This window comes from Nocardioides sp. YIM B13467, from assembly GCF_042788075.1.
Classification (GTDB): Bacteria; Actinomycetota; Actinomycetes; order Propionibacteriales; family Nocardioidaceae; genus Nocardioides.
This window is the reverse complement of sequence record NZ_JBHZPJ010000015.1, coordinates 1-46,634: the sequence shown is the minus strand read 5'-3', so window position 1 is coordinate 46,634 and position 46,634 is coordinate 1. Positions and strand designations below refer to the sequence as shown.

Annotated in this window: 42 protein-coding genes; 18 read left to right on the top strand and 24 right to left on the bottom strand. The window is 68.4% G+C overall.

Going from position 1 to position 46,634, the window contains the following annotated elements; translation table 11 throughout:
* The coding region (locus tag ACFX43_RS04210) for a DUF222 domain-containing protein (protein ID WP_378817398.1) at positions 1–1,324 on the top strand (1,324 nt) is incomplete at its 5' end.
* A gap of 7 nt (positions 1,325–1,331) precedes the next feature.
* On the opposite strand, the gene ACFX43_RS04205 is transcribed toward ACFX43_RS04210, so the two are convergent.
* Complete coding sequence (locus ACFX43_RS04205; RefSeq protein WP_378817396.1) at positions 1,332–1,955, bottom strand: TetR/AcrR family transcriptional regulator; 624 nt, start codon at positions 1,953–1,955, stop codon at positions 1,332–1,334.
* Complete coding sequence (locus ACFX43_RS04200) at positions 1,952–2,560, bottom strand: hypothetical protein (protein ID WP_378817393.1); 609 nt, start codon at positions 2,558–2,560, stop codon at positions 1,952–1,954. The genes ACFX43_RS04205 and ACFX43_RS04200 overlap by 4 nt, the downstream gene beginning before the upstream one ends.
* Positions 2,561–2,652: 92 nt before the next feature.
* Here ACFX43_RS04200 and ACFX43_RS04195 point away from each other — a divergent pair, with 92 nt between their 5' ends.
* The 8 genes from ACFX43_RS04195 (at position 2,653) to ACFX43_RS04160 (ending at position 9,335) form a co-directional block, all read left to right on the top strand.
* Complete coding sequence (locus tag ACFX43_RS04195; protein WP_378817390.1) at positions 2,653–3,651, top strand: TIGR01777 family oxidoreductase; 999 nt, start codon at positions 2,653–2,655, stop codon at positions 3,649–3,651.
* A 17-nt stretch (positions 3,652–3,668) separates the two neighbouring features.
* Positions 3,669–3,965, top strand: coding sequence for a DUF2087 domain-containing protein (locus ACFX43_RS04190; RefSeq protein WP_160026936.1), 297 nt, complete (start codon positions 3,669–3,671; stop codon positions 3,963–3,965).
* Between the two features lie 37 nt (positions 3,966–4,002).
* Entirely contained in the window at positions 4,003–4,422 is a 420-nt protein-coding gene (locus tag ACFX43_RS04185) for a hypothetical protein (RefSeq protein ID WP_378817387.1), read from the top strand.
* Positions 4,423–4,479: 57 nt separating this feature from the next.
* A complete protein-coding gene (locus ACFX43_RS04180; RefSeq protein WP_378817384.1) occupies positions 4,480–5,136 on the top strand; it encodes an exonuclease domain-containing protein in 657 nt (218 codons plus the stop codon).
* 132 nt (positions 5,137–5,268) lie between these two features.
* The gene (locus ACFX43_RS04175) at positions 5,269–6,132 is read left to right on the top strand and encodes a peptidoglycan-binding protein (protein WP_378817382.1); all 864 of its coding nucleotides are present in this window, start codon (positions 5,269–5,271) and stop codon (positions 6,130–6,132) included.
* Positions 6,133–6,206: 74 nt separating this feature from the next.
* Entirely contained in the window at positions 6,207–7,403 is a 1,197-nt protein-coding gene (serA, locus tag ACFX43_RS04170; protein WP_355224359.1) for a phosphoglycerate dehydrogenase, read from the top strand.
* Positions 7,404–7,420: 17 nt separating this feature from the next.
* A complete protein-coding gene (locus ACFX43_RS04165; protein WP_378817379.1) occupies positions 7,421–8,038 on the top strand; it encodes a hypothetical protein in 618 nt (205 codons plus the stop codon).
* Between the two features lie 40 nt (positions 8,039–8,078).
* On the top strand, positions 8,079–9,335 hold the full coding sequence (locus tag ACFX43_RS04160; protein WP_378817377.1) for an MFS transporter: 1,257 nt from the start codon (positions 8,079–8,081) through the stop codon (positions 9,333–9,335).
* 41 nt (positions 9,336–9,376) lie between these two features.
* Here the strand turns inward: ACFX43_RS04160 and ACFX43_RS04155 are convergent, their stop codons facing one another.
* Positions 9,377–9,634 (bottom strand): DUF4031 domain-containing protein, encoded by a 258-nt coding sequence (locus ACFX43_RS04155; protein WP_378817374.1) that lies wholly within the window; start codon positions 9,632–9,634, stop codon positions 9,377–9,379.
* A gap of 77 nt (positions 9,635–9,711) precedes the next feature.
* Here ACFX43_RS04155 and ACFX43_RS04150 point away from each other — a divergent pair, with 77 nt between their 5' ends.
* Entirely contained in the window at positions 9,712–10,062 is a 351-nt protein-coding gene (locus ACFX43_RS04150; RefSeq protein WP_160026922.1) for a hypothetical protein, read from the top strand.
* Positions 10,063–10,075: 13 nt separating this feature from the next.
* Here the strand turns inward: ACFX43_RS04150 and ACFX43_RS04145 are convergent, their stop codons facing one another.
* Positions 10,076–10,810 carry a GntR family transcriptional regulator gene (locus tag ACFX43_RS04145; protein WP_378817371.1) on the bottom strand — a complete coding sequence of 245 codons (735 nt, stop codon included), beginning with the start codon at positions 10,808–10,810 and terminating at the stop codon, positions 10,076–10,078.
* A gap of 126 nt (positions 10,811–10,936) precedes the next feature.
* Here ACFX43_RS04145 and ACFX43_RS04140 point away from each other — a divergent pair, with 126 nt between their 5' ends.
* Positions 10,937–11,548 carry an alpha-ketoglutarate-dependent dioxygenase AlkB gene (locus ACFX43_RS04140; RefSeq protein WP_378817369.1) on the top strand — a complete coding sequence of 204 codons (612 nt, stop codon included), beginning with the start codon at positions 10,937–10,939 and terminating at the stop codon, positions 11,546–11,548.
* A 9-nt stretch (positions 11,549–11,557) separates the two neighbouring features.
* Here the strand turns inward: ACFX43_RS04140 and ACFX43_RS04135 are convergent, their stop codons facing one another.
* Complete coding sequence (locus ACFX43_RS04135) at positions 11,558–11,995, bottom strand: hypothetical protein (RefSeq protein ID WP_378817366.1); 438 nt, start codon at positions 11,993–11,995, stop codon at positions 11,558–11,560.
* 187 nt (positions 11,996–12,182) lie between these two features.
* Here ACFX43_RS04135 and ACFX43_RS04130 point away from each other — a divergent pair, with 187 nt between their 5' ends.
* The 6 genes from ACFX43_RS04130 to ACFX43_RS04105 are packed head-to-tail and all read left to right on the top strand — an operon-like array spanning position 12,183 to position 17,296.
* On the top strand, positions 12,183–13,196 hold the full coding sequence (locus ACFX43_RS04130) for an AAA family ATPase (RefSeq protein WP_378817363.1): 1,014 nt from the start codon (positions 12,183–12,185) through the stop codon (positions 13,194–13,196).
* A gap of 25 nt (positions 13,197–13,221) precedes the next feature.
* Positions 13,222–14,109 (top strand): DUF58 domain-containing protein, encoded by an 888-nt coding sequence (locus tag ACFX43_RS04125; RefSeq protein ID WP_378817360.1) that lies wholly within the window; start codon positions 13,222–13,224, stop codon positions 14,107–14,109.
* Entirely contained in the window at positions 14,096–14,599 is a 504-nt protein-coding gene (locus tag ACFX43_RS04120; protein WP_378817358.1) for a hypothetical protein, read from the top strand. The genes ACFX43_RS04125 and ACFX43_RS04120 overlap by 14 nt, the downstream gene beginning before the upstream one ends.
* Positions 14,590–15,669: a VWA domain-containing protein gene (locus ACFX43_RS04115; protein ID WP_378817356.1), complete on the top strand. Its 1,080-nt coding sequence runs from the start codon at positions 14,590–14,592 to the stop codon at positions 15,667–15,669. Before ACFX43_RS04120 ends, ACFX43_RS04115 begins: the two co-directional genes overlap by 10 nt.
* Complete coding sequence (locus tag ACFX43_RS04110; protein WP_378817354.1) at positions 15,666–16,568, top strand: VWA domain-containing protein; 903 nt, start codon at positions 15,666–15,668, stop codon at positions 16,566–16,568. The genes ACFX43_RS04115 and ACFX43_RS04110 overlap by 4 nt, the downstream gene beginning before the upstream one ends.
* Complete coding sequence (locus ACFX43_RS04105; RefSeq protein ID WP_378817351.1) at positions 16,565–17,296, top strand: hypothetical protein; 732 nt, start codon at positions 16,565–16,567, stop codon at positions 17,294–17,296. Before ACFX43_RS04110 ends, ACFX43_RS04105 begins: the two co-directional genes overlap by 4 nt.
* A 138-nt stretch (positions 17,297–17,434) precedes the next feature.
* On the opposite strand, the gene ACFX43_RS04100 is transcribed toward ACFX43_RS04105, so the two are convergent.
* From ACFX43_RS04100 to ACFX43_RS04050, 11 genes are all read right to left on the bottom strand, one after another.
* Positions 17,435–18,037 carry a hypothetical protein gene (locus ACFX43_RS04100; protein ID WP_378817350.1) on the bottom strand — a complete coding sequence of 201 codons (603 nt, stop codon included), beginning with the start codon at positions 18,035–18,037 and terminating at the stop codon, positions 17,435–17,437.
* A gap of 23 nt (positions 18,038–18,060) precedes the next feature.
* On the bottom strand, positions 18,061–18,477 hold the full coding sequence (locus ACFX43_RS04095) for a DNA/RNA non-specific endonuclease (RefSeq protein ID WP_378817348.1): 417 nt from the start codon (positions 18,475–18,477) through the stop codon (positions 18,061–18,063).
* 354 nt (positions 18,478–18,831) lie between these two features.
* Positions 18,832–19,296 (bottom strand): hypothetical protein, encoded by a 465-nt coding sequence (locus ACFX43_RS04090; RefSeq protein ID WP_378817346.1) that lies wholly within the window; start codon positions 19,294–19,296, stop codon positions 18,832–18,834.
* Complete coding sequence (locus tag ACFX43_RS04085; protein ID WP_378817343.1) at positions 19,293–28,574, bottom strand: DNRLRE domain-containing protein; 9,282 nt, start codon at positions 28,572–28,574, stop codon at positions 19,293–19,295. Before ACFX43_RS04085 ends, ACFX43_RS04090 begins: the two co-directional genes overlap by 4 nt.
* 382 nt (positions 28,575–28,956) lie before the next feature.
* Positions 28,957–29,925, bottom strand: coding sequence for an AraC family transcriptional regulator (locus tag ACFX43_RS04080; protein WP_378817340.1), 969 nt, complete (start codon positions 29,923–29,925; stop codon positions 28,957–28,959).
* Between the two features lie 155 nt (positions 29,926–30,080).
* Positions 30,081–31,562 carry a flavin-containing monooxygenase gene (locus ACFX43_RS04075; protein ID WP_378817338.1) on the bottom strand — a complete coding sequence of 494 codons (1,482 nt, stop codon included), beginning with the start codon at positions 31,560–31,562 and terminating at the stop codon, positions 30,081–30,083.
* Positions 31,563–31,670: 108 nt separating this feature from the next.
* Positions 31,671–32,393, bottom strand: coding sequence for an SRPBCC family protein (locus ACFX43_RS04070; RefSeq protein WP_378817335.1), 723 nt, complete (start codon positions 32,391–32,393; stop codon positions 31,671–31,673).
* Positions 32,394–32,396: 3 nt separating this feature from the next.
* Positions 32,397–33,251, bottom strand: a complete 855-nt coding sequence (locus ACFX43_RS04065; RefSeq protein ID WP_160026898.1) for a xanthine dehydrogenase family protein subunit M — start codon at positions 33,249–33,251, stop codon at positions 32,397–32,399.
* Positions 33,248–35,725, bottom strand: coding sequence for a xanthine dehydrogenase family protein molybdopterin-binding subunit (locus ACFX43_RS04060; protein ID WP_378817331.1), 2,478 nt, complete (start codon positions 35,723–35,725; stop codon positions 33,248–33,250). The genes ACFX43_RS04065 and ACFX43_RS04060 overlap by 4 nt, the downstream gene beginning before the upstream one ends.
* Positions 35,722–36,237, bottom strand: a complete 516-nt coding sequence (locus ACFX43_RS04055; protein ID WP_350660796.1) for a (2Fe-2S)-binding protein — start codon at positions 36,235–36,237, stop codon at positions 35,722–35,724. The genes ACFX43_RS04060 and ACFX43_RS04055 overlap by 4 nt, the downstream gene beginning before the upstream one ends.
* A gap of 98 nt (positions 36,238–36,335) precedes the next feature.
* Positions 36,336–37,562 (bottom strand): transcriptional regulator, encoded by a 1,227-nt coding sequence (locus ACFX43_RS04050; protein ID WP_378817328.1) that lies wholly within the window; start codon positions 37,560–37,562, stop codon positions 36,336–36,338.
* 119 nt (positions 37,563–37,681) lie between these two features.
* Here ACFX43_RS04050 and ACFX43_RS04045 point away from each other — a divergent pair, with 119 nt between their 5' ends.
* Positions 37,682–38,140 (top strand): GNAT family N-acetyltransferase, encoded by a 459-nt coding sequence (locus ACFX43_RS04045; protein ID WP_378817325.1) that lies wholly within the window; start codon positions 37,682–37,684, stop codon positions 38,138–38,140.
* 18 nt (positions 38,141–38,158) lie between these two features.
* Here the strand turns inward: ACFX43_RS04045 and ACFX43_RS04040 are convergent, their stop codons facing one another.
* The 8 genes from ACFX43_RS04040 to ACFX43_RS04005 all read right to left on the bottom strand — a co-directional run bounded on the left by ACFX43_RS04040 (position 38,159) and on the right by ACFX43_RS04005 (position 46,443).
* Positions 38,159–39,289 (bottom strand): XdhC family protein, encoded by a 1,131-nt coding sequence (locus ACFX43_RS04040; RefSeq protein ID WP_378817322.1) that lies wholly within the window; start codon positions 39,287–39,289, stop codon positions 38,159–38,161.
* The gene (locus tag ACFX43_RS04035; RefSeq protein WP_378817320.1) at positions 39,282–40,415 is read right to left on the bottom strand and encodes a VWA domain-containing protein; all 1,134 of its coding nucleotides are present in this window, start codon (positions 40,413–40,415) and stop codon (positions 39,282–39,284) included. Before ACFX43_RS04035 ends, ACFX43_RS04040 begins: the two co-directional genes overlap by 8 nt.
* Positions 40,416–40,450: 35 nt before the next feature.
* On the bottom strand, positions 40,451–41,329 hold the full coding sequence (locus ACFX43_RS04030) for an AAA family ATPase (RefSeq protein ID WP_378817318.1): 879 nt from the start codon (positions 41,327–41,329) through the stop codon (positions 40,451–40,453).
* A gap of 73 nt (positions 41,330–41,402) precedes the next feature.
* Entirely contained in the window at positions 41,403–41,957 is a 555-nt protein-coding gene (locus ACFX43_RS04025) for an NTP transferase domain-containing protein (protein WP_378817400.1), read from the bottom strand.
* A 2-nt stretch (positions 41,958–41,959) separates the two neighbouring features.
* Entirely contained in the window at positions 41,960–42,535 is a 576-nt protein-coding gene (locus ACFX43_RS04020; RefSeq protein WP_378817315.1) for a hypothetical protein, read from the bottom strand.
* Positions 42,536–42,902: 367 nt separating this feature from the next.
* Positions 42,903–43,775, bottom strand: coding sequence for an alpha/beta hydrolase family protein (locus ACFX43_RS04015; protein WP_378817312.1), 873 nt, complete (start codon positions 43,773–43,775; stop codon positions 42,903–42,905).
* A 290-nt stretch (positions 43,776–44,065) separates the two neighbouring features.
* Positions 44,066–45,700: a chaperonin GroEL gene (gene groL / locus ACFX43_RS04010; protein ID WP_357360314.1), complete on the bottom strand. Its 1,635-nt coding sequence runs from the start codon at positions 45,698–45,700 to the stop codon at positions 44,066–44,068.
* 212 nt (positions 45,701–45,912) lie between these two features.
* Positions 45,913–46,443 carry a GNAT family N-acetyltransferase gene (locus ACFX43_RS04005; protein ID WP_378817310.1) on the bottom strand — a complete coding sequence of 177 codons (531 nt, stop codon included), beginning with the start codon at positions 46,441–46,443 and terminating at the stop codon, positions 45,913–45,915.
* Positions 46,444–46,634: the final 191 nt, after the last annotated feature.

Sequence of the window (46,634 nt, the reverse complement as noted above, 5' to 3'; positions counted from 1 at the left end):
CCGGGCCTCCGAGACCAGCGAACCAACACACATCCGCGTGCGCGGGTGTGGAGAGTTCGTACGTCGGGAGGTGACCGGTTCGATGACCACGCTGCAACAACCCCAACACCCTGTGCTCGGGGCCGTGGTCGCGATCACCGCCTCGCTTGGTCTGGTCTCTGAGGCGAATACGTTGTTCATGGCCACCGATCAGAAGGCCGCCACGCTGCTCGAGATCGCCCGGGCCAAGGCACAGCTGGCTGAGCTCGAGCTGCGCGTGATGGTGGCCGCCGATGACGTCGCGGCTGAGAGTGCGGCGCGGGATGTGGCGGCGTGGTTGCATCACCACACCCACCAACGCCCCGAGACCCTGCGCGCCGACCTCCGGTTGGCTCAGGCGCTGGACCGTTCCTACGGGCTGGTCGCGGCCGCGATGCGGGCCGGTGCCTGCAACCCCGCCCAGGCCCACGTCATCGTCGACGCCCTCGACGACCTCCCCGCCGACCTCGACCCCGAGACCCGGATCAAGGCCGAAGAGGCCCTGGTCGCCTACGCGACCCGGTTCGACCCCACCCAGCTGCGCCGCCTCGGGCGCCGGATCCTCGATGTCATCGACCCCGAGATCGCCGAAGCCGAGGAAGCCCGACGCCTCGCCGCCGAGGAGGCCCACGCCCGGAAGAAGACCCACTTGGCCATGCGACGCCTCGGGGACGGCACCACCCGGATCTCCGCGGTCATCCCCGATGCGGCCGCCGATCGGCTGGCCACCAACCTGGAGGCCTTTGCCTCACCCCGCCGCGATGACGGCACCCGCACCGAGACCGGCGAGTACCTGCCCTACCACCGGCGCCTCGGACGAGCGTTCTGCCAGCTGCTCGAGACCCTCGACCCGACCCGGCTCCCCATCCACGGCGGGGACGCCACCACGGTGATCGTCACGATCGATATCGACCAGCTCCGCAACGAGGCCGGCATCGCCAGCATCGTCGGCGGCACCCCGATCACCGCCGCCGAAGCCCGGCGGCTGGCCTGCACCGCCAACATCCTTCCCGCCGTCCTCGGGGGTGCCTCGGAGGTCCTCGATCTCGGGCGCAAGGAACGCTTCTTCACCGCTGCCCAACGCCGCGCCCTCCTGCTCAGGTCGGCGACCTGTGAGGCCGAGGGCTGCGACATCCCCGGGACCTGGGCCGAGGCCCACCACTGGATCGAATGGGCCCAAGGCGGCGCGACCGACCTCGACAACGCCGCCCTGCTCTGCAGCCATCATCACCACCGCGCCCACGACGCCGCGTACCTTCATGAGCGCTTGCCCAACGGCAACATCCGCTTCACCAGGCGCACATAGAATCGCGCTAGCCGCGGCCTTTGAGCCGGGACCGAAGAACGAGCCGGGCCGCGGGCCCGAGATCCTCGATGACCTCGACGAGCGTGCCGAGCTGCTCGAGGGACGCGAAGGCCGAATCCGCGCCGGGGCGATCGACACCGTCGTACATGAGCAGCCCGATGAACGCCGAGCTGATCGCGCGCGACAGCCCAGGCGCGTCCACCACACCCTCGACGGGGCTCCCCTCCAGGGCACGAGCGACCGCGGCCTCGATCTCCTCGTTCCACCGGCCCAACGCGTAGCGCGCGGTCTCGGCCAGTGCCTTGTCCCGCTGCGCACCAGCCAGGAGCTGAGCCATCACCGTGATGTTGCCCGCGGCTCGCTCCCGCTCATGAAGCCCCCGTCCGAGCTCCAGCAGCTCGCTCAGCGAGGTCACCTCCGCGAGCTCGTCACGGTAGGACGCCGCCACGTCGTCTGTCGCTGCCCGGCACGCCTGGTCGACGAGATCCACGACGGTTCCGAAGTGGTAGAAGACCAGAGCCTGGTTGACCCCCGCCCGGTCGGCGACCGCCCGCGCCGAGAGACCGGCGATCCCCTCCTGCTTGAGCAGGTCGGTCACCGCCAGCATCAGCTTGGCCTTGGTGGGGTTCATCTCGCTGGGGGCTCCTCGGCAATCAGTTGGTTGAAGACGATCAGCACTGCGCCGAGTATGCCCCCACAGGCGAGTCCCGACAGCACGGACATGGCGATGAGATCCGGCTCCGACGCCCCCTCGTGCAAGAGGCAGGACAAGACGCCCCCGACAGCGCAGATCAGGCCTAGCGCAGGAGCCGAGAGCGCCACGACCGGCAGCGGGATCCGTACACGCCGTGTCACTGCCACTCCGAACCAGGACGCCACCATTCCGGACGCCCCCGCGATGCCCAGCAGCGGCCCCAGGTCCTCCAAGCCGGCCTCGGACGCTCGGCCCACGAAGATCACGTAGCCCAACGCAGCGGTCACCGCGAAGCCCACCAGGCCGGACCACATGCGGTCGATGACCGTCGACGAAGGGAACAGCACCGCGGGTGCGACCAGTGGCGCCTCTACCAGCCCGACGATGGCACCGACGATGCCGCCGTTCCAGGCTCCGGCGAGCACTCCGAAGATCGGCATCGCCGCGCTCCCCACACATCCTCCGACGATGACTCCGAGGACGACTCCGAAGAACCACCAGCGGCACAACGCCCAGAACACAGACCACATTCGATCAGCCATGTACGCCTCCTTCGACCAATTTGAGCGATTGCTCAAATTCAAGGTAGCGCATCTCTTGAGCGATCGCTCAAATAGGTCGTATGGTCGCTTCCATGAAGATCGTCATCCCCGGTGGAACCGGCCAGGTCGGAGGCATCCTGCGGCGTGCCTGGAGCACGCGAGGACATGAGGTCGTGGTGCTCTCTCGCCACCAGGAAGAGCTGGAAGAAGGCGTACGCCATCGCCTCTGGGACGGCCGGACGATCGGCCCCTGGGCCGAGGAGATCGACGGCGCGGACGTGGTGGTCAACCTCGCGGGCCGGACGGTCAGCTGCCGCTACACCGACGCCAACCTGAAGCAGATGATGGACTCGCGCATCGAGTCGACCAGGGTCGTCGGCGAGGCGATCGCGAAGGCATCGGCTCCGCCGCACACGTGGCTGCAGATGAGCACCGCGACGATCTACGCCCACCGCCTCGACGCACCCAACGACGAGGCGACCGGCATCATCGGCGGCAGCGAGCCCGACACGCCCGCCTACTGGGAGTTCTCCACGAGGATCGCCAAGAGCTGGGAGGCCGAGCAGGCCGCGGCGGCGACACCGCACACCCGCCAGGTGGCGCTCCGCTCGGCGATGGTGATGAGCCCCGACAAGGGCGGCGTCCTCGACGTACTCCTCACCATGGCGCGCCTCGGTCTCGGCGGGCCCGTCGCGGGCGGCGACCAGTTCGTCTCCTGGATCCACGAGACCGACTTCGTACGCGCCTGCGATCTGCTCATCGGGCGCGATGACATCGCCGGACCGGTGAACCTGGCGGCTCCGGGGCCACTTCCGCAGCGCGACCTGATGCGCGCCCTGCGGAAGGAGGCTGCGATGCCGATCGGGTTGCCCGCCACTCGCTGGATGGCCGAGATCGGGGCGTGGGCGCTGCGTACGGACACCGAGCTGCTCCTCAAGAGCCGTCGTGTCGTGCCGGGGAGGCTGCTCGAGGCAGGCTTCGAGTTCGAGTACGCCGACTGGGCCTCCGCCGCCCACGACCTCGTCAGCCGGGCACGGCGGCGGACGCGCCGGCGGACGCGGCAGAGAAACCAGTCGCATCGCCCAGCCTGATCGGCCACGATGAAATGGTGACTCGCGCGACCTGGCAGCCCCGACCCGACGACGCCGAGACCCTGAGGCGGTTCTTCGGCAAGGACGGGCGGCTGCTGACGATCCCCTCGAAGCACGTCAAGAAGCTGGTGGTGCTCAACCAGCTCGCGCAGGCCTTCGAGCCAGGGAAGGTCTACCCCGAGCGGGAGGTCAACGAGATCCTGGGGCGGTTCCACGAGGACGTCGCCGCGCTGCGCCGCTACCTCTTCGAAGAGGGGTTCATGATGCGCGAGGACGGCTACTACTGGCGCGACGGCGGGAGCGTGGAGGTCTGAGCGGCGAGGGTCCCGCACGTCGGGCATGATTCGCCCCATGACGATGCCGGACCAGTCGGGCCAGCCAGTGCCCGGACAGCCGCCCGTGGGGTGGATCGACCTGACGATCCAGGGCAGCCACATGACCTCGAACATGATCGTGCCGACGGTGCTGCTCAACGGCCACCAGATGCCGACGCAGTACGGCCGGAACGTCTTCCCGGTGCCGCCGGGGCGCTGGAACGTCGACATGTACGCCCAGTGGACCTGGAAGTTCGGCAAGGCGTCGCTCAGCTTCGACGTCGCCGAGGGCCAGACCGTTCCGGTCTTCTACGCCACGCCGCTGACCGGGTTCAGCAAGGGTGCGATCGGGCACGAGAAGCAGCGCAAGCCCGGAGTCCTCGGATTCGTCCTCATGATGGTCGTGCTGCTGCTCTTCATCGTCGGGATCGTGGCTCTGGGCGTGGTGTCGGGCTAGCTCCGCCCGCGGGGACACCGGCCAGGACTGTCGGTGCTCACCGATACCGTCAGCCTTGTGACCACCACCGAATCACGCGGCCGGAGCGAAGCCCGGCGCAATGGCCGGGGCTACGCGGTTCTCGACGTCGAGACGACCGGGCTCGACCCCTACCGCGACCGCGTGATCCAGGTGGCGATCCGCCAGATCTCCGCCGACGGCACCGCCGAGTCGGAGTGGGAGACGCTGGTCAACCCCGGCGTCGGCGTCGACCCGGGGCCGGTCGAGGTCCACGGCCTGACCAGCGCCGACCTTGCCGGTGCTCCGCTCTTCCGGGACGTCGCCCCCGCGATCGCCCAGCGCCTCGCCGGCCGGGTCTTCGTGGCCCACAACGCCGCGTTCGACTGGACGTTCGTGGCCGTGGAGTCGGACCGTGCCGGCGTACGGCTCGAGGTCCTGGAGTGGCTGTGCACGATGCGGTTCGCGAAGGCGCTCGCGCTGGAGGTGCCCGACAAGTCGCTGGCCACCATCGCGGCCTACTACGCGGTCGAGCAGCTGAAGGCCCACGACGCGGGTGACGACACCCGGGTGGCCGCGGAGATCCTGCTGCGCGAGCTGGCCGACGCCCACCGGGCCGGTCTCACCCTGCCTCTGGTGGAGTGCAACACCTCGCGACACCGGCTGAAACGGACCGTACGCCGCTGGTTCAGCCGCGTCCGGCGACCGCTTCGCTGAGGGATCGTCCCAACATCCGGGACATTTCCCGCAGAAATGCAACCGGAGAGCCCGGTTCGGACATCACCATGTCGTCGGCCCAGCGTTACTTGAAGTAACAGCACCTTGAGGGCCCTGGTCCGAAGTGAGGCGATGAAGATGGTCATCCGGGGATTGATCGCCGGGGCGCTCGCCGCCCTGTTGGCAACCACGTTCGCGGCCTGCGCCGTGGAGCCGGCCGCCGCGCCTGCGCCCGAGGCGACCGCGTCACCGGCCGCGGGCTCCTCCTCCGCCAGCCCATCGGCATCGCCGAGCGCCACGCCGACACCGTCGCCCAGCGCCAAGCCGAAGCCCGAGCCGAAGCCGTCCCCGACCTCGGGCCCGCGGCTCTTCGGCAAGGGTGACAGCGGTGACGACGTACGTGACCTGCAGGCGCGCCTGAAGCAGATCGGCTGGTTCAACGCGGGCGTGACCGGGTTCTACGGCAACGTCACCACCGAGGCCGTCTCCGGTTTCCAGGGCAAGCGCGGCATCGCGGTCACCGGCTTCGTGGACCAGACCACCCTCGACCGGCTGCACGCGATGACCCGCGAGCCGACCGAGGCCGAGCTGACCAACGCGCCGCCGCCGGTGCCCTCCGGCAAGCTCGACCCGCGCTGCCTGACCGGCCGGGTGATGTGCATCGACAAGTCGACCTCGGTGCTGCGCTGGGTCGTCGGCGGGACCGTACAGATGAGCGTCGAGGTGCGGTTCGGCTCGCAGGAGCTGCCAACCCGCGAGGGCCAGTTCTCGGTCTTCGCCAAGAGCCGCGACCACGTCTCCTCCATCTACAAGACCCCAATGCCGTTCGCGATGTTCTTCTCCGGCGGCCAGGCGGTCCACTACTCCCCCGACTTCGCCGCCAACGGCTACAACGGCGCCTCCCACGGCTGCGTGAACGTGCGCGACTACGGCGCCATCACCTCGCTCTACGACCAGGTCGACATCGGCGACGGGGTCGTCATCTACTGGTCCTGAGAACCGCCGCGGACTGACGTCCGGCCCTCGGGCACGATTGAGGAGGCGTACGTCCGGCGTCTTAGGCTTGAGCCATGAAGGCGCTGCTCCTGGAGAACATCCATCCTGTCGCTGTCGAGAACCTCGAGAAGGCCGGCTTCGAGGTCGAGCTGCGCAGCAAGTCTCTCTCCGAGGACGAGCTGGTGGCCGACCTTCCGGGCGTGACGCTGCTCGGCATCCGGTCCAACACCCACATCACCCCGCGAGTGCTGGACGCGGCCACCGACCTCAAGGCGATCGGCTGCTTCTGCATCGGCACCAACCAGGTCGACCTGGCCGGCGCCGCCGAGCGTGGCGTGGCCGTCTTCAACGCCCCCTACTCCAACACCCGCTCGGTCGTCGAGCTGGTCATCGGCTACATCATCTCCCTCGCGCGACGGCTGCCCGAGAAGACCGAGAAGATGCACGCCGGCGTCTGGGACAAGTCCGCGAAGGGCTCCCACGAGATCCGCGGCCGCACGTTGGGCATCGTGGGCTACGGCAACATCGGCACCCAGCTCTCCAACATCGCCGAGGCGCTGGGGATGTACGTCATCTTCTACGACATCGCCGACCGTCTGGCCCACGGCAACGCGCGCCGGATGAAATCCCTCGACGCGCTCCTGGAGGAGGCCGACGTGGTCTCCATCCACATCGACGGACGCCCGGGCAACCTGGGCATGTTCGGCGAGGAGCAGTTCGCGAAGATGAAGCCGCGCTCACTGTTCATCAACGCCGCGCGAGGCTTCCTCGTCGACAACGACGCGCTGCGCAAGCACATCGAGTCCGGCCACATCGCCGGCGCCGCGCTCGACGTCTTCCCGATCGAGCCCAAGGCCCAGGGCGACGCCTTCGAGAGCCCGCTGCAGGGTCTCGACAACGTCATCCTGACCCCGCACGTCGGCGGCTCGACGCAGGAGGCCCAGGAGGAGATCGGCTGGTTCGTCTCCGGCAAGCTGCGCGACTTCATCCGCTCCGGCTCCACCGCGCTGAGCGTCAACCTGCCGGCCGTCCAGCCGCCGCCGCTGGCCGCCGGTGCGCGCCTCGCGCTGCTGCACGACAGCGTCCCGGGCGTGCTCGCCGAGCTCAACGCGCTGCTCGCCGCCGAGGGTGTCAACGTGACCGGTCAATACCTCGCCACCGCCGGTGAGACCGGCTTCGTGGTCACCGACGTGACCGACGTACCTGCGACGACGCTGGAGAAGATCACAGCCAACCCGCACACCAGGTGGGTGCGCGCCTACCACGCCTGACGCTAGCGTTCTGGCTCATGGAGCTCCCTCAACATTGGCCGCTGCCAGAGGCGACCGACCTTCTCGATGACGTCCTGGCAGCGTACGACGAACCGACCCGCCGCTATCACGACCGCCGGCACCTCACCGAGGTGCTGGACCGGATCGAGGAGCTGCGGGCGGAGGGAGAGCGCTTCGACCCGCTCACGGTCACCCTGGCGGCGTTCTTCCACGACTCCGTCTACGACGGGGAGCGGGACGCCGAGGAGCGTTCGGCCACCTGGGCCGAGGACGCGCTGGGCGCCTACCTGGATGCCGACGCCGTGGCCGAGGTCGCCCGGCTGGTGCGGCTGACCGAGACCCACGACCCCGCTCCCGACGACCACAGCGGCCGGGTGCTCTCCGACGCCGACCTGGCGATCCTGGCGGCGCCGGCGGAACGCTATGCGGAGTACGCCGCGACCGTCCGCGAGGAGTACCAGCACCTCTCCGACGAGGAGTTCCGCGTCGGTCGTGCCCAGGTCCTGGAGCGGTTGCTGGAGAAGGAGTCGCTCTTCTCGACACCCTTCGCGAGGATCAGCTGGGAGGCCGCCGCGCGGGCCAACATCTCGGCCGAGATGGCAACCCTGAACACATACCTGTCGCCCGACCGATAACAATTCGTTCCGGACCCCTCGCTGGTGACAGAATCTGCCGGTGAGCTTCCAGACGTACGCCGAGCTGTGGCGGATCCCCGACGTTCGCCGCATCCTCGTGCTGGGTCTGTTCCTGCGGATCCCGATGCCGGCGTCCTCCGTCATCGTGACTCTTCACGTGGTCGGCCCCCTGGACCGCTCCTACGCCGAGGCCGGCCTGGTCTCGACGGTCCTCGCGATCGCGATGGCGATCTCGGCGCCCTGGCTCGGCCGGCTCCTCGACCGCCTCGGCCTGCGGCGTACGCTCCTGCTCCCGCTAGCCGTACTCCCGATCGCCTGGTCGATCGCTCCCTGGGTCGGCTACCTCCCGCTGCTCGCACTGGTCGCCGTCGCCGGGCTCTTCACGGTCCCGTCCTTCTCGGTCGTGCGCCAGGTGATGATCCGCTCGGTCGGTCCGGGGCAGCGCACCGCGGCGCTGAGCGCCGACGCGATGATGACCGAGCTGGGCTTCATGGTCGGTCCGGTGATCGGCGTGCTCGGCGCCAGCTACTTCGGCACTGCCCAGGCGTTGCTGCTGATCCAGTGGCTCGGAATCGCCGCGGCGGTCGTGCTGTGGCTGTTCAACCCGATGATCACCGAGGGAGAGCCGACCGTCCCGAGCGACGCCGTCCCGAGCGACGCCGTCCCGAGCGACGCTGTCCCGAAGCGCCGCTTCGGGCTCCCCTCGTGGGTGAACCCGGGCGTCACGCTCCTGCTCGCCGGCACCTTCACCGCCTCGCTCATCCTCATCGCCGAGGACCTCGGCACCGTGGCCGCGATGCGCGACTTCGACCGCACCGCTCTGCTCGGGATCGTCATGGCGATCTGGGCGCTCGGCTCGCTGCTCGGCGCACTCATCTACGGCGCCCTCAACAGCCACCCCTCCACCGCGGTGATGCTGGTCCTGCTGGGTGCGACGACGGTGCTGACCGCGTTCGCCTGGGACCCGATCTCCTTCGCCGTCCTGCTCCTGCTCAGCGGCTTCTTCTGCGCACCGACCCTGACCGCCGCGCTCGAGGCGATCACCAGCAGCGTCCCCTCGAACGTACGCGGCGAGGTGATGGGCTGGCACGGCTCGGCCATCACCCTCGGCAGCGCCGTCGGCGCCCCCACCGCCGGGTTCGCCATCGACATGATCGGCTGGCAGGGCGGCTTCGTCCTCGGCGGCGGCCTCGGCCTGCTCATCGCGGCGGCCATCTGGCTCACCACGCGACGGATGTCCACCCCAGCGGAGGCGTCGCTCCCGCCGGGCGAGAAGTCAGCCGCGCCGGCCGAGTAGTCACCGCGGTGCCGTCTCGGCCGACGTACGTGACGCCTGGGCTAATGGGGTTTGCGGCGGCGTAGGCCAGCGGCGAGGAGAGCAGCGACCAGGACCCGAGAGGTGACCTCGACGGCACCCGCGGCGACCATGTCGTCGTAGACCTCGGCGGGTACGTCGTAGTGGTCCCGGTCGAAGCCTCGGGCCGGGATGCCCATCCGGCTCGCGAAGGCGTGCAGCTCCTCGTAGGAGGTGTCGCTGGCGAGGTGAGACCACATCCGGCCGCGACTGGGTACGTTCGGCGGGTCGATGAGGATCACGGGCCATTCTTACCGTGTTCATTCTTGGGTGCCACCCTGACCCCACAGCCTTGACCGGTCGGCAAGAATGGTTCCTGATGAACACGACAGTGCTGTTCGAGGCTCGGGCGAGGGTGCTCCATGACCTCGATGCCCGCGGACTCGCCGGTGCGGCAGCCGTCTCCGCCCTCGAGGACGCGATGACCGAGCGCGGCTGGTGGGTGGAGCAGTGGCCGGAGGGCAAGGCGTACGTCGCCGGCCTGGTCGCCCAGGACGTGCAGGACCTGCTCTTCGACGGCGAGGCCTCCGCGCGCTGGCCGGTGTGCACCACGTGTCCGCCCGAGTCGCCGGTGCACTCGCTCCACATCACCCCCGACCTGGGAGGTCCGGACCCGATCTGGGTCTGCGAGGAGAGCGGCGACGTGGTCGCGCCGCTCGGAGACCTCTGAACAGCTCAGCAGGTCAGGACGGACCGAGCTGCAGGTGCAGCGCGTAGCGGTCGGCGCGATAGACCGAGCGGCACACCTCGACGTAGCGGTCCCCCGAAACCGACTTCCGCTGCCTGCGAAGCACGGGGACACCGACGGAGAGGCCGAGCAGGGTGGCCTCCTCGATGTTGGCCACGTCGGCACGGAACGTGTCGTCGACCCACGACGGCCGCATCTGGCGACTGGCCAGCTCGGCGTAGAGGCTGGTCGGCGCGGTCCGCTCGAGCATCCCGGGCACGATCGCCTCGTCGAGGTAGACGTCCTCGATGCAGATCGGCACCCCGTCACCACGGCGCAGTCGCCGCCAGTGGATGACGGCCGCACCCTCCCTGATGCCCAGCGAGCGGGCGATGGTGGGCCCGGCCTTCTCGCGGCCGAGCAACAGCGTCTCGGAGGACGCCTGCATCCCCCGGCGCGCCATCTCCTCGCTGAACCCGAGCACCGGGCTTGCCGCCCGCGGCGGACGCGCCACGAAGGTGCCCCGGCCCGGGATCCGGACCAGCAGACCGTCGGCGACGAGCGCGTCGAGCGCCTGCCGCACGGTGGCTCGGGCAACGCTGAACTTCTGGACGAGCTCCCGCTCGGAGGGCGCTGAGGCTCCAGGGCTTTCGCCGATGACCAGCTCCCTGACGTACTCACGGATCTGGACGTGCTTGAGCGACCGCTCTCCCTCGACCGACCGGACCATGACCAGAGCGTAGGTGTACACCTCGCGTACGTCCCGAGTTTGGTCAAGTTGTGACATTGCAACGAGATGAGGCAGATCAACCGCAACGAAACGACAATGTCTCGATTTCACTAGAACACGTGTTCGATACCGAGGTATGGTGGCGGGGTGGACTTCCAGGGAACACTCTTCGCCCCCACAGACGACGAGACCACCGAGACGACCTACGAGCGGATCCAGCTGGATCGCGGAGCCTGGGTGGACATCGCCCGCGGCTGGCTGCCCGATCCCGACGACGTCTTCACAGCCCTGGTCAGCGACGTCCCGTGGCACGAGGAGCGCCGGCAGATGTACGACCGCGTCGTCGACGTACCGCGGCTCCTGCACACCTACATGCAGGGCGACCCGCTCCCCCACCCCCGTCTCGCCGAGGCCCGCGGCCGCCTCACCGCCCACTACCTGCCAGAGCTGGGCGAGCCGTTCGTGACCGCGGGCTGCTGCTACTACCGCAACGGCAACGACTCGGTCGCCTGGCACGGCGACAAGATCGGCCGGGGCCGCACCAACGACACGATGGTCGCGATCGTCTCCGTCGGCGACCCCCGCCGCCTCGCGCTACGCCCCCACGGAGGCGGCAAGGGGATGAGCATCCAGATGGGCCACGGCGACCTCGTCGTCATGGGCGGCTCCTGCCAGCGCACCTGGGAGCACGCCATCCCCAAGGTCGCCTCCGCCGGCCCCCGGATCTCGGTCCAGTTCCGCCCCCGCAACGTCTTCTGAGGTTCGGGATCAGCCGAAGGGACGCATGCTGAACCCTTCGCCGCGGTAGTAGTTGTCGATCGCGGCATTCATCCTGCTGATGAACGTGTCGAGGACCCTGACCGCACTGACGTAGCTGCGATTTCTCGCGCGGGTCAGGAAGGCCGCCTCGTACGTCGCCACGGCGGTCCTCGCCCGCCCCATCAACTGGCCCTCGATCGCGTCGAAGTGGCTGCTCACGCGCGAGAGCCGCGGCGACCACGCCCTCCAGGTGCGGTGTGCGGCGAGGTAGTTCCGCTGGTACCGCAAGGAGTCGGTGGACGACTGGATCGCCGCGATGTCGATCCGGATCGAGCCTGCTTCTGCGGGGACCGGCTTCGTCGCGACGGCGACGCCGATCGGCGCGAGGCCGGCAACGAGGGCGAAGGCCACGAGCAGGACTCGTAGCCGGGTGGAGAGGTGGGGCACGGTGAACCTTTCTGAGGGAATCTCTGCGGCCATCGTGGTCGGTCCCACGGTCGCCTCGAACCCGTACCGTTCCCGTACCGCAAAGCCCACCCAGCGCCGATCTCAACCGTCCCGAGGTGGGTCCCAGATGCGTTCCGTACGCTGGTAGGAAAGGATGGGACCGACAGCCGACGCCCCTGGAGCCGCCTTGACCACCACCGCACCCGCCCTCGCCCCTCCGTCCGCTGAGGAGATCGCCAGGGCGAAGGAGATCGTCGGGCGGGTCAGCACCGCCTTCAGCAGCCGCGTGGTCGGCCAGGAGCGGCTCAGGACGGCGCTGCTGATCGCGCTCCTCTCCGAGGGTCACGTGCTGCTCGAGAGCGTGCCCGGGCTGGCGAAGACGCTGGCCGCCTCGACGCTGTCGCAGACGGTCAAGGCGAAGTTCTCCCGGATCCAGTGCACCCCCGACCTGCTGCCGAGCGACATCATCGGCACCCAGGTCTATGACCAGCGCAACCACGAGTTCGAGACCCAGCTCGGCCCGGTGCACGCCAACTTCGTGCTGCTGGACGAGATCAACAGAAGCTCCGCCAAGACGCAGAGCGCCATGCTCGAGGCGATGCAGGAGCGCCAGACGAGCATCGCGGGCCACATCCACCCGCTGCCGCGCCCGTTCATGGTGCTCGCCACGCAGAACCCGATCGAGGAGGAGGGCACCTACGTCCTCCCGCACGCGCAGATGGACCGGTTCCTGCTCAAGGAGATCGTCAACTACCCCAGCGACGCCGAGGAGCTCGTCGTCCTGGAGCGCATCGAGGCCGGCACGCTCGGGCCCGACCACGAGGTGACCCGTCCGGTCGCCGACCCCGACGACGTGATCTGGCTCCAGGAGCTGACCAAGCGCATCTACGTCGACCCGGCGATCAAGCGCTACATCGTCGCCCTCGTCCAGGCGACCCGCAACGCCCGCCAGCTCCTCGGGCCGGAGACGGGTTCCTACGTCGAGATCGGCGCGTCCCCGCGTGCCTCGATCGCGTTCCTACAGGCCTCGCGCGCGGCGGCGCTGCTGCTGGGCCGCTCCTACGTGACTCCCGAGGACGTGCGCGAGCTGCGCCACAGCATCCTGCGCCACCGGCTCCACCTCAGCTTCGAGGCGCTGGCCGAGAAGGTCCAGCCCGAGATGCTGGTCGACGCGCTGGTCCGCGCTGTCCCGAGCCCCTGAGTGGCGCCAGGAAATCAGGCACAGAATGGCGACGTACCTTCCCCGGATCCGCACGCGGTTGATGATCCATGCCCACCGCAAGGTCCTGGGCCTGCTCGACGGGGAGTACGCCAGCGTCCAGACCGGGCGCAGCATGGACTTCCACGACCTGCGGGAGTACGTCCCCGGCGACGACGTCAAGGACATCGACTGGAAGGCGACGGCCCGGTCCCGGAGCCTGTTGGTCAAGCGGTTCACGGCCGAGCGCCAGCATCTGGTGCTGCTGGCGATCTCCACCGGCCGGAGCATGGCGGCCCAGGCGACCGGCACCACGACCAAGCGCGAGCTGGCGATCTTCACCGCCGGCCTGGTCGGCTGGCTGGGCGTACGCCACGGCGACAAGGTCGCGGTCGCCTACGGAGACTCGGAGACCCAGAAGCTCACCAAGCCCGCGGACACCGAGGTCGCGCTCGAGCGGGCGCTCGGGCAGGCCCACGAGGCGATCACCCCCGATTCCGCCGAGGCCGACATCGTCGCGGTCCTGCGCCACATCGCCACCAACGTACGCCGCCGGGCGATCCTGCTCGTCGTCACCGACGAGCACTCGGTCAGTGACGAGATGGCCGCGGTCCTGCGCCGCCTCACCGTCCAGCACGAGGTCCTGGTCGCCGGCATCGACGACCTCGACCCCACCACCGCCGTGGCCGGCGGCGCCCCGACGGTCGACATCGACACCGTCTCCGCCCTGCCGGGATGGCTCACCGGCGACGCGGTCCTCCAGGCGCAGTACGCCGAGCTGGCCGCCGCCGAGGAGCACGGCCTGCGCGGCACCCTGGACCGCCTGGGCATCGCCTATCAACGGGTGCAGGACGACGCCACCGCCATCGGCGCGGTCTTCCACCTCTTGGAGAGGCACCGCCATGCGCGCCGGTAGCGTCCCCGAGGAGTTCCAGCAGCCGCTGGCCCACTCGGGCTGGTGGCTGGTGCTCGCGCTCGCGCTGCTCGCCGCGGTGGCGTTCTACTACCTCGCGGTCATCCTGCTGACCCGCAAGCGCCGGCCGGTCGTCGAGGTCGAGACGCCCTGGGTGCCCGAGCCGCGCGACTTCCGTGCCGAGCACCTGGCCGAGATCGACCGGATCGAGCGGGCGGTGCACCGCGGCGACGTACCGGCGCGGGTCGGCCACCAGCACCTGAGCCGCACCGTGCGCGACTACGTCGCCGAGGTCAGCCAGATCCCGGCCGACAAGATGGTCCTCGCCGACCTGAAGGCGACCGTACGCAGCGACCCCCGCACACGCCCGCTGGCGATGGCCGTCGAGGTGATGTACCCGCCCGCCTTCGCCTCCGAGGAGGAGGGCAAGGCTGCCGAGCGCTTCCCCGAGGCGCTGAGCCGGGCCCGTCAGGTGGTGACGACATGGACCTGAGATGGCCCGTTCTCGGCGTGATCATGCTGGTCGTCACGGTGATCGCCGTCGCTGCGATCGTCGTGCTCGCCGCGCGGGTGCATCGCCGTCCGGCCGACGCCGTGCTCGTCGCCCACACCGAGCGCCTCAAGCGACTCCCCCGGTTCCGGGAGCTCGCGACCCAGCAGCGGTGGCTGTCCTGGTGGCAGACCGCGGGGATCGCGCTCGCGGTGATCGGGTGCATCTGGCTGATCGCCCGGCCGCAGACCACCGACATCACCCAGAACCGCTACTCCACCCGCGACATCGTGCTCTGCCTGGACGCCTCGACCTCGATGTTCGACGAGGACACCCAGGTCACGCAGGCCTACTCCCAGCTCGTCGCCGGCCTCAACGGCGAGCGGGTCAGCCTGGTGCTGTGGAGCGACGCCGCGGTCACCGTCTTCCCGCTCACCGACGACTACGGCTGGGTGCAGGACGAGCTGGCGCGCGCCGGCCGGGCCTTCGCCCTCGGCGACCAGGAGTACGTCGCCGGCACCTACCTCGGCAAGGAGCGGGCGAGCCTGATCAGCGACGGGATCGTCTCCTGCGTCAAGCGCTTCGACCTGTCCAACTCCGAGCGCGGCCGGGCGGTCATCGTCGCCTCCGACAACGACCCGCAGGGCGGCCCGCCGGTCTACACGCTGCCCGAGGCGACCGAGTTCGCCAAGGAGCGCGACGTCCAGCTCTACGGCATCGGCTCCGCCGACCTCAGCTTCCAGGAGGACAAGCGCGCCACCTTCGACAAGGCGATGACCGACACCGGTGGCACCTTCTCGCTGCTCGGCGACGACGGCTCGATCGACTCGATCCTGGCCGGCATCGACCGGCTCTCCGCCGACGAGGTCGTCGAGCCGCCGAAGTACCAGATCCGGGACGCTCCCGGCTGGCCGATCGCGACGATCGTCCTCGGGGTCCTCATGCTGATCGCCGGGTGGGTCTACGCCCTCGTCCGCTCGGGGCGGCTCTCCCCCGGCTCGTCGTCCCGGCCGACACCGCCGCGGGGCGCTTTGCCCGCACAGACCCGGCCCCCTAGCGAGGTGGCCCGATGAGTGCCCGGGGGTGGCAGATCCTCACGCTCGTACGCCGCGCGCTGATCGTCCTGCTCACCGTCGTCGTCCTGGTGCGACCGAGCTGGGGTGCGGCGCCGGCGGAGATGCGTACGGCCGATCTCGATGTCCTCGTCGTGGTCGACCGGACGCGGTCGATGGTCGCCGAGGACGCACCCGGCGGCAAGGCCCGGATGACGCAGCTCAAGAAGGACCTCAAGGCGCTCTCGGCAGCGCTGCCCTCGGTGCGGTTCGGCGCGATCACCTTCGGTGGCGAGGTCGTCCGCACCGAGATGCCGTTCACCTACGACACCACCGCCTTCAACGCCTGGGTCGACGGGCTCTACGCCGAGCGGGCCTTCGACGGGTCCGGCTCGATGGTCGACGCTCCGCGCGACGAGATGATCGAGGCCCTGGAGCGTGATCAGGAGCGCTTCCCCGAGCGGCGCCGGATCGTGGTGTTCGCCTCCGACGGCGAGAACACCCGCGAGGGCGTCGACCAGCAGTCGTTCGCCGAGGTCGACGACCTCTCGGCCGGCGGCATGGTGCTCGGCTACGGCACCGAGGAGGGCGGCCGGATGCCCTGGGACGACGAACGTCCCCAGGACGGCTACCTCAAGGACGGCGACGGCCAGGACGCCCGCTCCCGGATCGACCTCGCCAACCTGCGCGAGATCGCAGGTCAGATGGGTCTTCAGACACTTCACCGCACGACGAAGGAGACCAAGGAGATCACCACGGAGGCCTCGACCTGGGACTCCGAGATGCTCACCGAGGAGACCTCCGCCGGCGGCGAGACGTCCCGGGCCTGGCTCTTCGGCTTCCCGCTCCTGGCACTCTTGCTGTGGGAGCTGTGGGGCCATCGCCGCCGTGCACACGAGGCCGAGGAGGTGCTGTCGTGACGCTCACCGAGACGCCTGCCGACTCGACCGAGCCGCAACCGCTACGCACCCCTCGCGAGCAGGTGCGACGCGCGCTGCTGCTCGCCGGGATCGTGCCGGTGGTGATCGGGCTGGCCCTCCTGGGGAAGGTGATCCTGATGGGTCACCACGATCGCAGTGGCCGGGACGCCTGGGACGTACGCGACGCCGCGACCGCGATGGAGCACTACTCGGCCAACCGCGACCTCAACTTCCTGCAGCCGTGGATCGCCCACTTCGACGCCGGCAACGCAGCCTTCCTGCTCGGCGAGAACGCCCGCGCGATCGCCTACTACGGCGAGGCGCTGGAGCGCGTGCCCGAGGACCACGAGTGCACCGTACGCATCAACATGTCGCTGACCCAGGAGGCGATCGGCGACCGCGCCCGGGATGCCGGCGACCAGCCCGGGGCCAAGGCGGCCTACGAGGACGCGCTGGCCACCCTGAAGGAAGGCGACTGCCCCACCGACTCCGGCCAGGGCCCCGAGCAGTCCCAGCAGGGCGAGTCCGTCGAGGAGCGCCTGAAGGAGAAGCTGACCCCGAAGGTGCGGATCAAGCCCAACGAGCAGGAAGACCCGCCCGAGGAGCCGCAGAACCAGGACGAGAAGGAGGACAAGCTCGACCGGCGCAACGGCGACGGCGAGGCCTACCGCCGCGACGACGCCGACCTGGACGACTACGGCGGGTTCAGCGACGAACCCCAGTGGTGAGCTCCGGCTCGTCGGAGCAGCCACGATCAGCACCCATCGGAGCCGAGCCGATCGCGACGGTCACGACCATGTTGCGCACGTCGTAGTAGGCGGTGTCGCCACCAACACGTCTCGCGGTCCGGTCCCTCGGTTGGAGATCTACCAGCGATCGTTCTGATGAACCTTGTACGTCACAGGGACCTCCCACCCCAGATGGCTCGCGATCCGATCCCCGGTGTAGTTCGGGATCGAGTCCTGGATCATGCCGGCAAGGAAGTCGGTGAACGACAGATCGTACGCATTCCACTCCAGGAATCCCCGATCAAAGACGACAATCGGGCGTGAATCGTCCGCAAGATCCCAACAGTATTGATTCGCGTCGTTCGACACCGCCGAGCACAGCAGCCTCAGCTCAGTGTTTGCGAGACGCGCCTTTCTGGGAATCATCCCGGTTTCCCAGGTTTGTTGCGCGTCTTGCGTCTCGATCGCCATGTCGAACACCCCGACGTCCCCGAGATCAGCGGTGGCCGCCGAACTCGCCAGATGATCGCCAAGAGTCTCGGCATCGACGCCTCGCATGGCGTCGAGATCGGCTGTCGGAGCCATGATCGAGAGGTAGTCGCCAAGTTCTCCAGGGCCGATGTCTCGCATGAACTGGACATAGTCCTCGGGAGGGACCGCCCCCCATCCCTCTGCGATGGCGGGCCAGTCAAAAGTTCTCTCTCGCGCATCCACGATTCGGATCAACGGTGCGATGTCCATCTCTATCTTCCGATCAGACGCTGCTACATGAGTGGTACGGGTTGCCCGTAGGCGTCGTCTTGAACGCCAAGGTTCACTCCGTGAACCTCACTCTTCACCACTTCGTTCTCGAACATGGTCGTCCTCTCCCCGTCCGAGCCGATTGACCAAGCCGAGAGCTTGAACGCGTAAGGGACGACACGATCGCCGAAGTACTGCGCCGTGACCTTGTAGAAGACGTCGTTGCCGCTCTTCACCTCCGCTTGGACGGCTAACTCGAACGGCGCCATTCCTCCGTTCTGCGAGCCCCGTTTGCTGAACGTGTTCGCCGCTCGCGAGCACGTCGCCAGGTTGGCCTTGTCGGTTCCGGACCCGCCTAGCGACTTGGCGATCAGGTGGCAGGAGTTGATTGCTTTGACGAGGTATCGCCGAAGACGTCGGAGACGAACTCCCCTGTCCACTCATAGCCGGGAATGTTTGCGATGGCTGGTGATCCGCCACCAAGCATCGGTTCCGTGACGCAGGCACCTGCGCCGGTGGCGCGGCCGCCTACGCCGGTCGGGAGAGTCGCAACCCAGCCGCGACCGGAATGGTGTCCATGCCTGGAGGGTACGACTGGCTAATGCCCGGATGCAGGGCGACCGGGAACCATGCTCGGGAAACCACGGGATGTCAACGGCGGCTACGGCTCAGTTTTCGCGTTCATCGGAGGTCTGCAGCAGCCGGTCCTCATAGGGGTCTGTCAGGGACATCGGTCCGACCTCAACGACGAAGGGGCGGCCAAGACGTGGGTTCGACCGCCCTTCGTCGTCGAGTCAGGTGTCGTCCAGCCAGGAGCGAAGCACGCCGACTTCTGCATCGTCCCCTTCATACTCGGAACAGATGCGATGCAGTTCGGTGAAGAAAGTCAAACCGGCATACGCGACCGCGCTGTACAACTCATCCTCGGGTACGACCGCCTTGTGCTCGAAGGAGTCACTGACCACCGACACCAGCGCGTGCCCTGGCCATGCAGCCTCGACCTTGAACGAGATCGGCTGGTCCGGAAACCCTCGCTTGCCCGTCCCGGTCTTTCGGTAGTCATCGACTGCTTGGACGATGAAGGGCCACAGCCAGTTGATGTCATCCCAGAGCTCGATGCCCATCAACTCTACCTCGTCGACGACCAGACTCACCGCACCTGGCACGTACATCGAGTCTCCGTCGTAGCGCTTGATGTCCTGGATCGGCTGGAACTCCGCGCCAATCCGCACGTAGCTCTGAATCCGTACTCGGTTCATGGCAACATCCCTGGATAGAACTGGCCGATCCGTCCCCGGGACACACCCAAGACGTAGTCGACACCGTTGACAGTTCCCTGCACCTGGCCGCTGCCCGCTCCGATGTCCATCAGCGCGCCGCGGTTCTGCCGAGCCACATCACCGATCGCTGACTGCACGTCATCGATCGACATCGACGAATCGAAGAAACTCTGCTTCGCCTTCACAGACCCGTCCCAGTAACTGGGGTGGTGCCGCTGCAGGATATGCGTCATCCCGCGCTTGTCCAACTGGAACTGCGAGTTGCCGAACTGGAGCCTCTGGCTACTCCAGCCATTCAACGCCGTCAGACAGGTGTTGTGGACGAGGATCTCGTCGTCACCGACGTGGTAGGTGTGGATACCCTCGACCGACAGGTTGTAGGCCCAGCCGTCACGACCGGTAACCCAGCGACCACCGGCAACGGCAACCTCGCGGCCGTCCGCGCCCAGGACCTTCTCACCGGGCTCAAGCTCGTCCGCCCGCTCGAAGCGGTGGTCGTCGACCGACCAGTACGGGTGATCCTCAGTCGTCCGCAGGACCGTCCCGTCAACCAGGACCAGGTCGGACATCCTGTCCCAGTGCCTGATCGTCCCGGTGACGGTCTTCGCAACCTGTTCCCCGGTCTCGGGATCGGTCGCGAGGACCTTGTCACCCTTCTTGACCTTATCGATCGGCTTCTTGCTGCCGTCGGCCATGAGGACAAGCGTCGCGCCGCTGAACGAGCAGGCCCGCGCACCCGTTCTTGCGGCAACAGCAACCTTGCTGATGACCTTGCCAGCAATGCCGCCGACCAAGGCAGTCGCGACGTCGAAGGTGACCCCGCCAGCCGCGTAGGCGTTGGTCGTGGTGTCGACATCGAGTTTCTTGTTGGTCTTCCGTGACAGGTCACCGAGTGGGTCGAACCCGAACAGCATGGCGATCGGGATGGCCGCGCCCCCGCTTACCGCCGCCGTCTCGGTGGCTGCATTGACCCCTCCGCCGATGACGTCTCCGCCATCGCCAGTCGAGACCGGGACGCTCGGATTGGGTTTGGTAACCGGGGCAGGTTCTCGGAGGCCGTCGGAGGTCCAGGTCTTGGGCGCATCACCGCCACCGGACAGAGTGGTGGTGACGTCATCCCACCAGTTCGAGAAGCTGTCGAGGAAGCTGCTGCTAACCGACCCTCCGCCTCCGTTGTCGGCGGCGTACTGATGCCCGTCGAGCTCGATGCCACCGATCGGGTTCCCGCCACCGAACGCGTACCGGTTCGTGTTCCACGGGTCGGTGCCCAGGGCGAGGTCCTTGAGGGCGCCTTGGTAGAAGTCGCGGGTCAGGAACCGGTTGATGCCGGGGTCGTAGTCACGGAACCCGATGTCGTAGGTTCCGGTGCCGCCGTGGATCCGTTTGCCGGAGAACCGGTAGGGGTTCACGGTGTCGAGGTCGGCGGCCATCTTGTCGGTCTCGTTGGCGGCGGTGGAGTAGGCGTCCTGGCCGGTGGTGCCCTTCTTGTCGGGGGCCCCGTAGGCGGTGTAGCGGTAGGTCGAGGCAGTGGTGCCGTCGGTCTTGGACAGGGTCTCGATGTCGCCGTGTGGGTTGGTGCCGTAGTACTGGGTCTCGGTGGTCGAACCGTTGACCGGGGTGTCGGTCAACTGCAACTTCTCACCACTCGGCCCGTAGGCGTAGTTCTTGGAGACCTCCCACGCTCCGCCGGTGTTCTTCTCCTCCTCGACCGCGACCTGGTCGGAGGTGCCGAGGTAGGTGAACCGTAGGGACTTGGTCGGCTTCCCGGTGATCGCGGTCGTCTGGGTGGTGGTGCGGTCGAAGGGGTCGAAGGACTGGGTCTTGGTCAGCTGCAACACACCCGCTGAGTCGAACCGCTGCTCCCGGGTCGTGCGGTCGAATCCGTCATAGGCATACCGCTCGACGACCTGGCCGGCGTTGTCCCGGCTGACCAGACGCCCGTAGGAGTCGTATCGGCTGTAGGTAGTCCCGTTGCCGGTGACCGCGCTGTTGGTCAGCCGGTTGCGGTCGAAGTTCGAGGTCGTGGTGACCGACCCGATCACCTGGGAGATCGTGTTCCCGGCCGCGTCATAGGTGTAGGTCTCATCGTCGCCTGCGTCGGCGCCGGTCTTGTCCACACCAGCGAGCTGGCCGGCCGGGGTGTACGCAAAGGTCGAGCGCTGGTCCAGCGTTCCGGTGGTGCCCGCCTGGTCGAGCTTGGCCAGGTCGAAGGTCTTCTGCCCGTCGGCGTCGTAGTCCAGGGTATGGGCCGCGACGACCTGCTTGCCCCGCTCCGCGCTGGTGCGCTCGTCCGAGGTCCGCAGCAGCCGGTCCTCGTAGAACGAGTAGCCGACCCGGTTCCCGTTGGGTTTGGTCAGTGAGACTGGGAGCCCGCGGGAGTCGTACTCGTAGGAGTAGCGGCTATTCGCCGACGTCGACTGCGGACCGGTCGCGACGGTGGCGACCATGTTGCGTACGTCGTAGGTGTAACCCGTGTAGCGGGTCGCAGCCAGGTTCCCGCCACCCGTGTCAGCATCGACCTTGCGGTCGGCGAACGTGCTGGTCAGGTTGGAGTTCAGGTCATAGGTGTAGGCGGTGGTCCGACGGGTGGTCGTGCCGACGAGCTCGGTGGCGGTCGCGGCGCGGCCGAGGCCGTCGTAGCTGGTCTTGTAGGTGTCGGTCTTCGCGCCGGCGGTATTGTCCTTGACCTGGGTGGTCAGACCGTTGCGGTCATAGGTGTAGACGTAGGCCTTCGACGGGCCGGCCTTGGAGGGAACCAACTGGATCCCGTCGGCGACCACGACCCCGTCGGCGGACGGCTTGAGCACGATGGTCTTCGTGGTCGCGGCGTCGAACCGGTAGGAGCCCAGGGAGACCCACTTGTTGGCGGTGGTGCAGGCCTTCTGGTTCATCGTGGCGGTCTTGGCGCCATCAGCGGTGTTGATGGTGTAGGTCGCGGCGGTGGTGGTGTCGGTGCGGACCGGGCAGGAGGCCTTGACCTCATAGGTGTCGTCGTTGTCCGGGTTCACCTTCCACGTCGCGGTGTCCGAGGCGCCGGCGGATCCGGCGGCTGCGGCGGGGTGGGTGCGGTAGTTGGAGCCGTCGATGTTGGGGTCGGTGCCGGTGACGGTGGCCCAGTTCGCGGTGGGGTTGGCGGTGAAGTGGGCGGCGAGCGCGTTGGTGTAGTACTTGATCAGCTCGCGGGGTGCCTGGTCGTCCTTACCGGCGAGGGACCCGTCGGGGTAGTAGGACATCGACGTCGTGCGGGTCGCGTCGTCGACCGCAGGGTTGGAGAACTTGCGCTGGGTCTGCTGCCCGAGCTGGTTGTAGAGGTAGCTGGTGACCATGCTGTAGGGGTCAGTGGTCGACTTGATCTCCCCGGAGGGGAAGTAGTCGTAGCTGGCCCATTCGTCTGCCTCGGTGGGCGCGCTCGAGGCGAACGTCGGCAGGGACTGCTTGATCAGGCGGCCGGCCTTGTCGTACTCGTAGAACGTCGAGGACGGGTTCGGGTGGGCCGCATCCCCGGCCTTGAACGGTGCCTTGGTCTGGACCGCCTCGCCGGCCAGGTTGTAGATGGTCTCGGAGGCTCGGCCGGTCGGGCTGGTGGTCTTGGTGACCTGGCCGACCTTGTCGTACGTGGTCTTGGTGACCTGGTCCCGCGCCGAGGTCGCGCCCCAGGCCGTGTGGGGGACGTGGGTCTCGATCGGGCGGCCGGCGGTGTCGTAGACCTTGCGGACCCGGACGCCGCGCGGGTCTACGGTCGCAGTCACAAGACCGTCGGCGTCGTACTCGGTCTTGGTGACGTACCCCTTCGCGTCCGTTGAGGTGATGGGGCGGTGGTTGAGGTCGTAGCCGACCTTGGCGGTGTAGTCGGAGTCCGCGGTGGTGGCGTTCTTGACCGGGTCGACGGTCATGACCAGGTTCCCCACTGTGTCGTAGCTCGACGTCGTGGTGGCGGTCTTGCTGGTCCCGTCGGTGTCGACGAACGGAACATCGACGCGGATCTGCTGACCGACCTTGTCGTAGACGTACCGGGTGACGAAGTCGTTGGCGTTGCTGGTGGTGGCCACGCCTTCGGGGGCGGTCTGCTCGACCAGCTGCCCGAGATCGTCATAGGAGGTGGTGATCGCCCTACCGGTGGTGTTGTTGTCCGGCAACTCCTGACGGGTGGGCAGATCCGTCGCGTTGTAGGTGCTGGTGGTGACCGCACCGTTGGCGGCCGTCGAGGAGGTCAGGTTGTCGTTGAGGTCGTAGGCCGACACGGTCGTACGGGTCGCCTTCGGCGAGCCCGGTGCTGAGTCGTCACCGGGGGTGGTGACCTTGGTCGGGCGGCTGAACCCGTCGTACTCGACGGTGGAGACATTGTTGAGCGGGTCGGTGACGGTCAGCGTGTTGCCGCGGGGGTCATACGTCATCGATGAGGACTGGTCGGTGGTGGCGGTGACTTGGCTGGTGACCTTGGTCGGCATGCCGGAGACGTCATAGGTGTTGTAGGTGGTGACCGCGCCCTTGGCGTCGGTGGCGGTCGACAGCAGGCCGGTGGCGGTGTAGGTGTAGCTGGTGGTGTTCGCGAGCGGGTCCGCGACGCTCTTCAACGCGCCGGTGGCGGGGTCGTTGGTGAAGGTCCAGGCCCGGCCTGCGGCCGAGGTCTTGGTCTTCAACGCTGTCGGCGCACCTGGTGCGTTGGGGAGACGCTCGTAGGTCAACCGGACCCCGGCGCCGCCGTTCTTGACGGTCTGGGCGTCGCGGATGGTCAGTGGGTAGCCGGTGCGGTTGTCGTAGTCCCAGGTCGAGACCGCGCCGTTGGCCTCCTCGAGCCGGATCACGTTGTGGTCGCGGTCCCAGCCGAGGTTGGTGGTGCGCTGCAACGAGTCGGTGACCGACGTGGTCCGGCCGTACCCGTCGACCCGGTAGGTCGTGACCGTGTCTCCGGGGCTGCCCGGGGTGCCACCGCCCGGGGAGGCGGTGGTGTTGTGGTCGGTGACCACGGCGCGGTTGTCCACGCCCTCGGAGCCGTCGGGATCGGAGTAGGTGAAGTCGGTGGTCTTGCCGCGTCGGTCGGTGAAGGTCTTGGGCCAGTTGGCGTAGGCAGAGTTCTCCGTCGAGGTGAAGTACGCGATCCGGGAGATGTTGTCTCTGGGGTCGGTGATCGAGGTCATCAACGTGTTCGAGTTGGCCGAGTCGTTCGAATACGTGAACCCGAACCGTTTCACCGGTGCCGTGGCCACGCCCTCGACCGGGGCAGCGGTGTCGCTCAGGCTGGTCAGCATGTGGGCGGTGTTGTAGCCGAAGGAGAGCTTCTGGCCGGCGATGTCGGTGATGGAGACCAGCCCGGCGGTGTCCCAGGTCAAGGCGAGCACGGTGCGCCCGTCGGCGAGGGCGACACCCCGCGGTGTGTCGATCACCTTCTCCAGGCGCTGTTCGCCGGTGCCGGTGTAGACGAAGTTCAGCTTGTTGCCGTAGGTGTCCTCGACCGAGGTCTGCAGCCCACTGTCACCGCTGAAGAAGAACCGGGTGCCGTCGTGGCGGGTGAAGACCCACTGGTGAGCGATGTCAGCCGTCGCATCCCTGGTCAGCTCCAGAGCCACGCCAGCGGGCCGGTCGTACTCCAGAATGTTCGGCGTACCCGCGTCGTCGTTGATCTTGTAGGTGTGGCCGGTGCCGTCACCATCGACGAACGTCATCAGGTTGTTGGTCGATCCACCCGAAGGAACCGAGAGCCTCGACCCGAGCCGGGTCAAGGTGCCGGGCTGAACCGAGACACCCCACCCAGCGCCCACATCGGTAGCGTCCTTGGAGTTGTAGGTGGCCCGTACGAACGCCGCGGGGCCGACCGACGGGTTCGAGATCGCCTCGTAGGACCACGACTCGTTGCCCGAGGTCAGGTTCGTCAAGACCTGGGATCCGGCACCGGTCTCCTCGCCGGTGTAGGTGCCGAACTTCTCCAACCCGAGCGCGCTGGAGGTCGCGGACTCGACATAGCGGTCCTGGCACAGCAACCCGGTAGCGGCCATCGCACAGCCCGGCGTGGAGTTCTGGCCACCACCCGGCTTGTAGGCATGAGCCGCGGACCACCAGGCGCCATCGGCGGTGTTACGCAGATCCAGATAGAAGTCATACGCAAGGCGCTTCGACCCGGTATCGGAGTTGATCGGGGTGCGCACAGGCAAGGTCAGGTCGACCGACTCACCCGGCTCCAACGCCCGCCCAACCGCAACCTTGAGCCGGTCACCCTCGACGGTGATGTCCTGGGTCGAATCGGGCTCGGTCCACCGGTAGGTGAGTTCCAGGGTCGATGGCCAGGCAGTGTCGGTGGTGTTGGTGACCGTCACCGGAACGCGGGTGATCGTGCCCGGCACGAACCGTTGCGGCATGGTGGGTGCCTCGAAGACCTGGTCGTCGTTCTTCACCAGGTGCTCCACCCGCAGCCGTGGCCGCAGGTTCGGGTCGAGTGCCTCGCTGTTCAGGATCGAGATGCGGTGGGTGGAGGCTGCCTCGTCGCGGATCTTGAGCAGCAACCCGTTCGGCGCGCCCGCGGTCCCGTCGACCCAGCCCTGCACGGTCGACTTCAACCCGGTGCTGTCGAAGCTCACCCGGTCTTGGCCGTTGCCGATGCTCGCCGAGGCCACCGCGGTGGCCTTGTAGGCGCCACCATCGGTCCAGTCCTGCGCCGTCGAGGCACGCTGCCAGGTCGCCTGGTTCTCGACGAACCCACTGGTCAGCTCGTGCAGGTCATAGGTCGAGGTAGCACCCGTACCCGAGGACTTCCACAGCTCGAACGAGGCTGAGGTGACCTTGACCCGCCGGTTGATCGGGGAGGTGTCGAACCCGAACACCGCCCGCTCATCACCATAGGTGGCGTGGTTGTTGCCGGCCTGCACCCAGGTCCGGTCACCTGCCGTCACCTCATCGGGGTTGGGCAGGTTCGTGGTCGGCTTCACGGCCGACAGAGTCGTGTCGGCAACATCGACAGTCGGGCTGGCGGTGAAGATCCGTGCGATCCGCCCCTCTTGCGGGATCTGGACCGTCACCGGCGCCCCCACCGCCGTGCCGTCGCGGCCCTCCTCAGCGCTACCACCCGAGGACGGTGCCTGAGTGTCGGCGACCGTACGCGCCACCACCCAGTAGCGGTACGACGCCTGCTCCGTCGCGGTCGACGCTAGCGCAGTGTCGTCGCGGAACTGCAGCGTGTCCGCCGGGACCGTGCCGACCAGCTTCAGGGCACCGTTGCGGGCGTACTCGGTGGTGAAGTCCTCACCGACCGGTGTCGTGCACCCGCCCCCAGGAGCTGAGGCCGGCAGCGAGACACAGCCACGGAAGATCTGATATTCCGCTACATCATCGTCTTGGGCGAAGGACGGGTCCGAGGCCGAGGACCACGACAGTTCCGGGCCATCGGCGTGCACCGTGGACGGGACGCTCTGCACCGGGCCGGGCTGCCCAAGGACCACGACCAGCTGCGGACGCGTGTCACCGTCGGCCTCCGAGGCGTAAGCAGCATCGCTGGAGTGGTAGTACGGACCACCCAGCGGAGTGGTGGACTCGTTGTAGGCCTTGACCGTCAGCCCGAAGTTCGATGCCGGGTTCGTCACCCAGTTCTGCACCATCGACCCAATGCCGTAGGTGTGCCAGCCATCGCGCTGCGTCTCGCCCTTGAACGCGCGGGCGTACTCCATCCATCGCACCGCATCCGCCATCGGCGCAGTCGCCGTCGACCCGCTCTGGCGGGTCATCCGGATCCGGGCTGTCGCACCCGGGGCGAAGTGCTGCTGGGTCGAGACCCGCATCCACGGCCCCGCCGTCGCGGTCTGGTCGATCCCGACCGAAGGGCTCGTGCCCTGATCACCGGTAGCGGTATAGGTCGGGGTCCCGCGCGAGGCGCCCGGCAGGTAGCGCATGTCGGTCTCGTAGAGACCAGCCCACGGCAGCTTTGCGTTCCAGTCGAACGTGTCTGCCGTAGTCCCCGAGCCCAGCGAGGAGTACGAGCCGTAGATCGCGTTCCCGTCGGCAGCGTCCTTCCACGGACCGCTGAACGAGGTCGCGCCGCTGTCGGAGTCATCGACCAGGAACTGGTTGAAGTAGTTGATGTTCGTGAACGAGGTGTTCATCCCGTCCCAGGTCGCGGTGTCCTCGCTCCACGCCTTCGTGACCTGGTAGGCACGCATCTCGATCGGGTCGGTCTCGGTGTTGTGCACCGAGGAGAAGTGCAACCTCAGCTGCGCGGCATAGACCTGAGCATCGGTCGGGATCGCCGAGGTGTCGAACTTGAACAATCCGCGCCACAGACCGGACGTGCCCTTTCCAACCGTGATCGTTGAGGCCCCCGGATAGCTCGTCGTCGGCGCACCCTGGGCGATCGAGGTGTCCTGACCGTCCGTTGCATCCGGCGCATAGACCAGGGTGGGGTCGATGCTGACCGGCCACTCCCGCGCCTTCTGGTCGAGCCAGTCGGCCTTCGGTGTGACCGTCACCGTCGTCGTGCCGTCGTCGGCTTCACCCAGGCTCTGGGTCACCTCATCCGAGCGCACCCCGGCCGCATCCGTCATGTACGGCGCCGGCAACACCAACCGCGGCCGCTTCGCGTCCTTGCTCTTGTAGAGCCCGATCGCACCACCCTCGATCTCGCGGGCAACCAGACCCTTGAGATCCAACGCAAAGGTGAAACCCTCCGCCGGGGCGGCCGCGGCATCGGGCAGGAGGATCTCCTCCTTCAGCTCACCCGCCGCCACCGTGTAACGCAGATCGGCAGAGCCGAAAACATCATCGACATCGACCCGGGAACCCTTCGCCTCGGGCGTCAGGTTTCCGTCCGTGCCGACCGCGCCCAGCGAGACCGACCAGCCATCACCCGTGGCCGAGGCCAGATCGTGGCGCGACTTGCCGAAGCGGGTCTCGAACACGTTCGACTCGTTCGCGAACGCCGTCGCACCAGCGCCCGGGTTGACCTGGGTCTCGATCGGCTGCCAATCGTCCGAAGACGACTTACGCCAATGCACCGGCGCCGTGCTCAACGTGACCTGACGCGTCCCATCCGACATCAGATGCGTCGTCGATCGCTCGCGCCGCTGTCCCGTCAGCTCCCGCACTCGATACGGCTTGACCGAACCCGCATCCTTACGCCGCTTCTCCCCCACCGTGGCTGCAGCCGACTTCAACCGCGCCGACGGCTTCGCCGCCACCGCCGGACTTGGCGCCTTCAGTTGTGCGACCCGCGGAGCAGCGGCGGCGATCGCACCCGGAGGCGCAGCGGTCGCCGGCAACGCCAGCCCTGCCAGCATCAGCACCACGCTCAACAGTCCGATCAGGGACGTCAAAACAGCGCGAACGATCGCTCGAGACACAGAAGGCACGAGAACTCCTGGAGAGAAGCAGTGGGGGAGATCTGTACGCGAAAACGGCTACACACGCGTACAGAACGAATCAAAGTCGTGCCCGAGCAGCGAGCCAGGAACCTATACGGGCATCCGCAGCGGCCGCCACGTCAATTCGGAAGTCTTTACTCAAGGTCACCCAATGTGCCGTTCTCCGGACCAGGCGTTCTCTCTCGACCGCGGCGGCTATCGGCGCTGTTCGCTCAGAGCACGAGGTCGCTACTGGAAGCCGGGCTTCGTATCGGCACAGCCAGTCATGGTGAATTCGACTCAGAGGGGGCGCGCGTAGTCATCGAACCAGGGTCTGGGACGGGAGCTCCTGGAACTGTGCCCGGTACGCCTGGGAGAACCGTCCGAGGTGGAAGAAGCCCCACTGGGCGGCGATCTCGGTGACCGAGGTGGCGGTCGCGTCGGCGGCGAGCAGGTCGGAGTGGGCCCGGTCGAGCCGCGTCCGCCGCCAGTACTCCAACGGGGTGGTGTCGAGGTCGCGCTGGAACGCCTCCTGCAGTGTGCGAGTGGATACGCCGACCCTCTGGGCCAGCTCGGCGACCTTCCAGGGGCGCTCGGGGTGGGCCTCGAGGAGGTCGACGGCCATGCGTACGGCCCGGGAGACGGTGGGTGATGCGTTCTCGGAGACGATCTCGAGGGACGTGTTGGCCTGGATCGTCAGCAGCCCCCCGATGAGCGCCTGCTCGTAGGGCGCGGCCACCAGCGGAGAGCTCATCAGCGAGCCACCGGCCTCGACGTTGTCGTAGGCCAGCCGCACCATCTTCAGCCAGTCGCGCACCTCGGGCCGGCCGAGGTCGAGCGCCGGGTCGAAGACCACCGGCCCGGAGCCGCCGATGCCCGCGGCCGCCTCCTCGACGGCGCTGCGCCGGATGTAGACCTGCAGCTTCTCGCAGCCGTCGGACCAGAGCATGTCGACCGGCTCGGTCGGGGAGCCGATCGAGGCGCGGGTGCGGTCGGCGAGGACGACCTGCTCCCCCACCTTGACCTTGGCGGTGCCGGCCAGCGGGAGCTGGATCAGGTAGAAGTCGTCGAAGGTGCCGGGAGTGATCCGCACCTCGTCGCCGTAGCGCATGTAGTTGAGCATCACGTCCTCGCCCAGCGGTGCGGCGTTGTGCACCATGTCGAGGTGGGAACCTGCCTTGGTCAGCGCCAGGTAATGGGCACAGAATCGTTCGGCCACGGCTTCTCTGGCCTGGTCCACGTCAGTGGTGGCGACGACCGTGTGGCGGCCCAGCAGGGGACGGGGCAATGGAGGCTCCTGGCGTGGCTCGACTGACCGAAGAGCGTAGCGGAGCCCGCGCCGCGTCAACGCGAACGCGGCGCAATCACTGTCTAAAGTCCCAGCCCAGGTCCTGGCCCGAACGAGATGCCGGTCCCACCCTGGTGTACCGGCATCTCGCCGTACTAGCTCCTCGCTGCCAGCTTCTCCACGAGTCTGGGAGTGATGGAGGCGTACGCCTTCGGGTTGATCGGCAGCAGCCACTGCACGGCCTTGACCCGCTTGCTGACGTCGATGCCGACGTCACCGAGAACCTCGTCGATGTTGTGCATCGAGAACGGGATGATGTTGGTGCCGCGGGCGTGGTGGCCGTCGGTGCGCTCCCGCATCCAGGCCAGCCGCGCGGTGACATGGGCCTCCATCTCCTCCACCGGCGGGACCTCGTGGCCGCCACCGAGGTACGAGCCGATCCAGACGGCGCTCATCTCGGCCGAGAGCGGCGAGAAGAACGAGGAGTTGTAGCCGGCGAAGGTCAGGTCCTTCACGTTCAGCGGCAGGATCTGGCGGTAGAGCTGGTAGTCGCCGTTGTCGTCGGTGAGCTGGTCCTGGATCTCCTCGGAGAAGAACGGGAGCTCCTGCTTGAACCCGGTCGCGGTCACCACGATGTCGGCGGGCACCGCGCGCCCGTTGGCGAGCTCGGCGTATGGCTTGCCCTCCAACGTCTCGAAGGCGGCGATCTCGGTGTCGCGCTCGACGGCGATGTCCCCGGCCTCGACGCCCTCGAAGAAGCCTTCGGTGGCCAGCGAGACGGTCGAGCGGGCGATGTCGGTGAACTGGCCCTTGGGCAGCAGCCCGAGCTTCTTCAGCTTGAGCTGGCTGGTGGTGACCGACTCGACGCTGCCGACCATCGAGCCCGCCATCTTCGAGCCGCCCGCGTGCAGGACCTTCTCGGCCCCGCTGATGCTCTGGTAGGGGAACAGCCCCTCCCCCATGCGAGTGAGCAGCAGCATCTTGTAGTTGAGGACGCCCTTGATCTTGCGGGGCATCTTCCACAGCAGCTGGCGCGCGACCACGGTGGTCGAGGCCGCCTCCTTGGCGATCTCGACGGCCACGTCGCAGGCCGACTTCCCGTAGCCGACGACCACGACGTCCTTGCCCTTGACAGTCTCCAGGTCGTGCAGCTCGCTCGCCGCGAGGATCCGGCCACCGGCGGCCTCCAGCTCGTCGACCCCGTCGTACGCAGGGGTGAACGGCTCCGAGAAGACGCCGCTGGCCACGACCAGATGGTCGTGGTGCTCGGTCGTCTCGCCGTCGCCACTCGCGAAGGTGATGTCCCAGCCGCCCCCTCCAGCCGGCTGGGCACTCCGCACCTCGGTGGAGAGCTTGATCATCGGGGCGAGCTCGTACTTCTCGACGTACATCTCGAGATAGCTCTGCACCTGCTCGCCGCTGAGCCACTCGGGGAACACCTTCGGCATCCTCAGGTCCGAGAGCGTGTAGGAGTCCTTGTTGTTCTGCGTCGTCAGGCCCGGGTAGCGACGGGTCCGGCTCCAGACGCCGCCGACATCCGGGGCCTTCTCGTAGACGGTGACGTCATGACCGAGCTCGGTGAGCACCTTGGCCGAGGCAACGCCTGCGAACCCGGCACCGATGACCGCGATCTTCACTTTTCTGTTTCCTCTCGCAGCGGGGTCTGCGTAGTGGAAACGCTAGAGAGGTCGACTGGCACCCCGCTATCCACGTTGCGCGGGTGATATCCGGTTTGCGCGACGGGTTCAACCTCGCAGGAGCTTGTAGACGATCACCGCCGCGGCGATGACCGCTACCCCGATGGCGAACTTCTTGCCGTAGTTCTTGATCAGCACCGGCACGACCGTGGCGCCGAGGTCGATCGCCTCGGGCTGCTGAGCGTGCTTCGGCCCGGCGCTGGTCGAGCCACCGGAGCCGCTAGGCGGAGGTGTGTCGAGACCGACACGGTCCCCTCTCACGCTCGATGGAGCCGTGTTGGTCTCGACACCGCTCGCTTCGCTCGCGGGCTCGACCAGCGGAGCTGCGGAGGGGGCTGACTTCGACTCCAGGCACGCGACGAACTGGCCGAGCAACTTGTCGGAGACGTCCTGCATGACCCCGCGCCCGAACTGGGCGGGCTTTCCGGTGACCGCGAGATCGGTGACGATCTCGACCTTCGTACCGGTGCCCTCCGGGGCCATCGTCAAGGTCGCGTTGGCGCCGGCGGTGCCATTGCCCCGCTTGTCCCGTCCCTTGGCCTCGACGACCAGGCGACGGGCGGCCTCGTCCTTCTCGACGAAGGTGCCGGAGCCGGCGTAGACCATGGCGATCGGGCCGAGCTTGACCTTCACCGTGCCGGTGAAGGTGTCGCCCTCGGCCGAGGTGACCTGGGCTCCCGGGAAGCATTCAGCCATCGAGCCGATGTCCAGGAAGCTGTTCCAGGTCTCCTCGACCGAGGTCGGAACCGTGAACTCGTGCGTCAGGTCCACGCCTCAGCCCCCGAGGGCCTTCGTGATGGCGCGCCGGGTCAGCACCGTGACCAGATGACGCCGGTAGTCGGCATCACCGTTGAGGTCGGAGGGCGGCTCGGCGCCGTCCGCGGCCAGGGCCGCGGCGTTGCGTACGACCTCCTCGGTGGCCTGCTGGCCGACCAGCGCCTGCTCGACACCGGCGGCACGCAACGGGGTCGAGCCCATGTTGGTGAGACCGATCGCCGCGCCCTCGATCACGCCGCCGGAGACCTTGAGGGTCGCGCCGACCGCGCAGATCGGCCACTGGTGGGCGACCCGGACGAACTTCTCGTAGTGAGCCGTCCATCCGGTGTGCTTCGGGATGCGTACGCCGATGAGCAGCTCGTCCTCGGAGACGGCCGTCTCGAAGAGCCCCTGGAAGAACTCCGCACCCGGGACGACCCGCTCCCCGGCCGGCCCGGCGATGACGAACTCGGCGTCCAGGGCAAGGGCCGGGGCTCCGAGGTCACCCGCCGGGTCGGCGTGGGCGAGCGCGCCACCGAACGTGCCGCGGTGGCGTACCTGCTCGTCGGCGACCGTCGCCGTGGCACGCGCGACCAGTGCCGCGTGCTCGGCGACCAGAGGATCGGCCGCGACGTCACAGTGGCGCGTCATGGCGCCGACGAAGATCGACTCACCCTCGTCGCGTACGCCGCGGAGCGAGTCGATGCGGCCGAGGTCGATGACCCACTCCGGAGCGTTGAGGCGCATCCTCAGCACCGGCAGCAGGCTCTGTCCGCCGGCGATGATCTTGGCCTCGTCGCCGTACTGCGCGAGGGCGGCCAGCGCCTCCTCGACCGTGGTCGGGGCGACGTAGTCGAACGATGCGGGAATCACTGGACGTCTCCTTCCGTGCGGTCGACGTTCCCGGACATGCCCGTCGACGGATCGAAGTGTGCTGCGGCCGCACCGGTGGTCTCGCCACCGGACGAGCCCTCGTTGATCGCCCGCCACACCCGTTCCGGTGTGCAGGGCATGGTCACGTCGTGCACGCCCAGCGGTCGCAGCGCGTCGACGATCGCGTTCACCACAGCCGGCGTGGAGGCGATCGTGCCGGCCTCGCCGACGCCCTTGGTGCCGAGCGTGTTGGTGGTCGCGGGCGAGGTGGTGTGGTCGATGTCGAAGCTGATCGTGTCGGCGGCCGTCGGCAGCAGGTAGTCCACGAACGAGCCCGACACCAGGGTCCCGGCGTCGTCGTAGACCGCGTCCTCCCACAGCGCCTGAGCGATGCCCTGGACCAGGCCACCGTGCACCTGACCTGCGACGATGAGCGGGTTGATGATGTTGCCGATGTCGTCGCAGCAGACGTACTTCCGCATCTTCACCTGACCGGTCTCGGTGTCGACCTCCATCGCGCACAGGTGGGTGCCGTGCGGGAAGTTGAAGTTCTCCGGGTCGAACGTGGCCTCGGAGTCGAGGTTGGCCTCGACCCCGTCGGGCAGGTTGTGCGCGGCGAAGACCGCCGTGGACAGCTCGCCGATGGACATGCCCTGGTCGGTGCCGCGCACCGTCCACCTGCCGCCGGTGAACTCCATGTCGTCGACGCTCGCCTCGAGCAGGTGGGCAGCGATCGGCTTGGCCTTCTCGAGCACCTTGTCGGCAGCCCGCACCAGCGCCTCACCACCCACGACCAGCGACCTGGACCCGTAGGTGTCGTAGCCCTTGGCCGCGATCTGGGTGTCGCCGTGGAGCACCTCCACGTCCTCGAAGGCCACGCCGAGACGGTCGGCCACGATCTGGCTGAACGCGGTCTCGTGCCCCTGCCCGTGCGCACTGGCCCCGGTGATGACCTCGACCTTGCCGGTCGGCGTCAGTCGCACCTGTGCGTGCTCCCAGCCGCCGGCGCCGTAGTCGAGGCTGCCGAGGACCCTCGACGGTGCCAGGCCGCACATCTCGGTGAACGTCGAGATGCCGATGCCAAGCTGGACCGGGTCGTTGTTGGCGCGACGCTCGGCCTGCTCGGCCCTGAGCGCGTCATAGCCGAACATCTCCTTCGCCTTGGCGGTCGCGGCCTCGTAGTTCCCGGAGTCGTAGGTCAGACCGGCGATGGTCGTGAACGGGAACTCCTCGTGCTTGATCCAGTTCTTCTCCCGGATCTCGAGCGGGTCGACCCCGACCTCGGCGGCCAGCTCGTCCATCAGCCGCTCGATGGCGTACGTCGCCTCCGGCCGCCCGGCGCCGCGGTAGGCGTCGGTCCAGGTGGTGTTGGTGAACACCGTCTGGCAGTTGAACTGGTAGGCCGGGAACTTGTAGATCGCGTTGAACATGAAGGCGCCGAGGACCGGGACACCGCCGCCGACGATGGCGACGTACGCCCCCAGGTTGGCGTCGAGCTCGACCTTGAGGCCGGTGACCTGACCGTCCTTCGTGGCCGAGAGGGTCAGCTTCTGGATCTGGTCCCTCCCGTGGTGAGCGGAGAGCAGCGACTCGGAGCGGGTCTCGGTGTACTTCACCGGCTTGCCGAGCCGGCGGGCGATCGCGAAGACGATCATCTCCTCCGGCGTCTGCTGGAGCTTGCCGCCGAAGCCGCCGCCGACGTCGGGCGCGATCACCCGGATCTTCGACTCGGACACACCCGTGGTCGCGGCGAGCGCGAACCGCAGGATGTGCGGGATCTGGGTGGCGCTCCACACCGTGATCTGCTCACCGGTCGGGTCGCACACCACGCTGCGAGGCTCCATGAATGCCGGGATCAGGCGCTGCTGGCGGTAAGTGCGCTCGATGACGATCCCATCGCTCCTCGCGGAGGAGATCGCCTCGTCGACGCTGCCGCCGGTGCCGGCCTGGGCGCTGTCGAAGACCCACAGGGCGGACTTGTTGGTGCCGAGGTCGGGGTGCGCGAGCACCTCGTCCTTGACCGCCTCCTCGAGGGAGACGACCGCGGGGAGCTCCTCGTAGTCGACCTCGACCATCTCCGCGGCATCCCGTGCTGCGGCCGCGGACCGGGCGACCACGATCGCGACGATCTCACCGGCGAAGCTGACCCGGTCGGAGGCGATCGGCGGGTGGGCCGGCGTCTTCTGGTCGGGCGTGATCGGCCAGGCGTTGATACAGACGCCGAGACTCTCGTCGAAGTCCTTGGCGGCCAGCACGGTCACCACGCCCTCGGACTCCTCCGCGGCGCTGGTGTCGATGCCGGTGATCCGGGCGTGCGCGAACGGGCTGCGCACCATCGCCAGGTGCAGCATCCCGGGCAGGTTGATGTTGTCGGTCCAGCGGGTCCGTCCCGTGATCAGGCGCGCGTCCTCCTTGCGGCGACGATCGCGGCCGATCTCGTTGGTCTGCTCCGGACGAGCTTCTACGGCGGTCACAGCGCGTCCACCTCCTCGGTCGCGCCCTTGGGGCTGGCAGCCGTGGCCAGGTGGCCGCTGGCGTACTGCACCGCGCGGACGATGTTGTGGTAGCCCGTGCAGCGACACAGGTTGCCCTCGATGCCCTCTCGGATCTCTTCCTCGCTGGGCTGAGGGTTGCGCTTGAGCAGGTCGACGGACTGCATGATCATGCCCGGCGTGCAGAATCCGCACTGCAAGCCGTGGCACTCGCGGAATGCCTCCTGGACCGGGTGGAGGTCGCTCTCGACCGTGTCGGCGAGGCCCTCGATCGTGGTCACCTCGCACCCGTCGGCCTGCACCGCGAGCACGTTGCACGACTTCACCGAGTCGCCGTCGAGATGGACCGTGCAGGCGCCACAGTTGCTGGTGTCGCAACCGATCACCGTGCCGGTCTTGCCGAGTCCTTCGCGAAGGTACTGCACGAGCAGCGTTCGCGGTTCGACGTCGTCGGTGACTTTCATACCGTCGACGCGCATGCTGATCCGGGCCATGTTGTCTCCCTGCCAGACGTCACTGTGTGGGCCAGATCACAGTAGGACGCGCAGGGTTGGGCTCCGGTTGGCTGCTCGGGTCGCGTACCCCTTCTTGGTCAGCGGCTGGCAGCCAAGCGTGCCCTGAGCAGGGGCAACGCCGGGTGCGCGCTGCCGCCCAGGCGGCGCAGACAGACGTCGACGACCTCGGTGTCATAGGGAGCCAGCTCGCTGTAACTGAGCACCGCGTCGGGCTGCGGGTCGGCGATCAGCGCCTCGCGCAGCGCGACCGCGACGTACTCGGCCATCTCGGCCAGAGCCGGGCTGTTGGTGCCGGGCAGAAGATCACCGCCGTACGCCTCCACAGCAGCGGCGACCCGGCCGTGCCGGACCAGGGCGAGGACCTGCTCGACGTCGGTCACGACCGGCATCAGCAGCCGGTAAGGACGAGAGGCGACCTGGCCGCCGAGGGCATGGCGCAGGTGGGAGACCTCCGCCTTGAGCGTCGAGAAGGTGACCGCCTGGTCGCCGTAGACCATCGCGTGCAGCCGCTCCAGCGAGAGGCCCTCGGGGTGGAGCGCGAGCAGGGCGAGGATCTCGGTCTGGCGACGGTTGAGCAGCAGCCGCTGCCCGTCGAGCCAGGTCTCGGCGGTGCCGAGCAGCGTCAGCACCAGCCCGGGCTGCTCGATCGCCTCCTCGCTTTCTCGCTGAGTCGGCAGCTTGGGCAGTGCGCTCTCGATGAGGCGCGCCATCACGCGAGCGGTGGCCAGTCCGATCGGATGGGTGCGGTCCCAGGTCGTGGAGAGGTCGAGGACGCCGAGGTGCTTGCCGGTGACCGGGTCGTGGAGCGGCGCGGCCCAGCAGACCCAGTTGTGCACGACCTCGGCATAGTGCTCAGGCCCGAAGACCGTCGTCGGGGAGTTGGTCCGGTTGGCGAGGTCGAGCGCGTTCGTGCCGGCGCTCTCGTCGTCCCAGCGGCCGCCCGGCACGAAGTTGACCGACTCCGCCTTCCGCCGCATCACCCGACCGCCGTACGTCCACAGCACCCGGGTGTCCGGGTCGGTAACCGCGATGACCAGGTCGCCGTCGTCGGCGGTGCACCGCAGCTCCTCCTCGACCCGCTCGACCGCCACCTGGAGCGGCGAGCCGCGCCACATCTCGCGCGTCTCGTCCTCGTCGGCCAGCGGCGCCTCGCGCACGTCGGTTGGGATGGCCGTCGCCGACCGCGTCCAGCTGGTCAGGATCTCCGGCCTGACGAAGTCCTCGGCGGCGTCGCCGCTCTCCACGAAGGCGGTCCACGCCCGCGCCGCGCTGATGCGGCGCTCCTGCAGATCGCTACGAACCATCACTCCCCCTTTGGAGCTCGGCCGTTTGAGGCTCGGTTCTGCCAAGGTAGCACCCTGTGACGCACCTCACGATCCCCTCCGCGGTGTTCGGAATCCGGTTCCGGTGCCACAGTGGAGGCATGGAGACGCGCACCGCCACGAACTGGGCCGACTTCGAGACGGCGGCCAGGCTGCAGGTCGACTTCAACACCGAGTACGCCTACCCCGCCCCGCCCGCCGACGAGCTCGCCCGACACCTGAACCGCCTGGTCGAGAACGGCGACACGACAGTGATGCTGATCGGCGACCCCGCGGTCGGCCACGGCATCACTCGCTTCCGCCTGCAGACCACCGCAGCCGAGCTCGAGGCCTACCTCGCCGAGCTGTACGTCGTGCCCGACCGCCGCGGGCAGGGGCTCGGCACGATCCTGCTGCAGGCGATCATCGAGGATGCGAAGGCCCGGGGCGTGACCTACATGGACCTGGGGACCAGCGAGGACGACACCTCGGCCCGTGCGCTGTACGAGAAGTTCGGCTTCGACAACCACGAGGGGCGCGGCTCCGGGCCGCGGGCGCTCTACTACGAGAAGGAGCTGTAGGTCGGTCCTCGGCGAATCTCAGCGGTACTCCACGTCCTGGTGGATGCGGCCGTTGGTGGTGGCCAGGCGCTCGCCGGAGCCGCCCCAGCGGCCGGCGATGATCTCGGCGGCGATGGAGATGGCGGTCTCCTCCGGCGTACGGGCGCCGAGGTCGAGGCCGATAGGGCTGCTCAGGCGGGCGATCTCCTCGTCGGTGAGGCCGGCGTCGACCAGTCGGGCGAGGCGGTCGTCGTGGGTGCGGCGGGAGCCCATCGCGCCGACGTAGGCGATGTCGGGGAGGCGGAGGGCGACCTCGAGGAGAGGTACGTCGAACTTCGGGTCGTGGGTGAGGACGGCGATCACGGTGCGCTGGTCGATGCGGCCGGCCTCGACCTCCTGGTTCAGGAAGCGGTGGGGCCAGTCGACGACGACCTCGTCGGCCTCGGGGAAGCGTGAGTTGGTGGCGAAGACCGGGCGAGCGTCGCAGACGGTGACGTGATAGCCCAGGAAGGCGCCGACGCGGGCGACGGCGGCGGCGAAGTCGATCGCGCCGAAGACGAGCATCCGGGGCTTGGGCGCGAAGGACCAGACGAAGACCCGCATGCCCTCGCCGCGGCGCTCGCCGTCGATGCCGTACGACAGTGTCTGGTTGGTGCCGTGGGCCAAGAGCCCCAGCGCGTCGTCGTGGACGGCGTCGTCCATCCGGGCGCTGCCCAGCGACCCCTTGACGCCTTCGGGGCGGATGAGGACGCGGCGCCCGAGGATCTCGGGGTCAGGGTGCTCGATGACGGTCGCCAGGGCTACCGGGCTGCCGCTGCGTACGTCCTCGGCGAGCTCGCCGAGCTCGGGGAAGGTCTCCTGGGACACCTTCTCGACGAAGACGTCGAGGATGCCGCCGCAGGTCAGCCCGACCGCGAACGCGTCGTCGTCGGAGACGCCGTAGCGGTTGAGCTCCGGCACACCGGTCTCGGCGACCTCGCGAGCGACCTCGTAGACGGCGCCCTCGACGCAGCCGCCGGAGACCGAGCCGACGGCGGTCTCGTCGGGGCCGACGAGCATCGACGCGCCCGGGGGCCTGGGCGCTGACTGGAACGTCGCCACCACGGTGGCCACCGCCACGGTCTCGCCGGATTCCCACCACTTCATCAGATCGTCGAGTACGTCACGCACGCGCGATCACCTCCACCAGATCCTCGTACGTCGCCAGCGAATGTCCGGCGACGAAATCGTCCACGTGCGGCAGCACCGCGACGATGCCTCGCTGCAGTGGTTCATATCCAACCTTGCCACGGTGTGGGTTGACCCACACCACCCGATGGGCGAGGCGGTGCAGCCTCGCCGCCTGCTCCTCGAGGAGCGCGGTGTCGCCGCGCTCCCAGCCGTCGCTCGCGATGACCACCACCGCGCCTCTGGCAAGTCCCTGGTGTCGCCGCAGGAACGCCTGCAGGTTGTCACCGAGCCGGGTGCCGCCCGACCAGTCGGGCACCGTCTCGCCGGCCGCGACGAGCGCGCGGTCGGGGTCGCGGTGGCGCAGCGCGCGGGTGACGTTGGTGAGCCTGGTGCCCATCGTGAACACCGAGCCGCTCCCCGTCGTCGAGCTCACCCGGTGGGCGACCCGCAGCAGCACATCGGCGTAGGAGCTCATCGAGCCGGACACGTCGATCAGCCACACCACGCGACGCGGCCGCTCGCCACGCCTGCGGTAGTGGATCCCGGCCGGCTCGCCGAGGTGTCGCAGGCTGGCCCGCAGGGTGCGATGGGCGTCGACGCGCCCTCGCCGCCAAGGGTCCTGCCGCGGCGTCCTCCGTCGTGGCGCCCGGGGGCGGAGCCGGGCGATCAAGGCCGCCAGGCGCTCCTGCTCGGCGGGGTCGAGGTCGGCGACGTCGCGGTGCCGCAGAGTCTCGATCTCGCTGGCGCGAGCCCTGATCAGGTCGTCGGTCTCCTCGCCCTCCCCCTCGCCTTCCTGCGGCTCGGTCTCGGGCAGGGTCGAGGTGACCGAGACCGTACTCGGCGGCCCCTGCGGCCCCGGCAGCTTCGCCGTCGACCCGAACCAGGCCTCGAAGACCTGGTCGTAGCGGCGCAGGTCGTCGGGGCCGGCGCACAGCGTCGCCCGTCCGGCCATGTAGGTGGCGGTCGGGTCACCGGCGCCGACGATCGCTGTCGCCTGCAGGAAGCCGTGGGCGCGGTCCTGGGTCACCTGCACCCCGGCCGCCCTGAGCGCCCGGGTGAAGCCGAGGAAGATCGCCGCAGGAATACCCGGTTCACCGGGTATTCCTGCACTTCTCTGGCGTTGCATTGCCTGAGAAGTGCCAGTTTTGCCAGAGAAGTCGGTCACGTCAGGAGCCGATCCAGGGCAGCCCGGACGCGGTCGGCGTCCTCGCGGTGCTTGACGAGCGCGCCGAGCGTCGCGGCGGCGCTCTCCAGGTCCATCTCTGACACCCCGAGGTGGTGCAGGGCACGGGCCCAGTCGAGGGTCTCGGCGACGCCCGGGGGCTTGAGCAGGGCGTTCGCGCCCTCGGCGCCGCGCAACTGCTGGACCACCGTGACCACCTGGCGGGCGAGCTCGTCGGCGACCTCGGGGGCCCGGCTGCGTACGATCTCGATCTCGCGGTCCAGGCCCGGGTGGTCGATCCAGTGGTAGAGGCAGCGGCGCTTGAGGGCGTCGTGGAGCTCGCGGGTGCGGTTCGAGGTGAGGACTACGACCGGTGGGACCGTCGCAGCGACGGTCCCGAACTCCGGGATCGTCACCTGGTAGGTGGACAGCACCTCGAGCAGGAACGCCTCGAACTCGTCGTCGGCCCGGTCGACCTCGTCGACGAGCAGGACCGACGGAGCCTGACGCAGCGCGGCCAGCACCGGGCGGGCAAGCAGGAACCGCTCGTCGTAGAGGGACTTCTCGGCCTCCTCCACCTCCCCCGCACCACCGGCCGCCTCGAGGGCGCGAAGGTGGAGGATCTGGCGGGCGAAGTCCCAGTCGTAGAGCGCCTGGGTGGCGTCGATCCCCTCGTAGCACTGCAGCCTCACCAGCGGCAGGTCGAGCGCCTCGGCGACGGCCTCGGCGAGTGCGGTCTTTCCGGTTCCGGGCTCACCCTCGAGCAACAGCGGCCGCTGCATCCGCAGCGCGAGGAATGTCACCGTCGCCAGCTCCGGGTCGGCCAGGTATCCGGTCGCCGCCAGGCGGTCGGCGATCTCCCGGGGCGTCAGGTCCATGTCCCGAGCCTAGAACGCGAAGCGTTGGCTCAGGGTTGGACAACCTCTAAGGAGGGGGCGAACGAATTTTCGTTCAGCGGCGGTCGACGTCGTTCCCGCCGGCCAGGTCGCCACATTCCACCAGGCGTACGTCATTGGTCTTCAGGTAACCCCGGGCGCCCTGGTCGCCGACGGCTGCCTCGATGACCCCCGCCCAGTGGTCGCGCCCGATCAGCACCGGATGGCCCGGAACCCCGGCGTACGCCGCCCGGGCCAGCCCAGTGGTCGAGCTCGTGGTCGAGCCTGTGGTCGAGCCTGTCGAGACCACGCGAGCGACCACATCAGGCCCCACGTCCGGCAGGTCCACGAGGTGAACAAGCGCTGCCTCGGCATCCGGCCCGAGCGCCGCCAGGCCGACCCGCAGCGACGCTCCCATCCCCTCATCCCAGTCCTCGGCGACGACGACCCGCTGATCGGCCGGGAGCAGCGCCCGCGCCTCGTCGGCGGCGGCGCCGAGCACGACGAGCACGTCGTCACAGCCGCCCTCGCGCAGCACCTCGATCGACCGCACCAGCCAGTCGTCGACCAGCGCTTTGGGCATGCCCATCCGCCGACCCGCGCCGGCGGCCAGGAGCAGGCCGGCGATCATCGTCACTTGAACGCGGCGGTGTAGAGCTTCTGCAGCTTCGCGCTCTTGACGTCGCTGTAGCCACAGCCGATGACCTTGGCATCGCCCTTGGCCGCGACCAGGTAGTTCTTGCCCTTCTCGAACTCGGGCATCGGGATCGTGCTCGGCGCGGGCAGCGTGATCCGGACGGTGTCAGTGCCACCGACTCCGTCGGCGTACATCCACGTCTTCACCCGCAGCACGGCCTCGCTCTCGGTCACACTCTCCGCGGTGCCCTCGAAGGCGAGCGCGGCGTTCTGGGAGAGCCACTTCGATGTCGGCGGGATGCATCGGGCGGCGTCCGCGACGACGGCCAGCTCAGTCGTCCCGCCGCCCCCGGCCGGAGCGGACGACGATGGGACCGGCGCGGTCTCGGTGACCGTCGCGGTCGGCGACGGAGGTGCGGCGTCGGGGTCCTCGGCAGTGTCGTCGGAGCTGAGGAGGCCGAAGGAGGCGACGATCGCGACGAGGACGACCGCGGCCGCGATCACGGCCGCGACCCAACGCCACGGTGACCGCGGCGGCTGCATCCCGGTCTTAGGTCCGAGGTCGACGCTCATGCCGCCGCCTCCGTAGCGCAAGCGCCACCGTACGGACGCGGCGGCCTGAGACCTACTGTCGCTCGCTGGCGCTCGCTCATGCCAACATCATGCCCCATCACTGGGTGCCATCCAGGGACCCGCTGGAGGTCCGCAGGTTGACACACGCAGGCGGGGCCCTGGCTTCGAAGAGCCCTGACCCCGCCCGCCGCTGCAGAACTTCACCCGGATATTCCCTTGGGCTTCAAAGCCCCCCAGATCCAGACGCTTCCCCGCAGTCGGCCACTGTGTGGAGCACCAATGTTGCGTTACCGAGCTGTTGTCGAGACAGTGTCGAAAGTCCCCAAAAAGATGGGACTGCTGGGCCCCTCCTCATCGCCTGGTCAGGTCATGCCAGATGACGATCGAGGAACCCGATGACCCGCCGGATCGAGAGGTCCCACTGCGGCCCGAAGGCGTGCTGCTCCCCGGGGTAGACCCACAGCCGCTGGCGCACGCCCGCGGTCTCCATCAGGTCCCGGGTGGTGTAGGCCCACCTGATCGGGCAGGACTCGTCGTTGGTCCCGTGGTGCATCTGGAGCGGTACCTCGATGCGGTCGAAGTACGTCCGCGCCGACAGCCCCTCCCAGAACTCCGGCTCCGTCTCGGGATCGCCGTGCTGCCGATAGAGCCGGGCCACCTCGTCGGGCCGCGACGGCACCGCCCACCGGTTGATGTTGTCGACGATGTCGGAGGAGACCGACGCGTACGTCACCCCTGCCCGCACCAGCCCCGGCTGGGCGACGAGCGCGTTCATCACCACTCCCCCACCCATGGAGCGGCCGAGCAGCGCGGTGCGGTCGGGGTCGACGTACGGAAGTCGCTTCATCGCCTGGACGGCGTTGATGGTGTCCCGGGTGTAGCCGAGTCGGCTCTCGTCCTCCTCGGTTCCTTCCGGGATGGGGGACGACCCGGCGTGACCGCGGTAGTCGGTGTGCAGGACGACGTAGCCCTCCCGGGCCAGCCGGTCCTGCTCCCGCTTCAGCCCCTGCCCGGTGACGTAGATGTCGGTGTCGATGTGGCCGTGCGCGAAGACCACCCCGGGGAACGGCCCTGCGCCCCGCGGCCGGAAGAGCACTCCGGTGATCGTCAGCGGACCGCTCGGGTAGCTGACCTCGAAGCGCCGGTACGCATCCGTGCTCCCCGACTCCCGCAACACCTTCACCTCGCCGCCCGGGAAGTCCTCCCGCATCAGCTGCGGCAGCGAGACCTTGTCGGTCACCGGTGGCAGCGTCTCCGACGGACTCGGGGAGGGTGATGAGGGCGTTGCCGAGGTCGACGGTTTCGCTGCGCGAGACGACGGCGCAGCGGCCGGCTCACCGCCGCATCCAGCGAGAAGCACGGCCGAGATCGCCAGCGCCGACATCGCCTTCGGGCTCATGCCGTCGAGAGTAGCCGTCGCAACCACGGCCCCGAGGAAAACGACAAGTGCCCCCGCCTGTCGGCGGGGGCACTTGCTTGTGCTCTAGCGGAACGGACTCAGCTGTGCTGATCGCTTCTTCGGCTTGCGCCTCAGAAGCCCATGCCGCCCATGTCACCCATGCCACCGGTCGGGTCGCCACCAGCGGCGGCCTTCTCCGGCTTGTCGGCCACGACGGCCTCGGTGGTGAGGAACAGCGCGGCGATCGACGCGGCGTTCTGCAGCGCCGAGCGGGTCACCTTGGCCGGGTCGATGATGCCCGCGGCCAGCAGGTCGACGTACTCACCCGTGGCGGCGTTGAGGCCGTGGCCCTGCGGGAGGCCGGCGACCTTCTCCGCCACGACGCCGCCCTCGAGGCCGGCGTTGATCGCAATCTGCTTCAGCGGCGCCGAGATGGCGGCCTTGACAATCGAGGCACCGGTGGCCTCGTCGCCCTCGAGCTCGAGCTTCTCGAACGCGACGGCGGCGGCCTGGATCAGCGCGACACCACCGCCGGCGAGGATGCCCTCCTCGACAGCAGCCTTGGCGTTGCGGACGGCGTCCTCGATGCGGTGCTTGCGCTCCTTGAGCTCGACCTCGGTGGCCGCGCCGACCTTGATGACGGCCACGCCGCCGGCCAGCTTGGCGAGGCGCTCCTGGAGCTTCTCGCGGTCGTAGTCGGAGTCCGACTTCTCGATCTCGGCGCGGATCTGGTTGACCCGGCCCTCGATCTGACCCTGGTCGCCCGAGCCCTCGACGATGGTGGTCTCGTCCTTGGTGATGACGACCTTGCGGGCCTGGCCGAGCAGCTCGATGCCGGCGGTCTCCAGGGAGAGGCCGACCTCCTCGGAGATGACCTGACCACCGGTGAGGATCGCGATGTCCTGCAGCATGGCCTTGCGGCGGTCACCGAAGCCCGGAGCCTTGACGGCGACGGACTTGAAGGTGCCCTTGATCTTGTTGACGACCAGCGTCGAGAGAGCCTCGCCGTCGACGTCCTCGGCCAGGATGACCAGCGGCTTGCCGGTCTGCATGACCTTCTCCAGGACCGGGATCAGGTCCTTGACGCTGGAGATCTTCGAGTTGACGATCAGGATGTACGGGTCGTCGAGGACGGTCTCCATACGCTCCGGGTCGGTCACGAAGTAGGCCGAGATGTAGCCCTTGTCGAAGCGCATACCCTCGGTCAGCTCGAGGTCGAGCCCGAAGGTGTTCGACTCCTCGACGGTGATGACGCCTTCCTTGCCGACCTTGTCCATCGCCTCGGCGATGATCTCGCCGACGGTGGTGTCAGCAGCGGAGATCGAGGCGGTAGCAGCGATCTGCTCCTTGGTCTCGATGTCCTTGGCCTGGGCGAGCAGCTGCTCGGTGACGGCGTCGACGGCCGCCTCGATACCGCGCTTCAGGCCGGCCGGGTTGGCACCCGCGGCGACGTTGCGCAGGCCCTCGCGGACCAGCGCCTGGGCGAGAACGGTCGCGGTCGTCGTGCCGTCACCGGCGACGTCGTCGGTCTTCTTCGCGACCTCCTTGACCAGCTCGGCACCGATCTTCTCGTAGGGGTCCTCGAGCTCGATCTCCTTGGCGATGGAAACACCATCGTTGGTGATCGTGGGGGCACCCCACTTCTTCTCGAGCACGACGTTGCGGCCCTTGGGACCGAGGGTGACCTTGACGGCGTCGGCGAGGGTGTTGAGACCCTTCTCCAGACCCCGACGGGCCTCCTCGTTGAAAGCGATGAGCTTCGGCATTGCTCCTGCGATCCTTCACTTGGGAAGTTCGTTGGATCCGGTCCGATGGGTTGCCCGCGACGGACGACGCCACTCCCGGCAGAACCCTTCCCTGCCGCTCGCGACGCCTCAACGTCACCGGTCCGGTTGTTGTCACTCTCATGGTAAGAGTGCCAGCCTCATGTTTAGCACTCGACCCCTGCGAGTGCAAGAAAATCCCGGGATGGCGATGGTCAGAGAGGCTTCGCGAGCTCGGCGAACTCGAGGTCGTCACGCAGCGGGCGGCCGAAGCGCTCGTCGCCGTAGGGGAACGGCTCGAAGCGTCCCGTACGCCCGAACCCGCGCCGCTCGTAGAACGCGATCAGGTCCTCGCGCTGGCGGATCACGGTCATCCGGATCTCCTCCGCGCCCCACTCGCGCGCGATCCTCTCGGCCTCGGCCATGACGGCCTTGCCGACGCCGGCTCCCTGCAGCTGCGGCGAGACGGAGAACATGCCGAAATAGACGTACGCCTCCCGCTTCTGCAGCTGGCAGCAGGCGAGGATCTCGCCCGGCCGCTCGGGCTGCTCGGCGACAAGGAGGCGGGAGCCCGGAGCGGTGATCACCTCACGTACGCCCTCGGGGTCGGTGCGCTGCCCCGCGAGCAGGTCGGCCTCGGTGGTCCACCCGGCACGGGAGGCGTCGCCGCGGTAGGCCGACTCGATCAGCACGACCAGGGCTTCGACGTCGGAGAAGTCGGCGTCACGGAAGGTCAGTTCAAGCACGTCGCCGAGGGTAGCCGGAGTCAGCGCCCGCTGGTCGAGCCGCGAGGCCGCCTGCGGCCGAGCGTGTCGAGACCAACACAGTCCTGTCGCGTGCCGAGGGGACTGTGTTGGTCTCGACACGGATTCGCTCGTTCCTCACGAATCCGGCTCGACCAGCGGCGCGGCTGTCTTCAGGTGGGCAGGTCGGGCAG

Coding starts and splice junctions, on each gene's coding strand:
- serA (WP_355224359.1), top strand. CDS start 6,207: ATGAAGGCGCTGCTCCTGGAGAACATCCATCCTGTCGCTGTCGAGAAC.
- groL (WP_357360314.1), bottom strand. CDS start 45,700: ATGCCGAAGCTCATCGCTTTCAACGAGGAGGCCCGTCGGGGTCTGGAG.
- ACFX43_RS04120 (WP_378817358.1), top strand. CDS start 14,096: ATGCGCGCCGGTAGCGTCCCCGAGGAGTTCCAGCAGCCGCTGGCCCAC.
- ACFX43_RS04090 (WP_378817346.1), bottom strand. CDS start 19,296: ATGAACCGAGTACGGATTCAGAGCTACGTGCGGATTGGCGCGGAGTTC.
- ACFX43_RS04045 (WP_378817325.1), top strand. CDS start 37,682: ATGGAGACGCGCACCGCCACGAACTGGGCCGACTTCGAGACGGCGGCC.
- ACFX43_RS04125 (WP_378817360.1), top strand. CDS start 13,222: ATGGCGACGTACCTTCCCCGGATCCGCACGCGGTTGATGATCCATGCC.
- ACFX43_RS04055 (WP_350660796.1), bottom strand. CDS start 36,237: ATGGCCCGGATCAGCATGCGCGTCGACGGTATGAAAGTCACCGACGAC.
- ACFX43_RS04150 (WP_160026922.1), top strand. CDS start 9,712: ATGAACACGACAGTGCTGTTCGAGGCTCGGGCGAGGGTGCTCCATGAC.
- ACFX43_RS04110 (WP_378817354.1), top strand. CDS start 15,666: ATGAGTGCCCGGGGGTGGCAGATCCTCACGCTCGTACGCCGCGCGCTG.
- ACFX43_RS04175 (WP_378817382.1), top strand. CDS start 5,269: ATGAAGATGGTCATCCGGGGATTGATCGCCGGGGCGCTCGCCGCCCTG.
- ACFX43_RS04165 (WP_378817379.1), top strand. CDS start 7,421: ATGGAGCTCCCTCAACATTGGCCGCTGCCAGAGGCGACCGACCTTCTC.
- ACFX43_RS04085 (WP_378817343.1), bottom strand. CDS start 28,574: ATGCTGGCAGGGCTGGCGTTGCCGGCGACCGCTGCGCCTCCGGGTGCG.
- ACFX43_RS04030 (WP_378817318.1), bottom strand. CDS start 41,329: ATGGACCTGACGCCCCGGGAGATCGCCGACCGCCTGGCGGCGACCGGA.
- ACFX43_RS04200 (WP_378817393.1), bottom strand. CDS start 2,560: ATGGCTGATCGAATGTGGTCTGTGTTCTGGGCGTTGTGCCGCTGGTGG.
- ACFX43_RS04185 (WP_378817387.1), top strand. CDS start 4,003: ATGACGATGCCGGACCAGTCGGGCCAGCCAGTGCCCGGACAGCCGCCC.
- ACFX43_RS04025 (WP_378817400.1), bottom strand. CDS start 41,957: ATGATCGCCGGCCTGCTCCTGGCCGCCGGCGCGGGTCGGCGGATGGGC.
- ACFX43_RS04020 (WP_378817315.1), bottom strand. CDS start 42,535: ATGAGCGTCGACCTCGGACCTAAGACCGGGATGCAGCCGCCGCGGTCA.
- ACFX43_RS04205 (WP_378817396.1), bottom strand. CDS start 1,955: ATGAACCCCACCAAGGCCAAGCTGATGCTGGCGGTGACCGACCTGCTC.
- ACFX43_RS04035 (WP_378817320.1), bottom strand. CDS start 40,415: ATGCAACGCCAGAGAAGTGCAGGAATACCCGGTGAACCGGGTATTCCT.
- ACFX43_RS04115 (WP_378817356.1), top strand. CDS start 14,590: ATGGACCTGAGATGGCCCGTTCTCGGCGTGATCATGCTGGTCGTCACG.
- ACFX43_RS04050 (WP_378817328.1), bottom strand. CDS start 37,562: ATGGTTCGTAGCGATCTGCAGGAGCGCCGCATCAGCGCGGCGCGGGCG.
- ACFX43_RS04195 (WP_378817390.1), top strand. CDS start 2,653: ATGAAGATCGTCATCCCCGGTGGAACCGGCCAGGTCGGAGGCATCCTG.
- ACFX43_RS04100 (WP_378817350.1), bottom strand. CDS start 18,037: ATGGACATCGCACCGTTGATCCGAATCGTGGATGCGCGAGAGAGAACT.